Source organism: Paenibacillus sp. FSL R7-0340 (assembly GCF_038002205.1).
Lineage (GTDB): Bacteria > Bacillota > Bacilli > Paenibacillales > Paenibacillaceae > Paenibacillus > Paenibacillus polymyxa_B.
On sequence record NZ_JBBOBY010000002.1, the window covers coordinates 288,356 to 346,026 of the forward strand.

A 57,671-nucleotide genomic window follows, 5' to 3' on the forward strand; every position below is an offset into this window, starting at 1 on the left:
AATCCCAATCATCCTTTACTTTTTTCCACACTTGAGGCTGCTCAATATTTAAACGTTCACCAAAACTGGCGACATCGACTTTATATTCTGATTGTAATTTGTGCATAAGAGACTTAATCCTTCTAGTCACTTCTTTTTCAAATTCTTTCTCAGCCTCTTTCATGTTTCGTGTCTCTGTCGGGTTCACTTTCTCATCCCAGTTTTCGATTAAACGTCCTTTGGATTCAATTTTTACGTGAAACGAGATATCGTTACCCTCGGTCACCTTAGCTGTTATTTTGCTTTTTACCGATTTGATCTCATAAGTTATAGCTTCATTCCGCTTGTCATACGTTTTGACAGCTCCGCCCTCAACATCACCTTTAATCCATGCAATGCTCTCTACGTCTTGTTGTCCCAAACTACCGATCCAGTGACCGGTGTCTCCTTTAATAACACCAGCACCCGAAAATTCTAATTCTCCATCGGATTCAGAAATGTTTTGCAATATATAGCTTTTTTTGGAGTGCATCAACCCATCCAACTCAGACAAATTGACTCCCCTCATCACCTTGCTGGTTCTGAAATGATTACGAAGCATATATAGAATATGAATGGATGGGACCTCGTCCTTATATTTGGTAACTAAGGTATCAGCTGCACGTTCCTTACTTAAGAAAACAAAACAACTCGGACGAATATCATTATCACGAAGCACAAAATCCATCAATTGCTGCATCGTCTGTTGTTCTGCCAATTTGGTGGAAACCACCATGACCTTTAGATGGTGACCAATAATCGGGCGATCCAGACGGAGGGATAATTGCCGGAAGATTTCAAGTAAAGAATCCCCGGTGGCAGCTATATTAATATAGTTTGGCCCTTGTCCACCACCTTGTTTTGCCGTGTTTCCAAAAGTCTTTTTGGGGACGATTTGCACAGTGGCAGTAATTTTATTTTTCTTGAAGTAACGGCTGCCTTCCTTTTCCAGGTCCTTTTCCACTGTGCTGGGCTCACCCTTATCCAGAGCCAGTCCTGTATACATGCTTAGTTCTTCTATTTCTCTGCTGCTCCAGCAACCGGCTTGAGTTACCAGGAGAATGAAGGCAAGCAGCAAAGATAGGATTTGTTGCCTATACATTTTGCTTCATTCCCTTCTTCCTGATCATGAAAACGATGGAGAGAAGTACCGGGACCAGAAAAAATAAAATGATTCCCATGTATCCGATCGCATCGCCTAGGCTAAACACTTCCATCATACGAACAGGAGTCATTGTGGAGATAAAGATAATTGGGATTAAGCCGAAAATCGCATAACGATATTTAAGGCCAAATACCTGTGAGACACCTAAGGATGCATTGAAGAAAAAACTGCAGAAATTACAAAACATTTGCATCATCCAGATTACCAGCAACGGAAACTCAAGACGTTCAAAAAGAAATCCGGAGATTTCAAAGCTGCGCATTAAATTAATGGTGGGCCAGGTACTTGTCATAGTAGAGTCCACCGATAACCCGCCAACTACCATAACTACGGTCAAAAAGTATAATACCCAAGGGATGCTGATTCCCACTACCATGGCCTTTATGGCTTTTTCAGGGTATTGTAAGAAAGCGACCAGTGTCATGATGACTTCACATCCAGTGAAAACAAGGACAGTCGACTTTAGCCCCTTAACTACTGGAAGAATACCGCTACTCAATACAGGACGAAGATGGTCAATTTCAAAGATCCTTAGGCTAAGGACAAAACAGATGAGTAAAAAGAAGAGACTGATCGGGAGTACAATCTGGTATAACCGCGCAATGGGATTAATACCTCCAAAAACCAGATAACTTCCCACCCAGATGAATGGAATCACAATCGCCCATATGGGTGTCCCTTCAAGCAAAAAATAAATCGTCACTTCAGCTAAAACACGAATCTCAAAGCCAGCGATGATGATAAAGTATATGATTAATAATAGACTTAAAAATCCTCCTGGAATGATACCGACGATTCTCCTGGAGTATTGATACACAGTGTTTCCGGGAAATTGTTGGCTTAATTTTACCATGAGCAACACCACTAATATGACAATACATCCGCCAAGCAGGACAGAGAGCCATGCATCCGGAGTCTTTACCGTTTCAGTTACACCTCTCGGCAGTGTCAAAATCCCTGCGCCTAATACCGTATTGGTCAGGAATACTGCCGCCTGTTTGGATGTAATCTTATCATCAGAACGTCTAAACACAATCCTTCCTCCTTTCTCCGGGTGCTATGATTTGCGCTTGCTTTGCTGAGTTTTCATCATAACGGGTCTTCGTTTCATCAGAGATATAGGGGCTCGAATGTACACATCCTTCCAGTCGCTTGGACGCATAGGGGAGAAGGGAGTCACATACGGTACGCCAAAGCTTTTTAATTTCGTCAGATGGATACAAATTAACAGAAAGAACAATACGGTTCCAAACATGCCCAGGATTGCTGCAAATAGCATGCCGACGAAACGCAAAAGACGCAAGGTAATGCCCGCACTATATGTCGGTATCGAAAACGAAGAGATGGCAGTAACCGAAACCACAATCACCAGGAACGGGCTAACAATGCCCGCATTGACAGCAGCATCGCCGATGACTAAGCCTCCCACAATGCCCATGGCAGGACCGATAGGTTTGGGCAATCGTATGCCGGCTTCCCGCAGGATTTCGATAGAGATTTCCAGAATCATAACTTCTATGACAGATGGAAAAGGAACGCCTTGACGGGTCTCGATGATGCTAATAATCAGCTTGGTTGGAATCAAACCGGGATGAAACGATATGAAAGAGATATATAAAGCAGGACCCATAAGCGCTATAAAAGCTCCGCAAAATCGTAACACGCGTAAAAGTGTCCCTGGAATCCAGCGCTCATAATAGTCCTCGGGAGATTGGAGTAGCATACTGAAGGTCACCGGAACAATAAGTGCAAAGGGAGTACCATCCAGCAGAATCGCTACTCTTCCTTCCAACAAGGCACTCATGACACGGTCGGGGCGCTCAGTGTTGTGAGCCTGCTGGAACGGACTTAAATAATTGTCTTCAATAAGTTGCTCCACATAACCGGATTCAGCTAAAAAGTCCATGTCTATTTTTGAAATTCTGCTGTTTACTTCTTCGAGGAGATCCGGATTCACAATATCCTTGATGTACGCGACAACCAGATCTTTTTTGATTCGGCTTCCCACTTGGAATTTCTTCATTTCCAGACTTTTGTTTATGCCTTGGCGTCGAAGCATCGAAGTATTTTCACTTAATACCTCCGTAAAACCGATCCTGGGACCCCGAAGTAATGCTTCAGAGGTTGGTTCATTGACGGAGCGAATGGCGCCATTAGGCGAGCCTACCAGCAGTGCTCCCTTCATTCCTTCAATTAATAAGGCAGTATGCCCTAAAAGTATAGACTCCTGCAGGTCCTCCATATCAGCAACTTCACTAATTTGCGTAAGCGGCATCAAGCTTTCTTTTATAAAAGAGCTATTTATACTTTCCTGCTGTTCCTGTGGGGCCTGCTGGCCGTCAAACATCAAGACCTCCAATACCTGCTTGCTCATTAGCTTTTCATCCTGCATACCATCTATGAAGACTAAAACGGACCGTGCATGATATTTCTTTACTACAAACTCACGAAAATGCACATCACTATTTTCGCCTATAGCTTCTTGGATCGACTTTAAGTCGGAATCATAATTCCCTGTAATTTTGGAGCTTGGTTCATGCTGCTGATCAGCGTGGCCTTCGTTATGTTCGTCGGAAAGAGAACGACCAGAAGAATGCTTGGATTTCGCTCCCTTACTGCCAACAAACGAATAAATCGAGGTGTTTATATAATAAATCCCTAAAGGAATAATCAATGCGAGGCCTGCTTGAAAGAGTGTACTCCAGCTTGGAATATAAGAAATTATTTTAGACCACATGATGATCACCTCCATACGATTAATTCATTTTTCCTTAAGATACAAGTTGTTCCTAAAGTATTCCTTATAAAGGTTGTATTTACTCATTAAATGGTATGTTGACTTGTGGTCTCTTCGTATTTTGGCGGAAAACTCTTTCTATGCTAGTGTGTCAGTTGACACCCATATTAGGATTATGTTAATCTCCAATCAGGAAAACGTTTACTCAATATAATTATTTGAGGGAAATAATATGAAAAAAAATCAAGTGTCCATAAAGGATATTGCCAGGTTAAGTGGAGTTTCTGTAGCTACGGTTTCCCGTGTGATTAACGAGAATGGTCGCTTCTCTGAGGAAACACGGCAGAAGGTTGTTGAAGTAATCCAAAAGTACCAATATGAGACTAACAGCATCGCCAAAAGCCTGCGGATGAGTAAATCACAGACGATTGGCGTTTTGGTGCCGGATATTAATAATGAATTTTTTTCAGTCATTGTACAAAAAGTGGAAAGCTTCTTTTTTAAACAAGGATATTCTACCATTATATGTAATACTGCTAAAGATGCGGAGAAGGAACGAGAATATTTGAAAACTTTGGATGGAAAAATGGTAGATGGTCTGATCTGCATTTCGGGTCAGGAGGAGCTTTCTGCGGAATTGCTTAAACGTCCCATTCCGATTGTATGTATTGACCGACGACCAAAGATTAATACGAACGTAGCTTTTATTGAGTCCAATCATTATGAGGGTGGATTTTTGGCGACAGAGGAGCTGATTAACAAAGGCTGCAAGGAAATTTTGCTGTTGACCAAGCAAAACAATCTATCCTCTGTTAATGAGCGTCTGTACGGGTATAAAGATGCTCTGCAAAAGCATGGACTGCATCCATCCGAGGACCGCTTGGTTGCAGTTCGCAATGATGGGCCTACTCTGGAGACCGCACAGGCTGCTATTAAACATGTCTTGGAAAAAGGACTGCGGTTTGACGGTATTTTTGCAACTAATGACTGGTTGGCTTTGGGCGGATTACTGGCGTTACAGAAATTCGGAGTACAGGTCCCCGGTGAAGTCAAGATAGTGGGTTTTGATAATGACACAATTTCCCAATATTGTAATCCACCATTGACCACAATTGAACAGGATAAAGAAACACTTGCAGATAAAGCTTCCAGTATGCTGCTTCGTATGCTGAGTGGAGACAAGATGGAACAAGAGCAGCATTATTCCATCCCAGTACGATTGATACAACGCAGTACCACCTAGTTTCGTGGTCAGATATCATCTTGCATTAGCCAAGGGAGAGGTGAGCATAGGTACTGTTTTACCTCTCCAGAGTAAGATGGTCGAGCTGTGCTCTATTATGCTGTAAACTTTCCCGTTTAATATCCAACAAAAAAATGGTTTGACAACAATATCAGAAAATGATAACTTTAATTATGTTAAATGTAATCGTTTACCCAATCGTTTACCCAAGAGAGTTCAGAATCCATATGATGTGTGAGAAACCAACAAGTGATGGAGTTCGAGCCATGAACTGTTGTTATTTTTTCAATGGGTAAACGTTTTCTCTACTGATTTATTCAATACCAAAGGGCATAAAGATCAACTGCTGCTTTTTGGAAAATGGAAAACAGATTATGTCGTTTGAGTAATCGTTTACTCTATTTTAGAAGAAGGGTGATTATGAATGAGTATGCTATTATGTCCTTCCATGATGTGCGCTAATTTCAGCTCCTTGGAACATGAAGTAAACGCGCTGGAAGAAGCCAATGTGGATATTTATCATATTGATATTATGGATGGTAGATTTGTCCCTAATTTCGGAATGGGGCTTCAGGATCTGGAGTTTATCCGTAAACAAACTCAAAAAACAATGGATGTACATCTGATGATAGACAACCCTTCCGCCTACATTGATTTATTTGCTGATAAGGGTGCAGACATCATTTATTTTCACCCGGAGGCCGACATGCATCCGACGCGTACCATTGATCGAATTGTTGGAAGCGGGGTAAAAGCGGGAATCGCTCTTAATCCGGGAACAGCCATTGCTGCGGTGGAACCTTTACTTGGCATGGTTGACTATGTGCTGGTCATGACCGTAAATCCGGGTTTTGCAGGGCAAAAATATTTACCCTTCGTGAACGACAAGATTAAAGCACTGCAAGCTTTTAAACACGAAAAGGGATTGAATTATACAATCGTGGTTGATGGGGCTATCTCCGAAGAGAAGATCAACGAATTGACACACTACGGGGTTGAGGGATTCGTTCTGGGGACATCCACTTTGTTTGGTAAAGAAGAATCTTACAAAACCATCATTAACAGATTAAAAAATATCTAATTCGGGGAGGAATAAAGCCATGAAAATTGCCATCGGTAGCGACCATGTGGCTGTAGAGCTTAAGACGATGATTTCAGCCTATCTTAATGAACTGGGTCATGAGGTCATGGACTATGGACCACAAACTTCAGAAAGAACTGACTATCCGAAGTATGGAAAGCTCGTTGCAGAGGCTGTGGTCGGAAAGCAGGCTGACGCAGGTATTCTGATTTGTGGCACAGGCGTGGGAATATCCATCTCGGCCAACAAAGTCAAGGGAATTCGGGCTGTGGTATGCAGCGAGCCTTACTCTGCACAGCTGTCCAAGCAGCACAACAATACAAATGTTCTTGCATTCGGTGCACGTGTCGTTGGAAGCGAATTGGCGAAAATGATAGTGAAATCATGGCTGGAGGCTGAGTTTGAAGGAGGACGCCATGGTGACCGCATCAAGATGATATCCGACATCGAGGAACAGTATTTGTGCTGACAAACGACCACTTAAAACATAAATGACTTGGAGGAGATTACATTGGCAAAAAGGTTAATCGCGAGCACGAAAACGGATATTTTGAAATTTAGCGCAGCAGACCTAAAAGAATCCATTCTGGCTTCTGAAGGGCGTGTCATTATGGGACAGCATCATGTGATGCTGAATTCCGGCCTGGTCGATGGCGTTACCAATGCGGAGATCCAAGCAGCTTACGGCGCAGATATGGTTATGCTGAATGGCTTTGATATGATCAAGGAAGAATCCAATATCGGATTGCGTGAAATGAAGCATGGCAAGCTGGCTGATAAGCCGTATAGCCTGAAGCAAATCAAGGAATGGGCCGGTGTTCCGCTCGGTATTTATTTTGAGTGTCCAAGCCCGGATGCTCAGGTTGCGGGAGAACAATATGTGGAGGCCAAAGAAGGAAGAATCGCTTCCAGAGAGAACTTCCTGCGTGCCTTAGAGATTGGAGCTGACTTTATCGTATTGGGAGGAAATCCTTCCGCAGGTACAACCTTTGAACGGATCATTGAGGCTACCAAGCTGGCAAAAGAAACACTGGGAGACAAAATCCTGATCTGCGCCGGAAAATGGGAAGACGGAACCATTGAGAAAGTATTGGGTGATCCACTGAGCGAGAGACCTTCCAATGAAATTATTAAAGACTTGATCGATTCTGGTGCTGACGTTATTACGTTGCCTGCACCTGGCTCCAGACATGGTATTACAGTGGAGCACGTCAGACAATGTGTAGAATTTGTCCATTCATATAAACCCGGAACGCTTGCTCTTTCTTTCCTGAACAGCTCAGTTGAAGGGGCAGATGTTCAAACGATTGCCTGGATCGCACTCATGATGAAACAGACGGGCGCGGATATTCATGCCATTGGAGATGGTGGTTATGCAGGAACACCTCTTCCTGAGAACGTATACCAGCTTGCGCTGTCCATTAAAGGACGCAGACATACAATCAAGAGAATGGTAGGAAGAAGCCGGTAACGATTGACCCCGTGTAATTCAGAGACTCTATATTCTTTTCGTACTCCTTGGAGTGCGCGTAGAGTCTTTGAATTACCACCATCCATGTAAACGTTTACTTTTATAGAAAAATGCCAAATGAGGATAAAGGAGCGAGCAGTATGTCCGATGAAAAACTGGCAAAAGACATTTTAGCGTCCGTTGGCGGAGAAGGAAATGTCTCTAGCTTGGTGCATTGTGCCACTCGGTTAAGATTTAAATTAAATAGCAGGGATCAGGCCGACAAGAACCAAACACAAAATATTCCCGGGGTTATTACAGTTGTTGAAAACGGTGGACAATATCAAGTGGTCATTGGAAATACGGTAGGGGACGTATATAAAGACATTTTAAAGATCAGTAGCCTTGGAGATGACGACAAATCGAATGCATCCGCTGCTCCTGAAGGCAACTGGTTCAACAAAACGGTGGACATTATTTCCGGTATTTTTACACCATTTTTGGGGGCACTGGCAGCTTCGGGGATTTTGAAAGGGCTTTTATTAATGCTCGTCTCGTTAGGATGGCTCACCAAAACAGGTGGTGTCTATTCGATCTGGTTCGCTGCCGCAGACAGTATCTTTTATTTCCTGCCGATCGCGATTGCTGTGACCTCTTCGAAGAAATTTGGAGCCAATACCTTTGTTGCGCTTGCGGTAGCAGGGGCTCTGGTGTATCCGAATATTATTACTTTGTATAACGATAAAACGGATATTTCGTTCTTCAATATTCCTGTTGTTCTTATGAGTTATACTTCTTCGGTTATTCCAGTGATTATCGCAATTTGGTTGCTATCCATTCTGGAGAAATTCCTGAATAGAGTAATTCATGATAGCGTGAAAAATTTTATAACGCCACTTATCTGTCTGATGGTCATTGTTCCCTTGACTCTGATTGCGGTTGGACCAATTGGAATATATGCGAGCTTGGGGCTGGCTAAGGGTTACACTTTCTTATACAATTTGAGTCCGATTGTAGCGGGAGTCATTGTAGGTGCCGGGTGGCAGATGTTAGTTGTTATGGGGCTCCACTGGGCGTTTATTCCTATCATGTACAATAACATTGCGGTATACGGTCATGATACTTTGAAACCATTATTTGCGCCTTCTAACTTTGCACAAGCAGGTGCGGCACTGGGTGTATTCCTTAAAACCAGAAATCCAAAAGTGAGAGCGATTGCCGGGCCTGCAGCGATAACAGGTTTGTTTGGCATCACGGAACCGATCATCTACGGGATTAGTATCCGCTACAAAAAACCGTTCGTATGGGCTATTATCGGGGGCGCTATCGCCGGGGCAATCACAGGTGCGGCGGGTTCCGTGGCAATTGCTCCAGGTATACCGGGCTTGGCATCCCTGCCGATATTCTTCGGCACAGGATTTGCCGGATTCGTAATTGCCATTATCGTAGCTTATATATTCACAGCCATTACCACGTATTTCTTTGGATTTAATGATTCCATGGAAACAGAAATGATTGCAGTCCATGAAGAGAAGAAAGAAGCTGCAACCCCAGCTCCTGCGCTAACGAACGAGAATATTTCCAGCCCGCTGACGGGTACTGTCAAACCGTTATCCGAGATATCTGATGAAGTGTTCTCTACTGGAGCCATGGGTAAAGGCGTTGCTATTGTGCCTGAGGATGGCAAACTGCTCTCTCCATTCAACGGAACTATAGCTAATGCCTTCCGTACAGGCCATGCGATTGGTATTGTATCGGATGGAGGAACGGAGATCTTGGTTCACATCGGTATGGACACCGTCAAGTTGAAAGGACAGCATTTTAAAACGCATATCTCAGAAGGGGATCGGGTTACCAAAGGTCAACTGCTGGTCGAGTTTGATATTGGAGCAATTAAAGCTCTGGGCTATGACATGACTACACCGATTATTGTGACGAATACAGCCGAATACTCTGACGTTAAGGTGCTGGGAAATAACCGAGTGTACACAGGAGATTCATTGCTGGAGGTCAAGCTATGAAGACTACGGAAAGACTAAATCAAATCAATGCACCTTTGGTTATTTATGAGGTAATGAGCGAAGCATTCCGCCCGTATGGAAGGCTGCTGCCTCATTTTAATACCACAGAGCTTATCAAGTATGCAAAAGAAACGACCAGCGTACCCGATCAGGGAAACCATTATGTACCTTCGGTCGCAGAACTCGAAGACTTCGGTGTAATTCACCGGATTCAAGATGAGGTGTACGGCCAACTTCCAATTCAGGCTGGTTTTTGCGCAGGTCAGAATACGGGTCTGACCGGGCTGGAATATCATCAGGGCAGCGAGGTGGTGATTGCCGCTACAGACTGTATTCATCTTGTCGGCAGAGTACAGGACATTGAGGACAATTCCTATGACAGTGCAAATGTTCAGGTGTTTTTTCAGCCTAAAAACACGGTTGTCGAGATATATTCAACGACACTTCATTATGCTCCCTGTAAAGTTGACAGTGAAGGATATTTGACGATTGTGATCCTTCCGGCAGGAACGAATATGCCACTTGAAGCGGGAGAAGGTAGCCGGGGGAACCTACTGCTGACTAAGAAAAATAAATTTCTTATGGTTCATAGTACACAGATGGAAAAAATCGCGGCTGGCGTCCATCCCGGGCTGCACGGGAAGTTGCTGAATATTTCACCCATTTGAGTCAAAGTCCATCATTCATAAATTAAATTAAGGGACCAGCTAGCTGGTCCTTTTTTTTAACTCAATTTCAGCTGCTTACCTTTATCCCTTGAAGCAGAATAGGGAAATCCCTAAATATTTTTAATTTGAACTACATTGTGATTCTAATCACATATAGCTCTATCTGCTGCATTAAAATAGAAGCATAAGCAATATTCATAGGAACGTAGGAGATGTCGTCGGATAGGAAGCATCGTCGAATGAATGGAGGAACCGGTATATGATAAACAGTAAACAAAAACTTGTGGTTATAGGGAACGGGATGGCTGGTATCAATACGGTCGAACAAATTTTGAAATTAACGGATAAGTATGAAATTACGGTCCTGGGAAATGAGCCGCATCCGAACTATAACAGGATCATGCTCTCTTATGTGTTGGAAGGTAGTAAAACGATTGATGATATCATACTGAACGATTTGCAATGGTACGCGGATCAAGGGATTACTTTATATACAGGAAAAATGGTGAAAAGCATTGACGGTGAGAACAAGAAGATTCGCACCGAAGACGGACTGGAAATTGATTACGATGTAGCTTTGGTAGCTACTGGTTCACAATCATTTATTCTGCCTATTCCGGGTAAAGAATTACCGGGTGTCATCGGTTTCCGAGATATCGCCGATTGCTCGGCAATGCTTGAGGCAGCAAAGACCTTTAAAAAGGCAGCTGTCATTGGTGGAGGCCTATTGGGGCTGGAAGCAGCTAAAGGCTTGGTCAACCTGGGTATGGATGTTACGGTCGTTCATTTAATGGAGGATTTGATGGAACGCCAGCTGGACCGGGAAGCCTCTGCGATGCTGAAAGCAGAACTAGAACGCCAGGGAATCAAGTTTGCTATGCAAATGCAAACTGCGGAGGTGTACGGTCAAGATCGGGTACAAGGACTGCGGTTTTCAGACGGAAGCGAGCTGGAAGCGGATTTGGTCGTTATGGCCGTCGGGATCAAACCTAATATTCAGGTGGCTGTGCAAAGTGGCATGGAAACGAACCGTGGTATTGTAGTCGATGATTTGATGAGAACCTCCGTGCCGGATGTATATGCTGTAGGGGAATGTGTTGAACACCGCGGAACCTGTTACGGCTTGGTAGCTCCGCTGTTTGAACAGGGGAGTGTAATTTCCAAACATTTGGCAGGTGCGGATACTGAAGGTTATATGGGATCGGTGGTTTCCACCAAGCTCAAAATTTCAGGGGTGGATGTTTTCTCAGCTGGCGAATTCATAACCCAGCCTGAACATACGGTGATTGTTGCAAAGGATGAGTGGAAGCGCACATACAAAAAAGTGCTGCTTCGTGAAAATAAGATTGTAGGAACTGTACTGTTTGGCGATGTGAGCGAATCTGCTAGCCTTCAAAAATATGTGCGTCAGCAAACGTTGATGACTGATGAGATATATGGACAGATCATGGGTACTGGATGCAGCAAGGACGGGGCGAAATCATTATCCGCTGAAACGATGGCTGATGATGAAATTGTCTGTGGCTGTAACGGTGTAACCAAAAAGACGATTGTGGATGCGATTAATGATAATGGACTGACCACAGTCGATGAAATTAAGGCATGTACCGGAGCAACGCGTTCCTGTGGAGGGTGTAAGCCGGTTGTAGAGCAAATTCTGCAGTACGTTCTTGGAGACAGCTTCAAGACGTCAGCCAAGCAAGGAATATGTGGCTGCACAACTTTGAGTCGGGACGAGATTGTGGAAGCGATCAAAACCAAAGGGCTGACAACAACGCGTGAAGTTATGAATGTACTGGGTTGGCATAATGATGAAGGATGCTCCAAATGTCGGCCAGCGCTGAATTACTATCTGGGAATGATTAACCCGGATACCTATGAAAATGAGGGAGATTCCCGTTTTGTAAATGAGCGATTGCACGCGAACATTCAAAAGGATGGAACGTTTACAGTTGTTCCTAGAATGTACGGTGGTGTAACGACCCCAGAAGATTTGAAGAAGATAGCAGATGTTTCTCTTAAATACAACGTTAAGGTCGTTAAAGTAACAGGAGGACAGCGGCTTGATTTGATCGGTGTCCGTAAAGAGGATCTGCCTAAAGTATGGGAAGAACTCGATATGCCGTCGGGATATGCCTACGCGAAGTCACTTCGTACAGTTAAAACCTGTGTTGGATCACAATTTTGCCGGTTTGGCACACAGGACTCGATGGGAATGGGAGAAGTGTTGGAACGGAAATTCGAACGACTGGATTTCCCGGCAAAATTCAAATTAGCGGTTAATGGATGTCCACGCAACTGTGCGGAATCATGTACCAAAGATATCGGAATCGTAGGTAATGATGGGGGCTGGGAGATCTTTATCGGTGGTAATGGCGGTATTAAAGCGCGGTTGGCTGATTCACTCTGTAAAGTAAAAACCGACGCCGAGTTGATTGATATTGTAGGAAGCGTAATGCAACTCTACCGGGAAACAGGACAATACCTGGAACGTACTTCGGAGTGGGTGGAACGGATCGGTCTGGAGGAGATTCAGAAGGCTGTCGTTCATGATACAGATCATCGACAAGCTTTAGTAGAACGCATCGAATTTGCATTACAACAGGTCGAAGACCCTTGGAAAAAGATCATCAATGATGAGGATTCACGCAAAAATTTATTCGAGGTTGTCACCCCGTCTATTGTGTAATTGTATCTAAAATGCCTGAGGAAGGGAGCGATCAAACAAATGATCAAAAATGCCGAATGGCTTGTCGTCGGTCATAGTAAGGATTTTCCGATCAGAATAGGGCGTACCATCCATATCAAAGGTACTGAAATTGCTGTTTTCCGCACTTCGGAGAATGAGCTTTATGCCGTTGAAAATAGCAGTCCTCATCCCAAAGGAGGTCCTCTTACAGAGGCTATAGTATCTGGTCATTATATCTATGATCCTTTATATGACTGGAAAATTGATCTGCAGACAGGCATCGTTCAAGAGCCTGATCACGGACAAATTAAAACGTTCGCCGTTTGTGAAGAGGGAGAAGAAGTAAAAATATCGTTCGAAACGGTTTAGTTCGTCTGTTGGAATACAAATAAAAAGGGCTCGACAGGAACAATCCTGCTGGGCCCTTTTTTCTTTTTGGATCAGGTAATGGTGACGCCTGCACTTGCATAACCTACGATAGTGTTTACGAGGGAAATACCTGTAGCTGTGGCAGAGAAGACAAGGAGCAGACGAGTCTGTGCGGTTACGGGGATAGCCAAACCAGTAGTAATGCCGCTAGAGGTCGTTCCCAAAGCAACAATGCCATTCAGTGGAGGGGCCAATGTAACGATAGCTCCCGGAACTGCTGTGAAAGTGTTATTAGGTGTTGGGGAACTAAACAGCTGGGCAGTAATTGTCGCAGTTGAACCCACGAGAGTTAATGCAGCTGTTGTACTGAAGTAACCAGTAATAGATGTAATTACGCCATCCCGTGGTACGGAAAAAGCAAAGTTAATCAGAGGTCCTACAAGTGTACCTGTCAGGTCTATGACCCCGCCTACGAGGCTAATACCTGTTGCTGAGCTCCCAAAGCCGATCAAACTTGTGGTTCCTACCACTCCGCCAAGAACAGTTGTCAGTATAGCAGGTCCTCCTGAAGCAAACGGGATGATGGCTCCCGAGCCGGTGGCTCCGGTAATCCCTGTAACGCCCGCAGCACCCGTGGCGCCGACAGGTCCGGCCGGGCCTTCCGGTCCAGCGGCCCCGATAGGCCCGGCGGCGCCAACAGGTCCAGCCGCTCCAATGGGCCCCGCAGGCCCCACGGGCCCGGCAGGGCCAACAGGTCCGGGTGCTCCGATAGGTCCAGCGGCGCCGATAGGTCCGGGAGGCCCTTGTGGCCCTGGTCCACCTGCGGGTCCAGGCGCACCGCCGGGTCCCACAGGTCCAGGAGGTCCTTGTGCACCGGACTCCCCTGACAAGTATGTTTCACCTAATACGTTGCTAACCGTCGTTCCAGCGATTCTGATCGCGCTGATTAAGCTGTCTTTAAGAGCAGGATCAAGGGATTCTTGTAAAACGATGGACAATAGGGCATCCAGCAATTGTTGCAGTGCAGTACCTACGCCGATCGGAGAGAAAGGTGTAGCTTCTAACGCAACAATAGCAAGCTCCAGCGCTGCCAGCAAGTCTGCCTTAACCCCGCCTCTAAGTCTTAAGCTTTTCGCCAGAGACAACAAACGTCTTAAAATCTGTTGCAAGGAAGATACATTAGCCGCAGAGGGGTTTGCGAATACGACGGGGATGATCGCGGTCAATTCATTAATCAGTCTGAGAAGAGCTTCGATACTTTTATTTACTCTTGTTGGTTTACAGTCTTCGTCTTTTTTTGAAGCACCACTGAACCTGAACGGTTTTTTATGTTTCATGCTCAAATATCTCCTCCTTATCATTCTTCCTACTGTAGAGGTGATAGGTGGTTCATCGCCCCGCTTCGCAGATATTCATAATATATTTACTGAAGCGAAAAGGGTGAATAAACAAGCAAAAATGATTGTTGGAGGCTTGTACATAAAATATACATAAAAAAATACGGCCCCCGAAAAGCTTGGAGGCCGCGTTGTATTTGCTTATACTCATCTGATGTATGAAGCTTGAAAAGTCTTATTTAAGAATACGTACCAGCAGTTCAGCCATCTCACCTCTGCTGATGGCTGCTTTTGGCTTGAGTGTTCCATCTGGATAACCGCTGATCCAACCGGAGGATACTGCATTTTGAAATGCTGCGGAGGCCCATGCTGAAATCTGCTGCTCATCCTTGTAGGATTGCAGTGCAGTAGTACTGGAAATGGATATCTGATTCTGCATCGCGTGTGACAGGATCACCATCGCCTGCTCACGGGTAAGACTCTCATCAGGTCCGAAAGTTTGAGCGGCTAGCCCTTGAATCCATCCCTGACGATGAGCAGAATCCACGGCTGATCCAGCCCAGTGTCCCTGCATATCTGTAAATGAGGTAGAAGGGCTCTCATCTCCAGCAGTTCCCAATGCTCTGGTCAGTATGGCTACAAATTCTGCACGGCTTACAGCGCGCTCAGGGCGTATGTTGCCGTCTTTATAGCCTTGTATCCAGCCTTTGTCTGCAAGAGATTGCAGGGACTTCGCTGCCCAATGGCCTTGTACATCCGGCCATACCTGAGCTAGCTCTTGCGAATCTGACGAATTGATTTGGTCATTTTGCACACTGGCATTATTGGTTTGAGACTTTGCGTCTGTGGCGACGACAAAGGTACCTAACCCGGTCGTATTGACACTCACACCCGACAAAATCCCTTTTGAATCCATTACAGCAGTCCCTTTTAGAATCTCACGCTCGCCATTCTCATGAATAACAAGAATGGAGAACTGGGGCTCTGCATTGTGTAACTCACCTAAGGATTCGTTATCCAGCGGTAGAATGATCGACGAGGTTCCTGTCACATTGGCTTTGATGTCTGTAACCGGACCCATCAGCGTCAGGCTGGATTGTTGCTCAGCCCAATCACGGATCTGCTGTGCACGTTGTACATCCACCTGCTGGAATGACAATGTAACGTCTTGCTGGCCTGAGGCCATGCGGGTTAAGGTGTCACCGGATATCATCAGTGTACCATATCGGGATATTACCGATGCACCAATCTTATCCCATTTATTCAGTAAAGAATGAGAAAGGATAACACGACTCAGTTGCTTCTCCTGCTCCAAACGAATGTCTGCGTATGCTTTGCCTTCGCGAAGTGCTTGCTGTATCTGCTCATCCAGGAATGCCGGCGAAGGAACAAAGAGGGAGAACTCTTTCCCTTGTTCGGAAATTCCGATCTGTGGTACGAAAGCAGATAGATCCTCATTCTTATCTTTGTTAGATTTGCCTGTGTTTGCAATTACCTTGGCAGGGACGGTGACTTCTATGGCTTGCGTCAACGCACGAGAACCATCGCTTACCCTCATAACATCCAGCATGATAGTTACAACGGAAGGAGTATCTGCTTGAACAATAGTTCCGTCTGTACGCACGATGTCTGGCTGGCTACTGCTGCTGATGGTCACACGGAAACCATCAGGTACAACAGGCAACCTGAGCAGTGTGTCACTTGTTGTAGGAGCTGGTATGCTTGTGATGGAATCCGCAACGCGCTGCGCGGTTAACCCTTGCGGATATACTAGCCCTGACGGGGCACTCTTCATACCATTTACGTTCTGTAGCACATAGTAGCTGGCTCCTTCAGGCACAGGTGTAAATGTATATTTTCCCTCTCCCGAACCGATTCCTTCCGCTATAAGCTCCTGCTGGGCATTGTACAGTTCAAGCCGTGCGCCTGGTAAGGCACCTGTAACGACCACAGAGGCTATATCCCCATTGCCTGCTGCGGCTCTAACAGCACGGGGCAGCACGTTTATATGGCGCTCTGCTGGCTCCGCTGTCCAACCTCCATTGTCGCTATAAGCATAGTTCAATACATATACACCGGGTACATTTATATCGACATTCCCGTTACCTGAAAGCTCAGGGATCAGGATATTGCCGTATACGCTGTCCAGTACACTGGCTCCCGGATCAGTGAAGCTGTCACCGGCTTCCAGAACAATTGGATTACTGCCGTTCAATCGTACGTAAGGTGTATTCGGTAATGCCTTCAGCACTGTGATTGTGAATGTTCTTTGTACAGAAGCGGTACCTTTAGAAATAATGGCAATTAACTGTACATTCATATCACCGTCTGTATATTTAGGCCGATTCACCTGACCGCTATTGCTGAGAATATCTGGTTGATCCGAAGACCAGTCGATCTGGGTGTCAAATGCTCCTGTACGAGGCAGAGCGATGGAATCCTTAATCCCTTGCGGATAATCCAAATTCAGTGTATTAGCTGCCAAATTTACGGCTTCATCAGCGCTTACGGGCAATGCTGGCACGAGCAGGCTGAATGTTTTTCGTAGCTCAACCCCGCCTCGTGACACAACTGCTTCCAGCGTGATGGTCTGATCGCCCTGCACATAGCTTGGGAATGTTACATGCCCAGTATGATCCAAGAACTGGGGCTGAGTCGATGACCATGACACCTGAACACCATGCAGAGCGTCTTTTGGCAAATATACGTCTCCGGTTACTGTAGTCATTGGCAGCTCAAGCGCCCTGTATGCTGCGTCAACGGCTTCTGTATCGCTCATGGGCAGACTGAGTACATGCGCAGTAAAGTTCTTTGTTTTCGTTAAGCCTGCAAGTTGCAGGGTAGCCGTTAGGGTAACATCCGTATCTCCACTGTTATAAGAGGGTCTGGTGAGTGTTCCATCTGCTGCAATGACAAGAGGTTTGGACGAGGACCATTCGATCTGCGCTCCACCATAACCGGATAAAGGGAGAGAAATACTCTCTGTTACCGCAGACAAATTGCCAAGCGAGAGGGTGTCTGCTGCTTGATCCAATGTATCTTGTGCAGTTATCTTCGGTACGGTAACTTCGAAAGTTTGAGTATCCGAGGCGCTTCCCTTCGCAATCGTAGCTGTCAGTTTTACTTTTCGGTCACCCAGATCGTACCGCGGGCGTGTGACAGCCCCCTCGTTCGTAATGACGTCAGGAGTATCCGAACTCCAGCTCACCGTCGTATCATTCAATCCAGCGAGTGGCAGTGTCAGCTTTTGGGATACGGAATCAACTGTATCTCCAGATGCGAAGCCTAATGCAAGAGCAGCTTTGGCCTGTGCAACTCTCTCGGCATCGGTAAGTATGTTCACTTTAACTTCTGAGGGAGTGCTCTCCCCCTTAGCATTCACGGCCTGAACCGTGTAAAGGGCTTCACCTGGCGGCAATGCTGAAGTGTCTATGAATTGGGTTAAGTTACCTGAATAGAGCGTTACACTATCTCGTATGACTTTGTATGAAGTTGCATAAGGAACAGCATCCCAGCTTAACTCCACTGTATTTCCATTTTTGGTTCCTGTAAAATGCCCCGGAGCCTGTGGAACGGGCAATCGCTCCCCATAAGCTGCGAATTCCATGATGGAAGCCCACTGATTGTTTCTTGTATTTCCTTGATCAATATATAATCGCAAGTATCGTGTAGTTACAGGGGCAATGTTCTTTTCAACATTAGAGCTCTCATTATTCTGGACGGTATCAACAGTCACCCAATTACTTCCGTTGCTGCTTGTTTGCAATCGGAAACTGTATGGATCACGTTGATCCTGCCACCCGTTATGGATTCCCATACCTGTAACAACGTATCGATCTACGATATACCAGTCTCTCAGATCTACCTGAATCCATTTTTCACCGTTGCTGGCTTGATACCAGCGGCTTGTTGGTTCGATTGACCCATCCACAGCTCTGGAGGGATCATAGGGCTGGCTGTAGCCACTGGATGTGGCTGGCTTGTTAAGCACCACATTTTCCCAACCGGCAGCGTGAACCTCATTCGTCCCTATGAGCAGGAACGTACCGCCGATAAATGGCAGCAATGGAACCAGCAAGCGATAGGGTTTCAATTTGTTGCGTGTGAAGTTATTGCCTTCGAGCACGCCATCACCTCTTCTTCATTAATTAGCCCACCGATGAACACATTCATTAAGGGCGGGATGGGTAAACCCCTTCGGTTGCGATATAGTAGTTTACATTCGGCAACGGGGAAGCCCCGCGCAAGTCGGGTAATGCAAATGTGCTCATTCCATCGCCGCCAAAATTAGTGCCCAGCAGACTGAACAGTGCTGTATTTTGCGAAATAGATAAGAGCTGACCCTCGCATTTTAGCCAACCTTTAGGAGCGAACATGTACGGGTACACCGTAATTTCCCCAATATAAGGCTCATAACCTGCATGTGCCTGTTTGGGACTGATCGCCGTTCCCCCTAACAAAATGACCGCTAACAAACTCAACACAGCGGCTTTCTTCCAAAAATGATTCTTCATACCTACAACTCCTTTTTAGTTTCGAATAATGGCCCACGAATTCAACAAATTTGTGACATTAGTCATAGAATGAATAGATATTATCATGTAATTCCACTTTTGGCACTACAGTTCATCTATCAAATTCACCTTTTTATTCCTTTTGTGAGTAAAGAAATTTATTCCATTGCCCATGCATCTTTTTTCTAATCCAGGTAAATCTATATACAAATCCTATGGAAGTGAAGGAGGAAAGAGTGTGTGGCAGGTCATCGGAACTCATATGCCCAAATGGAACGTATGGATGGAAGCTTTCTTTTTGTTCCTCATCCCTTTGATTATTTTTCTGACGGTACGACAAATTAGAGCGATGGATGGTCGAGAGAGCAGACGTATGGAACGATTAAAGCTTTTAGAAGAAGAAGACCGTTCGCAGCATGCAGATCGTAATCCGTCTGTAAGTGAGGCTGAGAAGGTAAAAGGGACCTTTACCGAAGATTATGAAGCCAATGTAGCAAAAATCAGACAAGCAGTTACGGATATGTCAGACGTGAACGAACGATCTATTTTTCTGGAAAAATTGAACGCTGTAGGCACACTTTTTTTTGTGGATGGATTAACGGACAAGGTTGGCATGGATCAGAATATTTTAAAGCCGTTGATGGATTGGGGCAGCTCCGGGCAAGAGGGGGAAGATCTCCCGAGAGGAGAAGAGCTTCGGGATATGTTTATTCGTCAGGTTATGCTGGTATCGGAGACAGAGTATACGTTAGAGGTGCAGTTCTCCTTGCAAAAGGTGCTGTTCGGTTCAGTCATACTCTTGATTCAGGGCATACCGGGTGCTTTCGTGCTGGGTACACCCAAAGGGAATACACGAGGGGTGGAAGACCCCATATCGGAATCGGTGCTGCGGGGACCGCGAGTCGGTTTTACAGAGATACTCAGCGATAATACAGCGATGCTGCGCAGGCATGGAGAAAGTACGGAACTAGCCATGTCGTCCTTTAAAGTCGGCAAAAGAGTGGAAAAGCAGCTGATGGTGGTGTATTTCAGAGACATTGCCGACCCGGAGCTTGTAGATGAGGTAAAACGGCGGGTCAAAACCATTGATATGGATGAGGTGCTGGAGTCGGGCTATGTGGAGCAACTTATTGAGGATAATTTTCTTAGCCCCTTTCTGCAAATTCAAAATACGGAGAGACCGGATCGGGTCATGGCTGCATTGCTGGAGGGACGTGTGGCGATTCTGCTGGACGGTACACCTTTTGCGCTCCTTATGCCTGTGACGTACGGGATGATGCTCCAGTCTCCCGAAGATTACTATGAACGATGGATACCGGGGTCGCTTATTCGATTTCTTCGTTTTATGGCAACTACGATATCTCTGTTCGCCCCGGCGCTCTATATTTCCTTTATCTCGTTTCATCCCGGACTGATTCCAACCAAGTTGGTCATTTCCATTATCAGTGCGAGACAGGGAGTTCCGTTTTCGACGCTGATTGAGGCCCTGATTATGGAAATTTCCATCGAAATTTTACGCGAGGCAGGACTTCGGCTCCCCAAACCCATCGGTCCAGCGATGGGCATCGTCGGCGGTTTGATTATTGGACAGGCCGCTGTTGACGCCGGGATTGTGAGTCCGATTCTCGTTATTGTGGTAGCGGTCACGGCGATTTCTTCCTTTGCCTCACCTGTATACAGCGCCGGGATCTCTATGCGTGTTCTTCGTTTTGGGGCCATGTTCACGGCTGCTATCTTCGGTTTGTATGGAGTGATCATGTTTTTCCTGATGCTGAGCATTCATATGGCTAAATTACACAGCTTCGGCGTGCCATATCTTAGCTTAACGGCCCCCCGTTCATTGAAGGACTGGAAAGATTACTTTTTGCGAGCACCGTTACAATTTATGAAAAATAGACCCATTCTATTGAAGCATAAAGATCCTAAGCGACAAGGATGAGTTCAACAACACAGGAGGGAGCAAGATGGCCCGTGGGAAAAAAACGGATAAAATTACAACGTTACAGACGACGGAAATCGTGCTTTGCTTTATGCTGGCTGCCGGGTTGCTTACTCTTCCCAGAGTAGCCGTTGAAACTGCAAAAACACCGGATGTGTGGATGTCCGTCATTTTAGCAGGGGCTGCCACTTTCCTGTTCGGATGGATTATAGTCAAACTAAGTTCACGGTTTCCAGAAAGCACCTTTTACCAGTATGTTCAGCGGATAACTGGCAAAGCCATCGGCAAAGTGTTGGGCATCTTGTTCGTCATCTATTTTATTTGTATAGCTGCATACGAAATCCGAGCTGTGGAGGAAGTAACGTCGTTCTTTTTGCTTGAAGGAACTCCAGTGTGGGCTATTTCAGCCCCCTTTATGTGGATCTCTCTGTATCTCTGCTTGGGGGGGATAGGTACATTGGGTAAAATATGTCAAGTTATATTCCCGATTACGGCAGCTATCTTTTTATTGATATGTTTGCTGAGTTTGAATATTTTCGAATTGAATAATTTGCGTCCTGTTTTGTCCGAGGGTGTGATGCCAGTGATTAAAGCGCTCAAGACTACAACCCTGACCCTAACGGGGACAGAGTGCCTACTGTTTATTCTTTGTCGGATGGAAAAACCGGAGAAAGCAACTAAGGCGGTCGGACTGGCAATCGGGATCTCGACCATTTTTTATACAGCTACGCTGATCTTATGCATTGGCGCCTTTTCGGTGGAAGGAGTTATGACCAGAACCTGGCCTTTTTTAGACTTGGCCCGCTCCTTTGAAGTGGAGTATCTGTTATTGGAACGGTTCGAATCCCTATTGTTGTCCATTTGGATCATGCAAATTTTTGCTACATTCAGTATTGCTTTTTATTGCGCTTCGCTCGGAGTTTCTCAAATTTTGAATAGCTCTTATTCCAAGGCGCTGTTTATTTTGCTCCCGTTCATCTACGTCCTGTCCCAAATTCCCAAAAATCTGAATGAGTTATTTTCTTTTGGAACGATGATCGGGAATGCAGCTTTCGTTCTATTCGCTCTGCTTCCACTCCCTCTGCTGCTTATTTCTCATTGGAGAGGGGTGCGGTCATGAAGAGAGTCCAGTCAGGATTACTCGGAATGGTGGCTCTCCTGACATGCTGTACACTTTCAGGCTGCTGGAGCAGCTCTCCGGTGGAGGATCTAAATCTGGAGACGGGCATTGCTATGGATGTAGTGTCACAATCTTCACAAGAAGAACAAATTAAACGGAAAGGAGGAGACTATCCGAAAAAAGAGTTAATCACCGGAACCTTTCAATTTATCATCCCAGAGGAAAGCGGCGGCTCCAACAGCTCCTCCCCACAAGCTAAAAAGTTTTTTAATATTACGGAAACGGGGGATTCCGTTTTTGAAATGTTAAGAGAAATTTCATTGCGAACCAACCGACCGCCCATCGGACAACATTTGAAAACGATTATTATCAGCTCCAGTCTGCTTCGCAAAATTCCATTGTATGAGCTGCTGGACTTTTTCTTGGGGGATAATGACATTCGGCCCAGCGTCCAGCTGCTGATTAGTACAGACAAGGCGGGCAATGCGCTTCAGGAGAAAATTCCTGGTCAAATTCCTGCCTATATCTTAAAGGATATTTTCGAAAATCGTAAACGGAATGCCCGGTTGATAAAGCCCGTGGCTTTGGTTAAAGTGGTCGGGCCCATGAAGGGGAAAAGAAGCTTTATATTGCCCAATGTCATTACGGCGGAGAATGAAATCAAGCTCGCAGGTGCGGGAATCATCAAGGGAAAGACACAAACCTACGGTGGCTTTCTGAATGAGTCAGAGGTCGAGGGCCTCATGTGGATCAAAGGTCAATTGGTTGGAGGCGTGCTGAAAAGTAGTGATCCCCAAACCGGTAAAAATATAGCCTATGAGATCAAAGCGGTGAAAAGCAGGATCAAGGCCATCGTTCAGGGGGGCGACATTTCCTTCCAAGTAAAAATGACCTCAGAGGGACGCGTTTCCGAGGTTTTTAACAAGAAAGAAAATTTGCGTAGCAATGATGTGCTCGGACAAGAAGAGAGTATCTTTCAGGAGAGAGTTAATTCATTAGCTGAACAAACTGTAGCCAAAATGCAAAAGCTGCAGGCTGATGTTGGAGGTTTCGGAGAAGCGTTGAGGATTCAGCATCCTAAAGTTTGGCGTAAGGTTAAAGAGGATTGGGATAACATTTTTAGTACCATTCCTGTACGTTTTAGCACAGATATCCATATTGAAGATTACGGCTCTTCGATTACGACGGCAGACTAGTTTGCACCTATTTAGAAAAACCTTCAATACCACGAATCTACGTGGCGTTGAAGGTTTTTTAGGCTATTCAAACAGGGACAGTGTTTCTTCCAGCCACGTAATATAGCTTTCTTCCCGATTAATGGCACGGCTCAGCACCAGATAATGCCCAAATTGATTAGAACCGGGGGCTTGAAGGTTCTCGTCCAGCCGTTGGAGGGATTTTTTACTTTCGTACAGATACTCCAGCTTCTCTTTACGTTTGATTATCTGGTCCTCGAACAATCGCTTGTTCTCTTCCTTGGGGATGGCTGCTGAGAAATACAGCATGAGCATAAACTCATCCTTTTCCGTTTCCGGTAACTCTTTGGCGCTCAACAGCCATTCGGTCAGCTCTTGGGTTCCTTTGGGGGTGATGCAGTACAGCTTCTTTTCCAGCTTGGCTCCTGTAATGGAGGTGCGATATTCAATAAGCTCCTCTTCGGTCAGCCTTTTTAACTCAGGATAAATCTGACTGTGTTTGGCGCTCCAAAATTGTCCGATTTCCTTCTTGAATTGACTCGTAATATCGTAGCCGCTCATTTCCTCTTTATGAACCAGGCCCAAAATGGCGTATTTTAATGTGCGTTTCAACGTAGTTCTCCTTGTCAAACATTATTTGACACTAGTATACCATAGTGCTACAATTTATATGAACTTAACAACATGTTTAACATTACATGTTTTGAATTGAATATTTTTATTTTTGGTCTCCTATTCAATTCATAAAAACTTATAATTTAGGAAAGAAGGATGCAAGATGGACAAGTTTATCGGCAGCCACATGATCTACACCTATGAGAATGGTTGGGAGTACGAAATATATATTAAAAATGAAGATACGATCGATTATCGCATTCATAGTGGTATGGTAGGCGGCCGCTGGGTACGTGATCAGAAGGTCAATCTGGTGAAGCTGGTGGAAAATGTGTATAAAGTATCGTGGACCGAACCGACAGGCACTGACGTGTCTCTGAATTTTATGCCTGAGGAAAAACGTATGCACGGCATTATTTTCTTTCCTAAATGGGTTCATGAGCATCCGGAAATCACTGTGCGGTATCAAAACGATTTTATTCCGCTGATGGAGGAATCGCGTGAAAAGTATGAAACATATCCGAAGTATGTGGTTCCTGAATTTGCAGATATTACATTCATCGAAAATGCAGGTGTGAACAACGAACAATTAATTTCCCAAGCACCTTATGCAGGAATGACAGACGATATTCGTGCAGGTAAACTGCAAGTGTAATCAACTCTGTGCTGAAAGTGTAAAAGCCTGGCCTGTGATAAACAGTCTCAGGCTTTTTTACGTGAACTGGAAAGTGGATTGCTAATGGAGTTGTGGACGATATTTAGAATGAATAGTAGACCAGACCATGCTCGATAAGATATGAACGACTAATCCGAGGGGGGAGTATGGTCGCTGATGGGGAGAGAATGTGCAGGTTCGCATGGGTAGTCAGATCGGATAAGGCAGATAGAGCTAGCTCTGTTTTATCAGGCCCCCAGTGATCAGCATGGTGCTGAATATATTGCTCAGCCTCGGTTAAGGACAGACCCTTGAGCGAGGTAAACACGGAAGCCCAGCGGACGAGGTCAAAGGCACCTTTAATTTCAGGCAGCTCATATTCCGCCAGACCTTGAGCGCCGTTACACGACATAGTAAGCAAGCCACAGCAATGGTGTTGATAAGGTTTTGAGTCAGGAAATTGACGATAGTCGTATTGAATCATTTCCATGGAACCAATGCTTAATTGGGTCGCTTGGGATGTTGTGGGCTGGGCAAGCGTCATGCTCATGCTAGAACGGCCTCCTTCTCGGATTCACTGTAAATAGGGATGGAAGAATCATACGTCACAGCGGATGTAATGTAAATCACGAATACAAGTGTAAAATGAGGATATGTAGCGGAAAACGAGCTTTAATGCCAATGGAAACGGATACTTGCATCCATTTCTTTTATTATCTTGGGGAACGTCTTTATATCACAAAAAAAACAACCCCAGATCTCCCCAGGGTCGTCTCTACAAAAATATAGTTCAGCATTTTGCAAAATGCTTGTTTTGCTGGTCACACGGGTGTGACGTCCTGAATCGCTTCTTCTTCTTTCCAAATCACGTTCTCGCGATAGTTTGATCCCCAATCGTACATTGCTCTCAGTACCGGAATCAGGCTTTCGCCATGCTCCGTCAGTGAATATTCCACATGTGGAGGGACGACGGGATAGACTTTACGAAGAATGAGTTTATCTTCCTCCAGCTCGCGCAATTGGTTGGTCAGCATTTTTTGCGTAATATGGGGGATTAGCTTCTTCAATTCACCAAACCGCTTGGTGCCTTCCATACCGAGATGCCACAAAATAATCAGCTTCCATTTTCCACCGATGACCGCGAGAGTCAATTCCTTATCACAATTAATCAGCTTCAAATCAATCCGGTCTTTTACAGTAGTGATATTCATCGACCTCCTGACCATAGTTATTCCAAGTATACTATTTATAGCTACTATACGCAAAAGGATATACATCCATTTTGGAAACTATACATATGCTTGGACACTTATAGACCGGACAGGGATACCTAATGATGTGTGCAAGCTGGAAGAGTCCAGAAATCTGTGGCGTTAAGAAGGAATCACGATAGTATTAAAGGACTCCGGCTCCAGCTCCAAGCGGTGTGTTGTTTCACCGAGAGACAGATTCAGCACACGCGATTCCTTGAACGGATTGGCGATGACCACCACCCTTTGCCCGTCTGTATTTTGAAAAGCAACTGCATTTCCAGTCCATGAGCCACGAAGTCCGATGCGTCGGGCACCTGGTAATACAAAATGAGAAAAATGCTTCATGACATAATACTCTGGATTCAGGACAGGTTTTCGATCCGCGGGATCAACGGTAATCATCGAATTTTGCTCCCAGCCCCATGTGCTCTTGCCTTTCGGTTCCAAAACCATATTCCAGTAAATATAAGCATTCACACCATTGCTGAAGTAGTGCTGGTACAGATTATATACATATTTGGCGTAGTCCCATGAGTTTTCTCCGTTGCCGCATTCATTTTCTGTTTGCATGTAACGAAGCTCAGGATAACTGGCAACGGTGCGCTGAATGGCATTTTTGCCTGCCCACTGGTAGCCTACGCCTTTAATATATTTGTAGGCCTCGGGGTCACTCAATACGGTATGGGCATACTCATCGAATCCGGTAGAAGTCTTCTTCATTAATTCCTCCCACGGATCGGGAGCGTTAATGGTCCCCAGCCAAATTTCCGTATCTAGTCCGTGTTCCTCAAAAGCAGGGCCCAAATAGTCCCGAATAAATTCACGCAGCTGCTCCCCGGTCCATACACAGGAAGGGAACTTCTGATCGGCAATGACTTCATTTTGAACATGAATCTGATGGATCGTAATACCTGCCTCGCGGTAAGCCTGAACAAATTTGACAAAGTACAATGCATACGCTTTCAAAATATCCTTTTCCCAGCGCAGAGTGCCGTAATTGTAGGCTTTCGGTGATTTCATCCATGTCGGCGGGCTCCAGGGTGAAGCGAACAACTTCAGGTTAGGATTGAGTTGTAACGCTTCCCGAATAAAAGGAATGAGATATTGCTGATCACGCTCAATGGAAAAGTGCTTCATCTCCACGTCGCCGTCTGTTTCATTGTGGCTGTACCACTCCAGCGCGTAGTCACTCGCTCCAATAGGAAGTCGGCATATTGCAAATTTGTGCTCGCCCTCTGGATGAAAGAGAGAATGAAGCACCCGATCTCGTTCGTCCTTTTCCAAATGGTTCAGGGCTACATAACCCAATTCATTAAAACAGCCACCAAAACCTTCGACAAGCTGATGTGTTTCTCCCGTAAGGGTTAGGTTGGCACTATCTTGGGTATCGGTAAGATGATGAGCTTGGGATTGCCAAGCTTTAGCTTTAGAAGTGGAAAACCACTGAATGGTTTGATTACTCATGTATTACCCTCCTGTTCAGGCTTTTTGTATCTCTTCTTATTATAGGGTAGGATCACAGGAGATGAGATGGTCTGAGCCAAGACAAATTTGCCCTAATCCAAGGTCGAATTTGCTGATGAGAAGTTCTGCTGATAAGAGGTATCAAGAACACATAAAGTACACATGTCTTTGATATGCTGGTGTCCTAGAATGACGAAAGAGGGAAGTCGATTGAAGAAAAGGGTTCTTCTCGTGGAGGATGAAATACGTATTCGTGAAGTTATTGCTGATTATTTTAAACAAAATAATTGGGAAGTCTATGAAGCAGGTAATGGAAAAGATGCACTAATCTGGTTTGATTCGGTGCAGCCGGACCTGATTATACTCGATATTATGATGCCGGAGCTGGATGGTTGGGAGGTGTGCCGCCAGGTACGCAGCCGTTCAGGTGTGCCGATCATTTTGTTGACAGCCAAATCCGGTGATGATGATAAAATATTAGGCTTTGAACTGGGAGCCGATGATTATGTTACCAAACCTTTCAGCCCCAAGGTGTTGATCGCCCGCGCAAACGCGCTGATGAAGCGAGTGGAAGGACATGTGCAGCCGGAGTTGCATATTTTGCGATTCGGCACTGCCATTCTCAATACGATGGCTCATCGACTTGAGGTGGATCAGGCGGAAGTCGAGCTGACGCCCAAGGAGTATGAGTTGCTGCGGCTGCTTATACATAATAAAGGCATAGTCATTTCACGGGATGTGATACTGAACCGGGTGTGGGGCATCGACTTTGAAGGAGACACACGGGTTGTCGATACTCATATCAAAAAGCTGAGAAGTAAGCTAGGCCGTGAATCACGCCATATCCGCACGGTTTTTGGTACAGGCTACAGGTTTGAGGAGGAAGAATGAACAAACGGGGAGTTACCTTTAAGTTGTTCATTATGACGGTTGTGTTTTTCCTGTGTTTTTACGGTATGGTGATTTTAAGTCAATTTCTGTTTTTTGAAAATTTTTATCAGCAACAGAAGATTGGTCGTGTGGAAAGCCGTTTGAAAAGCTTCGGTCAAAGTTATGTCCAGGAGGCTTGGGGATCGGGCAGGGTTTCGCGAGAGGCAGCTCGCTTTATGCTTCAAAATAAGAACCAGTTGGCGATTGTTACGTTGGACGGCAAAGTAAAGCTGGATGATGCGTTTCATATCAGTCTCAGAACAGCAGATGGTAAAGTTGTTAAGATATCGCTGTCTCTGTTTATGAGCGAGTACGGAGATGAGTTGAGAGCTGCCCGGATTCAGCCCGGTGATACGGTAACGGTTGAAGGTGAGGTATTGGGGACTGACGGCATCACTTCCCCCAACTTAATTTATCCATTAGGCATTCAGAAGCCTGGTTTCAAAAATATAGGAACGACATCGCAAGCGGCTGGCACAGATGACAGTGTAAGGTTGTCCGGTACGGTGACAGAGATTGCACTGCCAGATCTGAAAACATGGAGTCAGCGACAAGGATTACTGTTTGGTGCGCTGGAGGAATGGTTCCCTTTATCACAGGCGCATCTGGAGAAACTTAAGAATTTCGAAGTGTTGGAGGAAGATTGGACGGAACCTTGGACAGGGGTACGTAATGCAGTCATAGTCCATCCTGTTCGTCAGGACACAGGCGAGATCGACCTCCTGTTCACAGTGACATCGTTGCAGGAAATTAGTGAGACGAATGAAGCTCTGCGCTGGTTTTATCTGTACCTAGGGATCGGGGGATTTGCACTCATTCTGATTTTGTCCCTGTTCTATTCCCGGATGGTGACCCGTCCGCTCATTGCTTTGAATAATACCGCCAAGCGAATGGCTAAGCTCGATTTTACAGCCCATACACCAATCCGGCAGAATGATGAGCTGGGCAGCCTGTCCTACAGCATGTATACCCTATCCCAGAACCTGGACACGGCTTTGCGCGAGCTTCAGGAGGTCAATCAACAATTGGTCGAGGACATGGAACAGAAACAGAGGATGGAGGCTGTGCAACAAGACTTTTTTGCCAACGCTTCTCATGAACTGAAAACCCCGCTGAGTATCATTAAAGGCTTCGCAGAAGGATTACAAGATGGGGTTAGCGCCGGGAAGCAGGATCATTATATGAAAGTCATTGTAGAGGAAGCGGACAAAATGGAGCGATTGGTCAAAGATATGCTGGACCTCGCCAAATTGGAATCGGGTACTCTCAAGCTCCGCAAGACGACCTTTATCTTGAGTGAGCTGGTGGAGGAAGTCGTGGACAAGCTATTCCATCTGTTGAAGGAGAAAAAGCTGGAAGTGGTCATTATCCCCGCCAATGAGATGCCGATTCATGCCGATGTAGGATGGATGGAACAGGTGATTATCAACTTTGTTGTCAATGCCATACGGCATGCTGAGGAAGGAAGCTCAATCACGATTCGTATCGAAGGCGCTGAGGAAATCCGTTTTTTTTCCATTGAAAATAAAGGTGAGACCATTCCTGACGATCAACTGGAGCAGATATGGGACCGTTTTTACCGGGCCGAGCTGTCACGTAGCCGCCAGACGGGTGGGACAGGACTGGGGCTGTCGATCGTCAAACGAATTTTAGATTTGCACGAATTCCGCTATAAGGTGGAGAATACCAAGGACGGCGTCCGTTTTGTTGTTATATTCGGAGGCTAAGCTACGGCAAAGGAGTTAAGGAGTATGAAATGGAATTGGTTGCCCTCACTATTCACGATTGCAAACCTGGGGGCAGGGGTCTTATCCCTGTATTTTACGATTCATGAGCAATACATGACCGCTTTTATTCTCGTGGTGGTGGCTGCTTTATGGGATGTATTAGACGGTTTGCTGGCAAGGCTGTTGCATTGCTCCAGTGATTTTGGCAAACAGCTCGACTCGCTGGCGGATGTTGTCTCATTTGGGGTTGCCCCTGCTTTCTTGATCTTGTTATACAAACTGGGAGATACCCATTGGATAGGACCGCTTGTGGCTGTTTTGTTTGTCATATGCGGTGCGGTAAGATTGGCAAGATTCAACCTAATGGCTTTTAGCAAAGGCTTTGTAGGTATGCCGATTACGGCGGCGGGTGTGATTTTGTCCTTTATGTTTTTATGGAGTGAGCATTTGAAGCCGGGGTTGTTGCTTGCATTAATGGTAGTGCTGTCGTTCCTGATGGTTAGCCGTATTCCCTTTCCGTCCTTCAAAAAATAATCGGTCAGGAGGTGGCTCTCCTATGGAATGGGTCATCAGCATGATTACACAATACGGATATATCGCTATTTTTGCTCTTCTTGCTCTTGGGATTATCGGTCTACCGGTTCCGGATGAAATTATTATGGTGTTTGTCGGCTATTTATCCTCTATCATGGTACTGAATTATTCGGTGTCTATATTAGTCAGCTTCATCGGTGCGATGACAGGGATGATGATCAGCTACACGCTAGGCAAAAAGCTGGGTCAGCCCTTGGTGGATAAGCACGGCAAGTGGGTTGGATTGACACCGAAGCGATTTGCAAGAGTTAAGGGGTGGTTTGCGCGTTTTGGGTTATGGACCATTTTGTTTGGTTATTTTATCCCAGGAGTCAGACATGCGACAAGCTATTTGTCGGGCATTAGTGCGATGCCTGTCCGAAAATATATGCTGGTGGCAAGCGCAGGTTCTCTGATATGGACGCTTATCTTTATCTCCATTGGTTATATTGCAGGGGCGAATATAAACTTTCATTAAGGTGACCTCAAAAGTAATGTAGCATTTTTCACGTATACCACCGATAATATAAATAAAGATACTGTACAACCAGTGAGGGGATCTGTATTGAATGCATTAATGAAGTATATTGAGAAGTTACCTAGTTTTCTGCAAATGATCTTGAATATCTCGCTGTTTCTGGTCGGGCTGATTTTAAGCTTCTTACTTCTAAAAGAAACATGGTCCATTTTTTCTTATGTTTTTTTGTACACAGAGGCCGACAAAAATTACTATGAATTCACGGAAGAGTTGCTTGTGTTTTTCTTGTATTTTGAATTCATAGCATTAATAGTTAAGTACTTTAAAACCAATTTTCATTTTCCATTACGTTATTTTATCTATATTGGGATCACGGCTGTCATCAGGCTCATTATTGTAGATCATGATGATGCTAAAAATACATTCTGGTGGTCTATTGCTATCTTAGTCATGGTAGGTTCTCTATTGATCGCTAACAGTAAATTGATAAAAAGAGAAAATTGATGCTCAGGAAGATTGCAAAGTTGACAGTCAAGTGGAAAGAGGGAATAAAGACGAATGGTAAGAAACTGGATGAATCATGCGGGCGTCAGGCGGGTAGCCGTCCTTGCGATAATCGTTTTGCTGTTGTTTATGTTAAGAAGCATGATGAATATTATGTTGTTAACACTGCTGCTTACGATCTTGATTGGTAGTATATATAACGGAGTGAATAAGCTGGTCAAGCGGTTCGTCAATGTGCCGTCAATGATCGTGCTGCTACTGGTGTATGGGCTGCTAATTCTGATTATGGTGTGGGGCGTTTACCGAATGGTGCCGCTAATCGTTGTACAGGTCAAGCAGGTGTATCTCATGATTCAGCAAGCGTATATGTATCCTGATCGTAATCAATGGAACGAAACGATTATCGAATTTATGGACACGCTGAATGTTCAGCGGCTATTTGAGCCTGGCCTGAGTGCAGTGATGAAGGTCAGTCAATTGGGAACACAGCTTCTGGTGTCGATTATTTTGAGCTTGTTCTTCCTGATGGAAAAATCATATATTACACGTTTTACAGCTACGTTTGTAGATAGCAAGCTGGGTTGGTTTTTCAAGGAAGTGGGTCATTTTGGCCGTATGTTTCTGGATACGTTCGGGAAGGTATTGGAGGCTCAACTGCTGATTTCACTTATTAACTGTATATTGACCACGATTGCACTCTGGATTATGGGCTTCCCTAATCTGCTTGGTCTTGCGCTCATCATTTTCGTACTTGGATTGGTTCCAGTGGCAGGTGTGTTTATCTCACTGGCACCGCTCGGCCTGATCGCTTTCAGTGTCGGCGGCATTCAATATGTGATTTATCTAGTTATTCTGATTGTGGTGATTCATGCGATTGAGGCCTATTTCTTAAATCCGAAGCTGATGTCATCCAAAACGAATTTACCGATCTTCTTTACCTTTGTCGTACTTATTTTCTCTGAGCATCTGATTGGAATTTGGGGCTTGATTGTAGGTATTCCGTTGTTTGTTTTCTTCCTTGATCTGATTGGGATAAAACGCAAGCAAGAGAAGGATACTTGATTCAGCACTACAGATTCCACCCTTGTATAGTGACTATTGATTCATCACGAATGCCTGCGAAGCCGCAGGCATTTTTTTATTGCCCTTTTGTTCATAGGAAAAAAATCGCTGACGCTCATCATCATGCAGAAGGTGTCCAACGGCATTATCAATGCATTCTCACTTGCTTTTTAATTCTCTTGTTAGTTATAGTACACTGAATATGCAAGATTAGATCAAGTTAAAAGAAATGAGATGATCGGATGGAACAGAAAATTAAGGTATTGGCTATATCGGGTAGCCTTCGTCAAAAGTCCTCCAATACAGCGCTTATGAAGGCTACTATTGGGCTGGCTCCTGAAAATATGATATTCACAGTCTATGATGGATTGGGGGATCTCCCGCATTTTAACCCTGACTTGGATGTAGATGAGGGGTCAGCTTCCGTAAAAGAGCTACGGGAGCAATTGAAACAAGTGGATGGAGTGCTGATCTGTACACCGGAATATGGGAATGGTGTGCCGGGTGCTTTGAAAAATGCCTTGGATTGGCTCGTATCTTCAGGTGAATTTGTAAATAAACCTACAGCGGTCATTAGCGCGTCACCGTCTCCTATGGGCGGCCATCTTGCGCATGCCTCGCTGCTGCTCACATTGCAAATGATCAATGCACAGATTGTGGAGAATGGAAAGGTCATTATTCCGCATATCACCTTGAAGCTAAATCAGGAAGGTGAAATTACAAACGCTGAAACTAGGCAGGAGCTAGAAGCATTACTTCAAGGGCTTGAGCAAGCATGCTCAAGCACAGGAACTCTTTAGATTTTTGAAGTTTAATAAAGGAAAAGCAGCGGCAGTCTAAGATTTCATTTTCACCTTCGAAGCTGCCGCTTCCTCTTTTAATTGATTTTAAAGTTTGAATTTTAGACAGTGTCCAATAAGCTCTCGTATACCTTTAATCGGGCATATACCGTTTCGAGTATGGGGTAAACAGTATTACTGGTTGCAGCCAATGCAAGCAGTGAACCATGTAGATGGCTGGCTTCAATCGGAAGCTTTTTAAGCATATCGCGTTGCATGGATGACATCATCTCTGGTCGTAAGGATTCCATCGTTTTCAGTGTATGAGCTTCCATCTCTGAATCAATCGGCATCCCCGCGTTGTGAGCAAGTGTGACAATCTCATGCAGCAGCTTTTCGTAAATAGCACGTGACTCTGCCGTGGCAAGTATAGTTCCAACCGAGGCATCCATCAGTGTTGTAATTGCACTCAAGCTGGCAACGAATATATATTTCTGCCAAACTTCACGCTGGATATCGTGGCTTCGTGCCACTGTGAAGCCTGCATGATCAAGATGATTCAGCAGCAATTGTGTACGCTCTGAGTGCACTCCGTTCCATTCACCGAAGACGATACGGTGGAACGGACTTGTCTGAACAACAGAACCATCATGATCCAGCGTAGTTTCAATATAACAAAGTCCGCCCAGCACTTTTTCAGAACCGAATTGCTTGCGCAAAAAGTCAAAATGTTCGTAACCATTAAGTAACGGAAGAATCATGGTATGATCACCGATATAAGGCTCAAGATCGAACTGCAATTGGGGAAGATGATACGCTTTGACCGAAATGATAATACAGTCGAACGGATCGGCGGCTTCACCATTTGTAATAGCACGGATTGGCGTCTGGAAATCTCCATGAACACTTCTAACAATCAGACCGACTTCTGCCAACTGAGATTTTTTTGAAGGGCGTACGAAGAAGGTCACGTCTTCTCCTTTTTGAACAAGAAGTCCCCCGAAATAGCCTCCAATCGCCCCTGCACCTACAATCAGAAATCGCATTATAGGGTCCCTGCCTTTACTTTTGCATTCCCGTATAATCCTTCTACTACGTTCTCATCTGCCTTAAAAACATGCTCCTCGCCTGGAAAAGAACGATTCTTCACGTCTTCGACATATTGCCCGATGCTGTTACGAATCAAAGCACCTATATCCGAATAGGTTTTTACGAACTTCTTCTCCCGGTAAGGAGCTGAGTATTGTAACATGTCATGATACACCAAAACCTGGCCATCACAGTATCTCCCCGCACCGATGCCTATGACCGGAATAGATATCTCTCGGGTGATGCTCTTCGCTACTTCCTCTGTCACCAGCTCTAACACGATGGCAAAAGCTCCCGCTTGCTCCAGGGCCCGGGCATCATTTAGAAGGCGCTCAGCGGCCTGTGAGTTTTTACCTTGAATGAAGTATCCGCCGATTTGATGCACAGACTGTGGTGTAAGTCCGATATGCCCCAGTAGTGGGACGCCGGATTGAACAATTCGCTTCACGGTGTCGCAAATTTCCATGCCCCCTTCTAATTTCACGGCATGGGCATGTCCCTCTTGCATGAGCCTGCGCACATTAGTAAGGGCTTCTTCACTACTCCCGTGGTACGTCATAAATGGCATATCAGCAACAATAAAAGTATGTTCCGCACCGCGCACGACAGACCGTGTATGATAGACCATATCATCCATAGTGACGGGCAGTGTGGAGTTATAATTAGATAACACATTACCTACGGAATCACCGACAAGGATGATATCGATCCCGGCTTCCTCAGCCAAACGAGCAGATGGATAGTCATACGCCGTAATCATACTTATAGGTGAACCTTCTCGTTTCATTTTCTTCAATTGCAAAATATTAAGTGCTTTCGAGGTTGCCATGGTTGCATTCAAATCCTTTCCTACCTTTATTTTAGATCACAAAAAAAACCTTTCAGCACATGGCTGAAAAGGTCCGAAAGGCAAAAAAAGAGTCAATTTGCGACCGTTCTTTTGTCTCGGTCCTTGCGGATCAGAGCAAAATCCAACGAGTTCACCTCCATAGGCTCACACATCTACATATTGAATTACAGTAACTAGAGTACCGTTCGAATGTATCGATACAGCCTCTCACGGAAGTATACCAAAATATAGGGCTGTTGCATAACATTCTCTACTATATGAACAAAACAAGCCCCTCCAACTTCCTATTCGGAAGTGAAGGGCTGTCAGCTTGCAGATACAGTATGTGAAATATTGCTAAATCATCAGGACGTGTATGAGGTCACGGACGGTCAATAAATTCATATAGAAAGGATTGACCCTCCCGATAGAATTCTAATTGTAGCATGGGACTATTGTATGTGGAGAGCGTGATATAATAGGGCACAAATCGTTTCATAGATGATGAATCAAGCAGAGGAGTGAAGGCTGGTGTATGAACAAATTGTAGCGTATGGTCTGAGCCAAAAAGAGGCTGTTAAGGATTATCCATTCGGTGCTGAAACGCTAGTACTGAAAGTTGGAGGCAAGATGTTTGCTCTATTATCTGAAAAGGACGGCATTAGCCACCTATCCTTGAAATGTGATCCGATCATTGCGGTAAATCTGCGTGAACAAAACAAGGCAATTAAGCCAGGCTATCATTTAAATAAAAAGCATTGGAATACGATTGAGGTTGACGCTACCTTCCCACTGGAGGATTTGTACAGCATGATCGACCATTCGTATGAGCTAGTCTTCAAGAGCTTAACCAAAGCGCAACGCGAAGCGATTACGATGAGAATACGGGCAACGGATTTGTAAAGGGCTGGTGAAGCCCTTAGGTTGTATCCAAAAATACTTACTAACATTATTATAGTTTTACTTGACAGAAAACACGAATAGATATATTCTTAATTTAAAGATAATTCATTTGAAAATAATATCAAGGAGTGGAACTTAACATGAGCGAACTGGTGAATATTATTCAAGAGAGAAGATCAGCTTCTAAATTTATTCCTGATGTTACTATAGATGCAAAAGAACTAGAAGAAATATTTCAGTTGGTGAAGTTTGCACCATCGGCTTTTAATTTACAGCATACGCGCTATATCGTAGTGCAGGATGCAGATACCAAACAAAGACTGCATGATGAGGCAAGTAAGCAGTATAAAATATTAACGGCTTCGGCGACCATTGTAGTGCTGGGGGATACAGAAGCTTATACCAAGGTAGCTGACCTCAACGAAGGCTTCCTGAATTTAGGTGTCCTGAGCAAGCAGGAATATGATAGTACAGTGGAGTCGGTAACTCAGTTTTATCGCGAGCGGGGACCTGTCTTCCAGAGAGAAGAAGCGATCCGTAATGCCAGCCTGTCGGCTATGCAATTGATGTTGATTGCCAAGGACAAAGGCTGGGATACTTGCCCGATGATCGGTTTTGATCCGGCGAAGGTGCAGGAAGTACTGAATATTCCAGAGCAATTTGTACCCGTGATGATGATTACCTTGGGTAAAGAGGACGAATCGGGTCAGCGGGCACGGGGATACCGCAAGCCGGTTGGACAATTTGTCAGCTACAATGGATTTTGAAATTTGTAAATCATTTGTGTAAATAAATCATCATGTTAATGAAGGAGTGATAAAGATGTCATTGAAAACCGCTGGAATTCACCATATCACGTCCTTTGCAGGAGACCCGCAGGGCAACGTTGATTTTTACGCAGGCGTACTTGGTTTGCGATTGATTAAAAAGACGATCAACTTTGATGCTCCAGAAGTATACCATTTGTACTTTGGTAATGAAGAGGGCAGCCCGGGAACGATCATTACCTTTTTTCCAGCTCCGGGTACACGCAAGGGTAAGATTGGAGGTGGACAGGTCGGGATTACGACGTATGTCGTGCCGTCCGGTGCTTTGGAATACTGGGAAAACCGTCTGCACAGCTTGAAGGTGTCTTTCACGAAGGCCACTCGTTTTGGCGAGTCATTCATCCAGTTCCGAGACAACGAGGGCTTGCATCTGGAGCTGGTGGAGCGGGAAGATGGCCCGGTGAACACGTGGACAGCTGGCGACGTGCCTACGGATAAAGCTATCAAGGGCTTTGGCGGGGCGGTACTGTACAGTGCGGATTCCAAGCATACGCAAGAGGTGTTGGAGAACGTCCTGGGGATGACTCCCATCGGAGAAGACGCAAATGCAGGCTACATCCGCTATCAGGCGACAGGTGATTTGGGCAACCTGATCGACATTCCGGTCAAAGATGTCCCGTGGGGGAATGGCGGCGCCGGTACGGTTCACCATATTGCCTGGCGCGCGCAGGACGATACGGAGCATCAGGCGTGGAACGAATGGGTTCATCAGCATGGTTTTGGGACCAGTGGTATTGTAGATCGCCAATACTTTAATGCCGTATACTTCCGCGAGCGGGGCGGTATTTTATTCGAGATCGCAACCGATCCACCCGGATTTACCGTGGATGAGGAATTGAATGAATTGGGGCACAAGCTGATGCTGCCTGAATGGTATGAGCCTCATCGCACCCAGATTGAGTCTAACTTGGTTCCCATTGAACCTAGAGTATTAAAACAGGATTAATCTGCTCGATCCAAACAATCATATTTAGAAGAAAAAAGGTCCAATGCGGGAAGATTTCTACCGTGATTGGACCTTTTTTTGCATGTGGAATTGTCATACTAACGTATAAATAAGCGTGGAAGAGTTGGCTAGATCATGAGCAGTTCACGAATCTCCAGCTCGGTCAGTGCCGAAAGGGTTTCTTGCCCCGGTTGAATGACCTGGTCGATCATGTTTTTCTTTTTTTGTTGCAGCTCATACATTTTATCCTCTACCGTGCCTTGGGCGACGAGACGAATAACCTGCACGACTTTTTTCTGACCCATTCGGTGTGCGCGGTTGGTAGCCTGCTCCTCTACAGCGGGATTCCACCACAGGTCATACAGAATGACTGTATCTGCTCCGGTGAGGTTCAGGCCAGTGCCTCCTGCCTTTAGGGAAATCAGGAACAGCTCGCGTTCTCCTTCGTTGAAGCGACTGCACAGCTCGACTCGTTCCGGAGCGGGAGTCTGCCCATCCAGGTAAAAGTAGGACACCCCTTCTCGAGCAAGCTCACGTCCGATCATTTGAAGCATCGTAGTGAACTGTGAAAAAATGAGTATCCGTTTCCCAGAGCTGAGACATTCCGTAATGATCTCCAACAGCTGTTCAAATTTGGCGGAGCTTCCCGTATATCCTTCGATGAACAAGCCTGGATGACAGCAGAGCTGACGAAGTCGGGTCAGACCTGCGAGAATTTTGATCCGATTTTTCTGAAATCCTTCCTCGTTGAGATGCTTCAATGTTTCATGCTGGAGCTTGGCCAGATAGGCTGTATACAGCTTTTTTTGATCTGGCAGAAGCCGGGATACCTGCACGGATTCGATTTTCTCCGGCAGCTCCTTGAGGACATCGCTCTTAAGACGGCGCAACAGAAACGGACGAACCCGCTTGGCAATCACATTTCGAGGCAGGTTGTGAAACACTCTTTTCCCACCGGGAAATAGCGCAGGAAATACAACGTCGAATATGGACCATAACTCTTCCAATGTATTTTCTATAGGCGTTCCTGTCAGGGCAAAACGGTAACGGGCTTTTACATCCTTAACAGCTTGTGCTGTCTGGGTGGCATGGTTCTTGAAAGCCTGCGCCTCGTCCAGTATGAGCGTATGAAACGATGGTTTGCTGTACACATCTGCATCGCGCCGTAGCAGCGGGTAGGACGTAATGACGACGTCATAACTGGCGGCATCCCGTATGATCCGGCCGCGTTCTTCCGGGCTGCCATCTGCGATAGTGATGCGGACGTGTGGAGCAAATTTCTCCAGCTCATTCCGCCAGTTGTACACCAGTGATGCAGGGGACACGATCATGGCTGGAAGCTGCTGGCTGCGAATCTCCGGCAATACTGAGACGAGAAAGGCGATACTTTGCAGCGTTTTACCCAGCCCCATATCATCTGCCAAAATGCCCCCAAAACGGTAATGCGCCAATGTCTTAAGCCATTGAAAGCCGTAAACCTGATAATCTCTCAAGATTGGAGCAAGCACGTCTGGAACTGGAAAGTCGAGATGGTCTGGGTTACGTATATTTTCCAGCAGCTGGCGAAAGGTTTTACCCAAAGTCAGGTTTTTCCCATGATCGTGAGGATCAATTAAGTACAGTCCTTGCGTGACGGGAACACGAATTTGCGCTGCATCCAGATCGCTTTTGCGGATACCTGTTTCATTCATGAACCGAATCAATTCCTTGTACTCCTCTGTTTCCAACGGCAGCAAGGCACCATTCGGCAGACGGTGATATCTCTGTTTTTCCTCTAACGATTTGAGCAGCTTGCGAATTTCCGGTTCCGGAATGCCCTCCATATCAAATTTAAATTCAAGCCAATCCGTACGTTCATCCCATTCCGCCCGTATCCTTGGGGTAGGCAGAGTATTGTTTATTTTCGCTTTGACTGCACCTGTAGCATAGACGTCCAGCAGCTTTTCCAGTTGAGGAACAGTATGGTACAAAAAATCATACTCTGCATCTTCATCTTCCATAAAATATCCGCTGTCTGTTCTGGCAAAGGAGCTATGCTCCATCAGTTCTAAAATCCGCTGCTCCTGTTCCCCATCACGTATCAGAATTCGGTCGTTACCAGGAGTTCGTGCATCTGTTTCCAGCGGGTTGATGATGATATCCCCATATTGGAACTCCAGCCCTGCCAGTAGCTTGTCTCTTACCCGGTCCAGATATAGCTTTGCCTTCAATGGCTGCTGTGTGACCCGATCTGAGACGGACCGAGTCATATGAACACGTCCGAGCTTCATTAACCCGGGTACAACCTTGTCCATAAAAGATTCCATCTGCTCTGGCGCAATCAGAACTTTTCGCCTGTGGTGTACCTCTACCATCCGTTTTAGCTCGGACAAACGCCGTAAGGGATCGGCCTTCTGTTTGACAAGCTTGCCATCGGCAATGACGACACCATAGTCCTCCATGATGGTCAAGTCATCCAATCCTTGTATGCTTAGCTGGTAGCCTTCGGTTATGGCCCCGGCCTCATCAAATTCAAATTGCAGTGGAAGCATCAGGTCGGACTGGGGAATACCCTCGCTCATGTTTCCGTGAATTTCAAAGTAGACGCCCTGTGCTGTTGTCAGCAAGGGGAGCAGCTTTTCCCAAGCCGCAGGCGGAATGAGGAGCATTCGCTCGCCGCTCATATGGCTACTGGAAGATGAATACGTGCCTGAGGTTTCCCGAATCATACGCTCATGGTGGCACACCTGGGATAATTGCTGGAGAATAGCGTCATGTTCAGGTCGGAAGCGGTACAACTCAGGCTCGTACGAGAAGCTTTTCGTGAACATGTAGCTATCCCCACGGTCAATACTATCCAGAAACGGACGAATTTTCTGGACGATATATAATCGTTTAGGGCCAGCTTTCATTTCTACACCAAACATATATTTTTGGTAACCGTAGGCAAAAGGCCGGATGACGAATTGAAAATCCAAGACTGCACGAGTATCCAGCAGGGTAGGCGTGCTGCGAAGCGGTCGCTTGCGGTCAAATAGTTTTAACATACTGTCGGTCAGCTGGAGATCCCCTTGTGTGATGTCAGAGGATCGTGCCGTTTTAGCAGTGTAATCATACGGAGCATCTGTAGATGTGTACATCCCGTCTGAATCCATGCTTCCTGCTGTATCTGGGGCGGTACCGGGATGAAGTCTGGAGGCATAGGAGCGCACAGACAGACTTTTTCCACGGCGTATATCATGGGCGTTAAGGAGAACAGCAGCGATATGTTTGCAATATCGTCCGGTGTTCTGAAATGTGCTACAGGTGCACTCTGCTCGGATACTTCCATTGGATCGGATCATCGCCGCAACAGCATAAAAGCTGCTTCCTTTGACCGTAGCTTCGTATACCCCTTCATCATGATCTATTTGTGTAAAGGCCACTCTTTTGGCCCGGTAATAGGCATCCCCGTCGTCATAAGCAGCTTGACTGCATAGTTGTCTGATGGCTCGCCGGGTAAGTTCAAAACTCATGATTCGTAATCCTTTCCTGAGTTATTCCGTTTTCTTACATGATAACAGAACAGACAGGAGGATGGACACTTGGGCGCGAAACGTAACTTTACAAAAAAAGGAGAGCAGAAAAAAACAGGCCTTGGTCAGTCATTGAACCAAAGCCTGCCAGGTGGCTACAGCTATATTATATGTCGGGCAGTCCTTCTTCTTGCTCATGGACACCCAGCGCGTTACGTGCCATCTCCATATATTCATCTAGCCCGGATTTGAGGGCGAATTCGGCGATAAGCACAGGGTAAGCCGCGGTCAGTTCAACGATATGTTCGCTCATACGCGGCCATACACGTCCGCCTGCTGCCTCGTAAAGCTTCAATAAACGAGTAAGCTCTACTTCTCCGAACAAAGTATAGTAACTCGTAAAATCAATCGCCGGATCAGCTACTTCGGCCTCGGTCCAGTCCAGCATTCCAGTAACCTCTGTATTCGAAGAGACTAAAATATGGCCTGGGTGCAAATCACCGTGTACAAGTACGGAATATTCCGGCCAGTAGCTATCGTCTGTCAGCCAGGTTTGCCATCGTTGCCATAGCTCGCCAGATACACCAAAGACGCTCCTTATTTCCTTCATCCGCTGGTCCATCAATTGCCGAACTTCGTCGTGTTGCCTTACGCGGACACCGAAATTTGCTGCCTGTTGGTGATCCGTCCGGTGCAACGCGGCTAGGGCTTTAGCGAGCGAAGCAACGAATCTTTCCGTCAGAGCCTCAGGATTGATGAACCATACGTAGCTTTTGGTTTCCATATCAATGGTAGCGGCAGGAGTGCCCTCCAGTTGAGGGTAGGCGATGAACTCTGGACGATACACTTGCCAATCCGGTACCGCTACAGGAAGAGTATCCCGAATCAACTGAAGCACTTTGTGCTCGTAAGCGGCTGATTGGACCACATCTGTTCGTCGCGGTGTACGTAGAACCCAAGGGGTACCCTGAATGTCTTTGGCGAATAGTGCCCGGAAATCTAGCCCGGACTCGTTGAGCTCTAATCCTTCATGTAGTATGTGAAGCCCGTTGCTTTTGGCAAGGGCCAATATATCACTAACGTCTTTTGAGTTAGTCAAGGAACGCTTTTCAGTCATATGAAACACACCTCATTGTTCAGATTTAGTTTAAAAAAAGGTAACTTAAACAAGCCTCAACCTTCCATATAAAAAAACGGGTTGAGCTTCATTGAAAAGCCTATCCTTTTATCTGAGACGCATGTAGTGAGTACACATGAAAGAGCAAACCTCCTTTACAAAATAGGGCATCTAACCCAGCACCAATATAACATCCTACATTGGAGGATGTCTACAATACGAGGAATAATATAAATGGCTGCCCCAGTTCGCTTATCTGTGGGTTAGAGAAGTTTTTACAAGCTGCACATAGCAGGATACAATGGAAGTGTTAAAGAAAGGAGGCGGATACTTTTGCAAAATGAAGAGAAAAAGAACGATTCCAAATCCGGCTCATCCAAATGGTACCTTGGTAGTGCAGCAGCATTGCTTCTTCTGAAAGGTAAGTCGTTACTTGCCCTTTTAAAATTCAGTAAATTTGGCGGTGCGCTGATATCTATGGCGATAACGATTGGCACATATGCGATCATTTACCCGTGGGGATTTGCGGTCGGATTCGTGTTGCTGTTGTTTGTGCATGAGCTGGGACATGTATTGGCCGCCAAGCGCAAGGGGCTTCCCGTGTCAGCACCGTTATTTATTCCTTTTCTCGGCGCGCTGATCACAATGAAACGGCAACCTTTGGATGCGCAGACAGAGGCTTATGTAGCCATGGGCGGCCCGTTACTGGGGACGGTTGGGGCTATGGCGGTATACGCAGGAGCCTATGCAACAGACAGTCCCCTGTTGTATGCGCTCTCGTATGTCGGCTTTTTCCTGAACCTGATCAACCTGCTGCCGATTCATCCGCTCGACGGAGGACGGATTTCCACGGCAGTGACGCGTTGGCTGTGGCTGGTGGGCCTATTGGGTGGAATTGTAGTCGTAGTATATTTAAAATCCTTTTTATTTTTCTTGATATGGGCGTTCTTTGCCTACGATTTGTACAAAAAATATGTTAAACGCAATAAAGAGGAGGTTAAGGTCCAATCCTTTTTGCAAAAGCCGCTGGTGAACGTACAGCATCTGTATGAGCAAGGATATCCGCTGCCCGGACCGGAGCACACGCGCAGATTATCTTTTAATACCTACTCGGATTTGGAGGGGCAGCAATATGTGACGGTGTATATGGAAAGTCTGGATGTGGAACAGACGCTTCTGCTGCCACAGCAGTGTCTTGTCCAGCATGTATGGCTGAACGGTGTGGAACATATACCGACGCCGGATGCGTACCAGCTCAGATTGCTGTGTGGGATTGATTACATTCCGTTTGAAAATGATAAATATTACGAAGTACCCGCATCATCGCGCTGGAAATTCGGCATCGGTTACTTGGCTTTGGCCGTATTTCTGATGGGGATGATGTATGTGGTGCACCAGCATATAGGGGATATTAGGCTGTGATTCGAGTAATGAGAGCTTAGTCAAGATTTTAGATCATTAAGGCAACGGTAGAGCTTATAGAAAATAGAGTCAAAAGAGCGCGACAACCGCAATATTCGGTGTCACGCTCTTTTTTTTTGTATGAATAGCAGGGTGGAGCCCTTGCTATCCGTCCTTATATCTTAAATCCTTTGTGCATCAGTAATCGGCTTTAACGTCTGACGGTATTTAAGTGGGCTGGTGCCTGTCCAGCGCTTGAACTGTCTGCTGAAATGAGCCAGACTGGAGTATCCGAGCAGGGAAGCTACCTTGTTGAGTGGCAGATTGGGCTGCTGGATCAGCACCTTAGCCTCATGCAGCTTGGTCTCCGATAGATAGTGACGTGGAGAATAGCCGTATACCTTGCGGAACACTTCCTGGGCATAGCCAGGACTGATCCCGAGGGAAGCCGCCACATCTTCAAGGCGGAACGCTTGCTCGCCAGATTCATCTTCCCGATAAGGCTTAAACCTTGATTGAATGGCTTCCATGATGGCCTTGGCATATTGAACGGATGAAGGCGCAATTCTGGGCTCCAAACCGGTAGATATCATTTGCGAGAATATCCCGAATAGCTCAAATAAGGCAATTTGCATACGAAAACGGTCTGCTGTCGTATATTCTCCGCTTTCCTGTACCATGCCAATCCAGCTATGGACGACCTTTTGCAGCTTGGTATTCGTTTCAGTACCCGCTGGGAAAAAGAGCTGATTGCTCTTAATCATTTCCTGACGGAACAATGGATCATCGACATTAAAATGAGAGCTAAAATAGTACATGCCGTTTGGGGAAACACACTGACTCACATGCTTGAAACCCGGCGGAATAATTAAAATATCACCTTCCCCAACCGAATATACGTTATTTTCCATAATCGTTTCCTGACGACCTTCTAAAACGAGTGCAATTTCAAAACCGATATGAGATTCCTCAGGCATGCACCAATCCGCTTTGACCCGGTGAATATGGGCGCCGAAAAATTTCACATTCCAGTCAATAATGGGTAGCCATTGGCAATCGTGGAATAGAGCTGGATCAACATCAGGATTTAATATCATCAGATCACCTTCGATTAGGGCAAATTTTACACCGCTTAGACAATCTCATTGTATCGAACATTTAACTATAATAAAAGAGCGTTTACAAATACTATAGTATAAGCTTTTACATAAAAGAAAGCGCTTATATGTAGATTTTTTGAAAGCGATGCCATATTGTAATCAGGAGGAGCTATGGAAACAACATCGAAAGAACGTGTATCGTATTACGTTTACTTTTTGGGGAGCAACGCAATTCTCTGTCTGGTCGCCTCTTTTGCGATGCTATTTTATACGGATTATGTTGGCATATCTGTTTCTATTATCGGTACTTTATTCGTACTAGCCCGTATATGGGATGCACTTAGTGCTCCGATCTTCGGCGTGATCATTGACCGGGCCAATCTAAAGGGCGGCTTGTTCAAACCGTGGACGAATCTGGCTTCCATCATTTTGCCGATACTTACTGTACTTATTTTTCTCGTTCCTAATGATGCGTCGCTTACCGCCAAGGTGATTTATATCGCCGTCACGTATCTGGCATGGGAAATGTGTTATACGATCAGTGATGCGCCTGGCTTTGGGTTGGCTACACTGATGACGAAAAATACGCATGAACGTGATCTGTTAATGTCCAGAGGCCGGACGATGGTCTTCTTGGGTTTTATGGTCATCTCCTCATCTTCGGTAGCTGTGGCCAATCAGATATCATGGCCAATTTTGGCACTGATTGTTGCCATAGCGGGTTTGATACTCATGAACTTTACTCGCTTTAATGTCAAAGAACGGTATTCCAACAAGGCGGAGAAGGTTACGCTCAAGCAAATTATGACGTATCCATTGCAAAACAAGCAGCTTTTATTTTACCTGATGTCGTTTATGATGCTGTCTATGACCAATCTGCAAGGGATTGTCGTCAGTTACTTTGCCTTATACAACTTGAAAAATCCTATTTATATTTCCATTCTCATGTTCATTTCCTTGGGTGTGCAGCTGCTCACTGCGTTGATTTTACCACCAATTATTAAAAGATTCGGCAAGTGGAAAGTGAATGTCGTCAGCTTGATTGGATTGTTTACTACGGGCTTATCTTTATTTGTAATCGGTTACAGTAACCCTGTTGTCGTATGTGTATTCGCGGTTCTTTTCGGTTTGTTCAGCTCTGCACCACAGCTCATGGTACCGATGTTTACGGCCGATTGTGTGGAATATGGCGCATTCAAAAAAGGCGTACGTGCCAGTGGTACCGCTTTTGCTACCCAAACGTTTGCAGGAAAACTGGGGGGAGCGGCAGCCAGTGGAATCGTCGCTTATGCGCTTGCCTTTGCAGGCTATGTCCCGAATGTACCGCAGACCGGACAGGTTCTCACATGGATATTCGCGCTCTATGCAGTAGTACCTGGAGTGGGGGCCTTAATTACGGCAGGTCTGTTTGCATGGCTGTACAAGATTAAAGAAAAAGACGTAGAAGGCTGGCTGGCAAGTGCGAAAAAAAATCTACAACAGGCAGATTCTGCGAAGCAGGGTGTAGCCGACAAGACGATATCCGTTCCATCCCTGAAAAAACCGCATAACAGCCACGGTGTTTGAAAATAACCTTATATAGCTCCACATACCCTATTACGAACCTAATTGGAGGACGACTTGATGAAAAAACTACTGTACGGTGTTGCCTATTATGATGAGTATATGCCATATGACCGTTTGGGCCAGGATATCCAAATGATGAAGGATGCGGGCATCAACGTGGTGCGGATTGCCGAATCCACTTGGAGTACGCATGAACCGCAAAATGGCGTGTTTGATTTTACCTCTGTGGACCGGGTGCTGGACGCCATGCATAAGGCGGGTATCGAAGTCATTGTGGGGACGCCCACCTATGCCGTACCCACATGGCTAGTGAAGGAGCATCCTGATGTATTGGCGACAACGCCTCAAGGTCCGGGCAAATATGGAGCTCGCCAGATTATGGACATTACGAACCCGGTGTACCTGTTCCATGCTGAGCGAATCATACGCAAGCTGATCGGACGGGTGAGTCAGCATCCGGCGGTCATTGGCTTTCAGACGGATAACGAGACCAAGCATTACCACACGAGTGGGCCCAATGTGCAATTGCAATTTGTAAAGTATTTGCGGGAGCGGTTCGAATCGCTGGAGGAGCTAAACCGCAAATTTGGTCTGGACTACTGGAGTAATCGCATCAATAGCTGGGAGGACTTTCCTTCGGTGGTCGGAACGATTAATGGAAGTTTGGGCGCAGCCTTTTCCCAATTCCAGCGCAAGCTGGTGACGGATTTCCTGGCATGGCAGGTCGCGCTGGTGAATGAATATAAGCGGGAAGACCAATTTGTTACGCAAAACTTTGATTTTGAATGGAGAGGTCATTCCTTTGGTGTTCAGCCAGACGTGGATCACTTTGCGGCATCGCAAGCCTTTGATGTGACTGGGGTGGATATTTACCATCCATCACAGGATGATCTGACCGGAATTGAAATTTCCTTCGGTGGCGATGTAGCGCGTTCGACGAAAAATAACAACTATCTAGTGCTGGAAACGGAAGCGCAGGCTTTTACCCACTGGGTTCCCTATCCGGGGCAATTGCGTCTGCAAGCGTTCAGCCATCTGGCTTCTGGAGCCAATATGGTGGCATACTGGCACTGGCATTCCATCCATAATTCCTTCGAAACCTACTGGAAGGGTCTGCTCAGCCATGATTTTGAACCGAATCCTGTGTATGAGGAAGCACAGACCATAGGGAAGGATTTTGCAAGATTGTCTCCGCATTTGGTCAACCTGAAAAAGAAAAATAAAACGGCGATTCTGGTCAGCAACGAAGCATTGACGTCGATTGACTGGTTTAAATTTAATATGAGCAGCCCGTTGAATTACAATGACATCGTACGCCGTTTGTATGACGAGTTGTATAAACTGAATATCGGGACGGATATTGTTCATCCGGGTACAGAATCGTTTGACGACTATGATCTCTTGATCGTCCCGGTCCTCTATTCTGCCCCAGACGCACTACTGGAGAAGCTGAACCGATATGTGGAGAAAGGTGGTCATATAGTATACACATTCCGAAGCGGATTTACTGACGAGCATGTGCAGGTGAGAACGTCCCGGCAGCCGGGCGTGATTAGCGAAGCCTGCGGCATTCATTACAGCTTGTTCGTGGAGCCGAAGAAGGTGACGCTCAAAAATAATCCTTTTGAGGTGGCACCAGAGGACAATCAGGTAGATACGTGGATGGAGCTGATTACCCCGACGACCGCCGAAGTGTTGGCCTATTACGATCACCCGCATTGGGGAAAATATGCCGCGATTACGCAAAACCGCTATGGTCAGGGAACAGCGACCTACATCGGCTGTATCGTCAGCCCGGCGGTCATCCGCGAACTATTCAGCTCTGTAGCCAAAAAGGCGGGAGTATGGGGAGTGGATCAGGAAACGTCTTATCCGATCATTGTTAAATCCGGCACAAATGAGCTGGGACGGACAATCCGGTACTATTTTAACTATTCCGAACAAGCAGGCTCGGTGGTATATCCACATGGAGACGGCAAGGAGTTAGTCGGGGGGCGTACAGTTATCCAAGGACAAACGCTTCCATTAGAGCCTTGGGGTGTTATAATTATCGAAGAAGCGTAAATGATGAATAATGAGCTGAAACCAACTTACGAATAATATCATATAGGTATTCTCCGGGATTATCCGGTAAATGAAGCGCCCCTGCGAATTGCGGGGCGTTTTCGCATATGGCTGAGTAGAGGAGTGCATCGCTATGCCAACCCGAGCAGTCCGCTGGTTCCGGGCGCTGACGGCCCCGTATCGACGCAGCATTCAGCTTAAGCTGATCTTGACGATGATTGTTCTATCTGTGCTGCCGGTCATTGCTGTCACGGTGCTGGCTGCGGAAAAAAGTAGAGCTTCCATGGAAACTGAAGTGGTAGAGACGAACATGTCCAATATGAAATGGACGGGGATCTATATCAGCGACCAGCTAGATCGTCTGAATCATCTGATTTACAGCATTCAGATCAGCCCTGATCTGAGCGATTATTTGAATGAGCGCGAGCCTGACAATCTTTCGAGCCAATTTAATGCTCAGCGAAAAATGCTGAATACGATGGCGAATGTGTATTATTCAGCCGGAAGTCATGTGATCGGCATCCAGCTTTATTTGAAGCAATCGCAAACCCTGTTTACCTTTAATAGCATGCAAAATGAAATTACGACAGTGAGCGGTATTCCCCCACAGTATGCCGAGATGTGGCAAGCGAATAAGGATTATTCGATTCGTCCAAGCTCTGCTGACCCGGAACGCTTTACTTTGACGCGCAGTATTCGGCGTTTCGAAGATCAGAAGCAGACGGGAGCTATTTCATTGGATGTATTGTGGTCGCAATTCGATCAGACGCTGGGCCTGCTGGGACGAGGGGATCAGCATCAGGTGCTTATTACAGATGCGGATGGCAGGGTCATGTATCCAGCACAGGCTCGGCAGTCGCCTCCACCTGCAGGTGTGCTGACAGCTCTTCGTGACGTTAAGCCGGGTCCTGGAGTGATTCAAACTGCTGAACATTATGTGTTCTATAATGATCTGGATGTAGTTGGGCTAAAGCTGGTCAAAATCGTACCCACTTCCTCCATTAACCACAGTGCCTTTTCAACCATGCTGTATGGTATTATCGTAGGCGTGATTTCAATTCTGGTTTCTATCTGCATTGCCGTTTTCATCGCATGGCGGACTGCACGTCCGATTGTTCATTTGGCGCGTTCCGTACAGGAGCTGGATATGATCAAAGGACCGATTGGACAGCCAAGTATACGCCCGGATGAGATTGGGCTGCTGGAAAGAAGTCTGCATGGGATGGCAGGCCGAATTCGCGAGCATATTCAGGCGGAATACAGTATAAATTTGCAAAAAAAGACGGCTGAATTGAAAGCGCTCCAAGCGCAGATTCATCCACATTTTCTGCAAAATACGCTGCAAATGATCGGAAGTATGGTATTTTCTCAAAAGCCGGAGGACACCTATGAAGTCATTCGGTCGCTGAGTGAGATGTTCCGTTACGTGGTACGGGAACCTCAGGATTTGGCCTCTTTACGCGCAGAGCTTGACCATGTGGGACACTATATGCGCATCCAGCAACGGAGATTTCCACAAAGATTGGTGTTCCAGGTGGAGACGGAAGAACAGGCGATGGATATTCGACTGCCCAAGCTATCGCTTCAGCCATTGTTGGAAAACGCGTTTCAGCACGGTCTTGATCGAAAGGCGGGGGCATGGCAAATAGGGATTCGGGTGGAGATTATGAAACAAGATGTGTGTATTACGGTTTGCGATAATGGAAACGGCATGGCCCCGGACAAGCTGGAAAAACTACGGGCAAAGCTGGAAAACGCGTCGGAGGAACCGATCTGGGCGCAGGGTAGTCATATCGGATTGAGCAATGTGTCTTCACGCATACGGATGAATTTTGGAGTGCACTACGGAGTGACGATAGATAGTGAGCAGGGAGTCGGTACACGTGTCACCATCCGCATTCCATTCACCTCAGCAGAGGAGGGAAAAGTATGATCAGAGTATTAATTGTGGACGATGAGCCGTGGAACCGCGATATTCTGAAGACATTTGGCACATGGGAAAAACTTGGAATGTTGGTAGTGGGTGAGGCTGAAGACGGGGACGAGGCGTTCAGGCTGGTCGGGGAGTTAGCTCCCCATATTGTGATTACTGATATGCGCATGCCGGGTGCGGACGGAGTGGAGCTGCTGCAAGCACTAAATAACCATTGTCCTGATGTGAAAATCATTGTCGTAAGCGGATATGATGACTTTGCATATGCCAAACATGCCATCCGTTATAAGGCCGTCGATTATTTGTTAAAGCCAGTCAATCCTGCAGAGCTGAATGCAGTGCTACTCAAATGCAAAAACGATCTGGAGGTCAAGGTGGCCGAACAGCAACAAGGAGCGACAGAGCTGGATTATGAGTTTTTTCACAAGTTGACCCGGTATAAGCAACTGCTGCGTCTTTATTTTAATGAGTTGAACCGTGACGGGGTGAACCTAACCTGCAGGCAGGTTATGCAGGAGTTGGAGAGTTATGGAGCACCAAGTCCACATATGCTGGGCAGGCTGGTGCAGGAGCTTCTTTCCCTGCTGAAAGAGCTCGCAGCGGATAACGGGCTGGATACTTCTACGGCAAAGGCAGGATTTCCACTGCCCCAGGATGCCGTGTCCTCTGTAGAACATGCGCTGGAATTCGTATCGTCGTGCTATGTTCAGGAACTGGATCAGCTCATTCGGCAGCGAAAATACAAAAACAAACTGAATTTAGAAGAGGTACGGCGATATATCGACGGTCACTTTGCTGGGCCGATTACACTGGAGCAGTTGGCGAAAAACTTTTTTGTGAGCAAAGAGTATATGAGCAAGGTATTTAAGCAGGAGTATGGTCAAAATGTAACGGACTACATCGTAGAGCGAAGAATGGAAAAGGCGCGGGAATGGCTGGCCAATAAACAGATTTCAATTAAAGCAGTTGCGGAGATGGCAGGATATGAGGATGTGTCTTATTTCTATCGGGTATTTAAAAAGCATTTTGGCATGGCACCCGGTGAAATGAGGAAGGAAGTTTAAAAAAGTCCAATTCAATAAGCTAAGGGTGTCCAATGGCAGAAGTGACCTCCCACTCTATAATGAAAGCGTATACAAAACGAGCAGCACAAAGGAATTTGGCCTTTATGAAGTTCGCACAGAGCTGAATAGAGGTTGAAGACCGGCGGCATAGCTGCTTTGAATAACAACTGATTTGCCGATGGGTAACAGTTATTTTCAAAATAGGGGAGGTCATTTTTCATGAAGATGTGGAAAGGTGTATTGAGCACGATGCTGGTTGGCACGTTATTGGCTGGGTGTGGAGCGAATTCTTCAGGCAGTGACAGCAGCGGTTCCGGTGGAGACGGCAAAACGGTGAATCTCAAAATGTTTATTGCTCAGCCCCGTTTGAAGGAGCACTACGATAAATACATTAATGCGTTCGTAGCGAAAGAGAAGAAAGATAAAAATATCGACGTTACGGTCCAACTGGAGATGCCGCCTGCTGACAACGCCGCACAAATTTTGAAGACAAGACTCGCATCCAACGATGCGCCGGACGTATTTGCATTGCACGCGGTGAATGAAATTCCTCCGTTTTATAAAGCGGGCTATTTGGAGGATTTGTCCGGTCAGCCTTTTGTTAACAAATTGATGGATAGTGTGAAGCCTTCGGTGACAACCAAAGACGGAAAGGTCGTAGCGGTTCCCTTGGAAACGATCTCATGGGGCTACTTGTACAATAAAAAGATATTTAAGGATTTGGATTTGCAGCCGCCGGGAACGTTGACCGAAATGAAGGCTGTGGTCGAGAAGCTGAAAGCGAATAATGTGAAACCGTTCCTGTTGTCCTACAAGGAATCCTGGATTCCACAGCTGTTTGTGCCACTTACGGCAGGTGCAATGATGAACACACAGAATAAGGATTTTATCGACCGGATGAATCAGGATAAAGGCTCTTTTTCCGAAATGAAGAGCATGTTCGATATTATTGATCTGGTGAATAGCAACGGTACTGACAAGGCGCTGGAAATCGGCGGGGATGATGGATCGGCTGCGTTTGCCTCGGGTAAAGCGGCGATGTGGATTCAAGGACCGTGGTTTGCGGAAACGATTTTAAAATCGGATCCGAAGATGGATTTTGGGGTAGCACCGCTGCCGATCAATGACGATTCCAATGCGACATTGATTAATTTGTCCACTTCGACTTCGCTGGCTGTATCCTCTACAAGCAAGAATAAGGAGGTTGCGCTCGATTTTGTTAACTATGTGCTGGATGACAAGGATTCTAGCGCGTTCTATGAAGCATTGAAATTTAACCCGATCTCCAAAGTGCATACGTTTAAAAGCTATCCTTGGGTTAATGACGCTACCGAATACGTGAAAGCAGGCAAGTCGTACCAAGATCCATCTATCCCGCAAGCGGTTAAGGACGAGGCAGGCAAATCGCTACAATCCTATTATGCTGGTCAGCTCTCGCAGGATGACGTAATTAAGGCGCTGGATAAGGCATGGAAATCGTATAACAAAGTGAACAAGTAACGGTAACCTACAGAATTACACCGGGAGGGAGAGACTCCATGCCTTTTAAAATCTATAAAAAATACGTCATGTTACTGGCGTTTACAGCCCCGGCGCTGATCTTTTATGCTATCTTCCTGCTCATTCCAACGATCAGCGGCATGTACTACAGCTTTACAGACTGGAACGGATTGAATCCTAATTACAGCTTTATCGGCTTGGGGAACTTTGTGGAATCGTTGAAGGAAGACCCCGATTTTCTCAATTCCCTTTGGTTTACCCTTAAATACGTATTGGTCATGATTGTGCTGCAAAATGTACTGGCACTGGCACTGGCAGTGTTGATTGAGTCGCGTACACGTACCAAAGGATTTTTCCGGACGATATTTTTCATGCCCAATATGATCAGTACCATTATTAGCGCATTTATGTGGACCTTCGTTTTTTCTTCCGTGCTGCCACAGATCGCCGAAAAGACGGCTATCGCATTTTTGGGCCAATCGTGGCTGGGCGATCCGAAAGTATCTTTCTTCTCAATTATTATCGTGTCGCTCTGGAATGGTGTAGGTTATATGATGATCATCTATCTGGCTGCGCTTCAAGGTGTACCACAAAGCTTGAAGGAGGCTGCTATTATTGACGGGGCGAACGCATTTCAGACATTGCGAAGCGTAACGATGCCAATGATTACTCATGCGATTACGATCTGTTTCTTCCTGACGCTGAATGGTGCCTTCAAAGTGTATGAGGTCGTATACGGACTGACTGGCGGGGGGCCGGGGCGCAGTACACAGGTGATTACGATGAACATTTATGAGGAGGCGTTCTCCAACAACTTCCGTTATGGTTATGCGAGCGCCAAATCCGTTATTTTGTTCGCAATCGTTCTCATTTTCACCCTGATTCAGCTGCGTGTCATGAAGAAGAGGGAGGTGGAGGCATGAGGCTGAAGAAAGCCAATTCCTTGTTGATTACGCTGATTCTGTGCGTGGGCGCAGTCGTGTCCTTCTTCCCAATCTACATGGCGGTAATTAACTCGTTTAAAACACAGGGTGAGATGTTTGCATCCTTTACGGCGCTGCCCACGAAGCTTCACTTTGAAAATTACAGTCAGGCTTTTCATCAGACTCATTTGCTGAACAGCGCCCTTAATTCCACGATTATTTCTTTTATCGGCATTGGTGGCATTGTGATCTGTTCGGCACTGGCAGGCTACAAGCTGTCTCGTACACAGGGGAAACTGAGCAGTGCGATTTTCTTCCTGTTTGTCGCATCGATGCTAGTACCGTTTCACTCTATTATGATACCGCTTACGCGAATGGCAAAAGATTTGTCCGTTCAGGGCAGTACGTACGGCTTGGCCCTGATCTATATCGGCTTGGGTGTGAATATGGCGATCTTTTTGTATCATGGATTCGTCAAATCCATCCCACGTGAGCTAGAAGAATCCGCGCAAATGGACGGCTGTAATGAGTTTCAAACATTCTTTCGCATTATATTTCCATTGCTGCTACCAATCACAGTTACCATTGCGATTTTGGATTTTCTGTGGATTTGGAATGACTTTTTGCTTCCATTGTTAATGCTGACGGATGTGAACCATTACACCCTGATTCTCTCGACCAATATGCTGTTTGGAGAGTACAACAAGGATTGGTCGCTTATTCTGGCCGCACTTGTGCTGACCTCCATCCCGGTTATCCTGATCTACGCCTTCTTTCAGAAATTCATCATGGAGGGCATTGCGGAGGGAGCGGTTAAGGGATAAGGTGGAAAGCCTTCCTATCAACAAGGAAGGCTTTTTCTCTGATTCAGCTTTTTTCGCGCCAACGTTTCAATAAAAAGATAGGAAGGGTTACAAACAAAATTGCAAAGGCTACAATGATCCACCACTGAGGGTCAATGATATACAACACGACTCCGATCAGCAGAACTGTTGTTATTATGGAAATTCTCACTTTCAACATTATTCTCTTACTCACCCTAGCTTCTAATTTTGGCAGCGTTATGAGGGTGATTGCAGTTAACGCAGCAAAAAATATGGAGGTAAATGAATTATAGATAATATCAGCTCCCTTGATTATTATGCATACCTCATATTCCACTGGGCTTAAAATGTTGAGAGTTTACTTGTAATAAGATATGCTTCTCATTTGAAGTTAGCCACAATTCCTTTACTTTTGAGTATATTGCAAACGCAACTCTTTATGGAAAGGAACGTTTATGTGAATTGTAAATGAACATCAAACAAAATCGATATAACTTGTTTAATCTATTGAGAGGGCACATGGAGATTGTTTGCCGCCCATAAAGTTAACAAGTAAAAGAAGAACAGGATGCCTATTATAACTCCAATTACGATAAAAAATTTCTTTTTCATCACTCTCTCCTCTTCATTACAATGAATAGGTCTTCCATTTGCAACAAGGGCTTTAATTTACGAATACCGTGACATAGTTTGTCTCATATACTATCTTTTCCTTTATCCAACTATAAAGGATGTGACCAATAACAAGCGCAGAACCAAGTACAAGGACTGTAGTGTGCCAAGTCCACTCTTGTATTCCACTAAGAAAGACAGGAGCGATACCTATGAGAACTCCGATCACTAAACCAACAATTATCACTACATCAGGTGTTTTGCTACCTTCACCTTTATTTTTTTGGAAAAATTAAATAAAGCGCCTTGGATTTAACTCCAAGACGCTCCCCTGCTTGTAATAACGGTTAGTTAATGTCTGATGGGTACTGACCAGTAGTAGCCCAAGCCTCGCCATCAACTTTGTTTCCGTCGGCTCTGAATTGAATTACGTATTTCCCTGAAGGCATCCCATTAGGGAATGAATTAAGACTATTCCACGTTAATGAGCCTCCTTTGCCAACAGTTTTATAGACATATTCTTTCCCGTTACCCTGCAAGCTCCAAGAGATAGTTGATGTTCCTTGATTCCGAACTTTAATCTTTACATGTCCATAACCTTTATCAACAGTTAAGTCCATCGTCGGACTTGTCCCACCAAGAACCTCATGTACCTCTTGACCAGTTTGTTGGATAACTATACCTCCATGATCCTTCGATACTTTAATCCCCGTAACTGGTGCGGCAGTAGCAGCCAGCGGAGCTACTGCCGTAAGAGCCAATACACCTGTAAGAATGATTACTGTGTTTTTAAACTTCATCAAAAATCGCCCTCTCGATTGGTATAATTTGTACTACTGACCAAGTATATCATTAAAAAAGGAATATAGTGTATATTTTTGTTAACAAAATGGTAAAAAGCATTAATATTCGAAAATATATATTTTATTCGAATATTGCATGACATATATTTCAAAGCTTATTGACAACTGTTAAATTATGGACAAAAATAGAATGCAATAATAAAAAGTTTTGGAATTTCTGTGTGGAAGGTGGATATGACATGAAGCATACACCTACGATTAGAGCAGAATTAGATAGTTACCTACAACAAAAGGGTTTGAGCTTAGCGCAATTCGGACAACTTGCAGGCATGAATAGGGGAATAGTAAGTGCTATTGTGACAGGGAATAAGTCAATGTCTGTTAACCAGCTTGACCTAATCACTGAGGCTATGGATTTACCAGAAGGGTATTTTTACGATCTGTTTATAGAAAACTACATCATCGACACCCCCCCGAATATGAGGCGAATCGAGCCATTTCTATTTCGTTGTGCGGAGTTGGACAAGTTGGATGCGATTAGTCGAGTGGTGGGAGCCATCATGGACAATCTACTGTATTCGCCCAAGCTATTTGAAATTGCAGAAGAATTGTTGAAGCAGGGAAGACATGCGGCTGCACTACTGCTCTATGAGGGTGTGGCTGAAGCGGAGAAGTATCAACATTCTGAACGATTGGCAGTCTGCCAATATCGTATATTCACGATTCAAGTTGGAAACGATCAAAGCCGGAATCTCAAGGCAGCAACGCTATTTGAATCCTTCGTGGAACGTCTGGATGAAATAGAACAGCTTGACGCGCTGAAGGATTTAGCAAACGTGTACAGGTCTTTGCGTAAATGGGACAAGGTTGAGGAAGTAGCTAGAACAATGAGAGCTAAAGCTGAAATCCAATATACTTTGGAACATCAACAGCAGAGTCGAATGCGTGATGAGTCTTCCAAGAAACTAAGTCGTCCACTGTTTGTGTACATCGCTTATGCTGATTTGTTGTGTTCAGGTTCTTGCGAAGCTAAAGGCGATTACCACCAAGCCCTACAGTATACATACGCCTACACTAATTTAGATTGGG

General features: G+C 45.6%; 47 protein-coding genes (2 of these 47 running past the window's edge). 31 read left to right on the top strand and 16 right to left on the bottom strand.

Annotation, left to right across the window (positions count from 1 at the left end; translation table 11 throughout):
• The 3 genes in view from MKX59_RS24190 to MKX59_RS24200 are tightly spaced (at most 24 nt apart) and all read right to left on the bottom strand, a layout consistent with a single transcriptional unit that may run on beyond the window.
• Window positions 1-1,120, bottom strand: partial view of a Ger(x)C family spore germination protein gene (locus tag MKX59_RS24190; protein WP_023986889.1) — the 5' portion only. It extends 74 nt beyond the left edge of the window; only the first 1,120 of its 1,194 coding nucleotides appear in the window; the start codon lies at window positions 1,118-1,120; the stop codon falls past the left edge of the window.
• Window positions 1,113-2,216, bottom strand: a complete 1,104-nt coding sequence (locus tag MKX59_RS24195) for a GerAB/ArcD/ProY family transporter (RefSeq protein ID WP_068941337.1) — start codon at window positions 2,214-2,216, stop codon at window positions 1,113-1,115. Before MKX59_RS24195 ends, MKX59_RS24190 begins: the two co-directional genes overlap by 8 nt.
• A 24-nt stretch (window positions 2,217-2,240) precedes the next feature.
• The gene (locus tag MKX59_RS24200; RefSeq protein WP_068941338.1) at window positions 2,241-3,920 is read right to left on the bottom strand and encodes a spore germination protein; all 1,680 of its coding nucleotides are present in this window, start codon (window positions 3,918-3,920) and stop codon (window positions 2,241-2,243) included.
• 232 nt (window positions 3,921-4,152) lie between these two features.
• Between MKX59_RS24200 and MKX59_RS24205 the strand changes: the two genes are divergently transcribed.
• From MKX59_RS24205 to nirD, 8 genes are all read left to right on the top strand, one after another.
• A complete protein-coding gene (locus MKX59_RS24205) occupies window positions 4,153-5,163 on the top strand; it encodes a LacI family DNA-binding transcriptional regulator (RefSeq protein ID WP_068941340.1) in 1,011 nt (336 codons plus the stop codon).
• Window positions 5,164-5,587: 424 nt separating this feature from the next.
• Window positions 5,588-6,244: a ribulose-phosphate 3-epimerase gene (gene rpe / locus MKX59_RS24210; protein ID WP_025719989.1), complete on the top strand. Its 657-nt coding sequence runs from the start codon at window positions 5,588-5,590 to the stop codon at window positions 6,242-6,244.
• 19 nt (window positions 6,245-6,263) lie between these two features.
• On the top strand, window positions 6,264-6,713 hold the full coding sequence (gene rpiB, locus MKX59_RS24215; RefSeq protein WP_340859114.1) for a ribose 5-phosphate isomerase B: 450 nt from the start codon (window positions 6,264-6,266) through the stop codon (window positions 6,711-6,713).
• A 42-nt stretch (window positions 6,714-6,755) separates the two neighbouring features.
• A complete protein-coding gene (locus tag MKX59_RS24220; protein ID WP_023986895.1) occupies window positions 6,756-7,715 on the top strand; it encodes a DUF7916 family protein in 960 nt (319 codons plus the stop codon).
• Between the two features lie 140 nt (window positions 7,716-7,855).
• Complete coding sequence (locus MKX59_RS24225) at window positions 7,856-9,715, top strand: beta-glucoside-specific PTS transporter subunit IIABC (protein WP_340859116.1); 1,860 nt, start codon at window positions 7,856-7,858, stop codon at window positions 9,713-9,715.
• On the top strand, window positions 9,712-10,383 hold the full coding sequence (locus MKX59_RS24230) for a DUF4867 family protein (RefSeq protein WP_023986897.1): 672 nt from the start codon (window positions 9,712-9,714) through the stop codon (window positions 10,381-10,383). Before MKX59_RS24225 ends, MKX59_RS24230 begins: the two co-directional genes overlap by 4 nt.
• A 259-nt stretch (window positions 10,384-10,642) precedes the next feature.
• The gene (gene nirB, locus MKX59_RS24235; RefSeq protein WP_076295384.1) at window positions 10,643-13,072 is read left to right on the top strand and encodes a nitrite reductase large subunit NirB; all 2,430 of its coding nucleotides are present in this window, start codon (window positions 10,643-10,645) and stop codon (window positions 13,070-13,072) included.
• A gap of 39 nt (window positions 13,073-13,111) precedes the next feature.
• Window positions 13,112-13,441, top strand: coding sequence for a nitrite reductase small subunit NirD (gene nirD / locus MKX59_RS24240; RefSeq protein ID WP_023986899.1), 330 nt, complete (start codon window positions 13,112-13,114; stop codon window positions 13,439-13,441).
• Window positions 13,442-13,512: 71 nt separating this feature from the next.
• Here nirD and MKX59_RS24245 read toward each other — a convergent pair whose 3' ends face one another.
• From MKX59_RS24245 to MKX59_RS24255, 3 genes are all read right to left on the bottom strand, one after another.
• Window positions 13,513-14,778: an exosporium glycoprotein BclB-related protein gene (locus MKX59_RS24245; protein WP_076295383.1), complete on the bottom strand. Its 1,266-nt coding sequence runs from the start codon at window positions 14,776-14,778 to the stop codon at window positions 13,513-13,515.
• A gap of 235 nt (window positions 14,779-15,013) precedes the next feature.
• The gene (locus MKX59_RS24250; protein WP_340859119.1) at window positions 15,014-18,904 is read right to left on the bottom strand and encodes an immunoglobulin-like domain-containing protein; all 3,891 of its coding nucleotides are present in this window, start codon (window positions 18,902-18,904) and stop codon (window positions 15,014-15,016) included.
• 46 nt (window positions 18,905-18,950) lie between these two features.
• Window positions 18,951-19,292 (bottom strand): phage tail protein, encoded by a 342-nt coding sequence (locus MKX59_RS24255; protein ID WP_023986902.1) that lies wholly within the window; start codon window positions 19,290-19,292, stop codon window positions 18,951-18,953.
• Window positions 19,293-19,530: 238 nt separating this feature from the next.
• Here MKX59_RS24255 and MKX59_RS24260 point away from each other — a divergent pair, with 238 nt between their 5' ends.
• The 3 genes from MKX59_RS24260 to MKX59_RS24270 are packed head-to-tail and all read left to right on the top strand — an operon-like array spanning window position 19,531 to window position 23,547.
• The gene (locus tag MKX59_RS24260; RefSeq protein WP_340859122.1) at window positions 19,531-21,231 is read left to right on the top strand and encodes a spore germination protein; all 1,701 of its coding nucleotides are present in this window, start codon (window positions 19,531-19,533) and stop codon (window positions 21,229-21,231) included.
• A gap of 25 nt (window positions 21,232-21,256) precedes the next feature.
• Window positions 21,257-22,351 carry a GerAB/ArcD/ProY family transporter gene (locus tag MKX59_RS24265; protein ID WP_028541065.1) on the top strand — a complete coding sequence of 365 codons (1,095 nt, stop codon included), beginning with the start codon at window positions 21,257-21,259 and terminating at the stop codon, window positions 22,349-22,351.
• The gene (locus MKX59_RS24270) at window positions 22,348-23,547 is read left to right on the top strand and encodes a Ger(x)C family spore germination protein (RefSeq protein ID WP_076160538.1); all 1,200 of its coding nucleotides are present in this window, start codon (window positions 22,348-22,350) and stop codon (window positions 23,545-23,547) included. The genes MKX59_RS24265 and MKX59_RS24270 overlap by 4 nt, the downstream gene beginning before the upstream one ends.
• A 63-nt stretch (window positions 23,548-23,610) precedes the next feature.
• On the opposite strand, the gene MKX59_RS24275 is transcribed toward MKX59_RS24270, so the two are convergent.
• Window positions 23,611-24,159 (bottom strand): PadR family transcriptional regulator, encoded by a 549-nt coding sequence (locus tag MKX59_RS24275; RefSeq protein ID WP_023986906.1) that lies wholly within the window; start codon window positions 24,157-24,159, stop codon window positions 23,611-23,613.
• A gap of 166 nt (window positions 24,160-24,325) precedes the next feature.
• Between MKX59_RS24275 and MKX59_RS24280 the strand changes: the two genes are divergently transcribed.
• Window positions 24,326-24,817: a phenolic acid decarboxylase gene (locus MKX59_RS24280; protein ID WP_013308656.1), complete on the top strand. Its 492-nt coding sequence runs from the start codon at window positions 24,326-24,328 to the stop codon at window positions 24,815-24,817.
• Window positions 24,818-24,920: 103 nt separating this feature from the next.
• Here MKX59_RS24280 and MKX59_RS24285 read toward each other — a convergent pair whose 3' ends face one another.
• The 3 genes from MKX59_RS24285 to MKX59_RS24295 form a co-directional block, all read right to left on the bottom strand.
• Window positions 24,921-25,367 carry a hypothetical protein gene (locus MKX59_RS24285; RefSeq protein WP_028541062.1) on the bottom strand — a complete coding sequence of 149 codons (447 nt, stop codon included), beginning with the start codon at window positions 25,365-25,367 and terminating at the stop codon, window positions 24,921-24,923.
• A 271-nt stretch (window positions 25,368-25,638) separates the two neighbouring features.
• Window positions 25,639-26,028: a winged helix-turn-helix transcriptional regulator gene (locus MKX59_RS24290; RefSeq protein WP_023986908.1), complete on the bottom strand. Its 390-nt coding sequence runs from the start codon at window positions 26,026-26,028 to the stop codon at window positions 25,639-25,641.
• A 162-nt stretch (window positions 26,029-26,190) separates the two neighbouring features.
• The gene (locus tag MKX59_RS24295) at window positions 26,191-27,534 is read right to left on the bottom strand and encodes a glycoside hydrolase family 30 protein (RefSeq protein WP_071559335.1); all 1,344 of its coding nucleotides are present in this window, start codon (window positions 27,532-27,534) and stop codon (window positions 26,191-26,193) included.
• Window positions 27,535-27,744: 210 nt separating this feature from the next.
• Here MKX59_RS24295 and MKX59_RS24300 point away from each other — a divergent pair, with 210 nt between their 5' ends.
• The 7 genes from MKX59_RS24300 (at window position 27,745) to MKX59_RS24330 (ending at window position 33,608) form a co-directional block, all read left to right on the top strand.
• Complete coding sequence (locus MKX59_RS24300) at window positions 27,745-28,425, top strand: response regulator transcription factor (RefSeq protein WP_028541060.1); 681 nt, start codon at window positions 27,745-27,747, stop codon at window positions 28,423-28,425.
• Window positions 28,422-30,191 carry a sensor histidine kinase gene (locus MKX59_RS24305; protein ID WP_028541059.1) on the top strand — a complete coding sequence of 590 codons (1,770 nt, stop codon included), beginning with the start codon at window positions 28,422-28,424 and terminating at the stop codon, window positions 30,189-30,191. Before MKX59_RS24300 ends, MKX59_RS24305 begins: the two co-directional genes overlap by 4 nt.
• A gap of 24 nt (window positions 30,192-30,215) precedes the next feature.
• Entirely contained in the window at window positions 30,216-30,725 is a 510-nt protein-coding gene (gene pssA / locus MKX59_RS24310; protein ID WP_023986912.1) for a CDP-diacylglycerol--serine O-phosphatidyltransferase, read from the top strand.
• A gap of 22 nt (window positions 30,726-30,747) precedes the next feature.
• Window positions 30,748-31,242, top strand: a complete 495-nt coding sequence (locus MKX59_RS24315) for a DedA family protein (RefSeq protein ID WP_013308662.1) — start codon at window positions 30,748-30,750, stop codon at window positions 31,240-31,242.
• 87 nt (window positions 31,243-31,329) lie between these two features.
• A complete protein-coding gene (gene psiE, locus MKX59_RS24320) occupies window positions 31,330-31,746 on the top strand; it encodes a phosphate-starvation-inducible protein PsiE (protein ID WP_025723919.1) in 417 nt (138 codons plus the stop codon).
• A gap of 54 nt (window positions 31,747-31,800) precedes the next feature.
• Window positions 31,801-32,808: an AI-2E family transporter gene (locus MKX59_RS24325; RefSeq protein WP_023986914.1), complete on the top strand. Its 1,008-nt coding sequence runs from the start codon at window positions 31,801-31,803 to the stop codon at window positions 32,806-32,808.
• Window positions 32,809-33,050: 242 nt separating this feature from the next.
• Window positions 33,051-33,608 carry an NADPH-dependent FMN reductase gene (locus MKX59_RS24330; protein ID WP_264454199.1) on the top strand — a complete coding sequence of 186 codons (558 nt, stop codon included), beginning with the start codon at window positions 33,051-33,053 and terminating at the stop codon, window positions 33,606-33,608.
• 101 nt (window positions 33,609-33,709) lie between these two features.
• Here MKX59_RS24330 and MKX59_RS24335 read toward each other — a convergent pair whose 3' ends face one another.
• Window positions 33,710-34,633, bottom strand: a complete 924-nt coding sequence (locus MKX59_RS24335; RefSeq protein WP_053324600.1) for a ketopantoate reductase family protein — start codon at window positions 34,631-34,633, stop codon at window positions 33,710-33,712.
• Window positions 34,633-35,505, bottom strand: a complete 873-nt coding sequence (panB, locus tag MKX59_RS24340) for a 3-methyl-2-oxobutanoate hydroxymethyltransferase (protein WP_068941424.1) — start codon at window positions 35,503-35,505, stop codon at window positions 34,633-34,635. The genes MKX59_RS24335 and panB overlap by 1 nt, the downstream gene beginning before the upstream one ends.
• 531 nt (window positions 35,506-36,036) lie before the next feature.
• On the opposite strand from panB, the gene MKX59_RS24345 reads away from it, so the two are divergent.
• From MKX59_RS24345 to MKX59_RS24355, 3 genes are all read left to right on the top strand, one after another.
• Window positions 36,037-36,408: an MmcQ/YjbR family DNA-binding protein gene (locus MKX59_RS24345; protein ID WP_023986918.1), complete on the top strand. Its 372-nt coding sequence runs from the start codon at window positions 36,037-36,039 to the stop codon at window positions 36,406-36,408.
• A 140-nt stretch (window positions 36,409-36,548) separates the two neighbouring features.
• Entirely contained in the window at window positions 36,549-37,175 is a 627-nt protein-coding gene (locus MKX59_RS24350) for a nitroreductase family protein (RefSeq protein WP_023986919.1), read from the top strand.
• 55 nt (window positions 37,176-37,230) lie between these two features.
• Window positions 37,231-38,181, top strand: coding sequence for a ring-cleaving dioxygenase (locus MKX59_RS24355; RefSeq protein ID WP_340859135.1), 951 nt, complete (start codon window positions 37,231-37,233; stop codon window positions 38,179-38,181).
• Between the two features lie 128 nt (window positions 38,182-38,309).
• Here the strand turns inward: MKX59_RS24355 and MKX59_RS24360 are convergent, their stop codons facing one another.
• Window positions 38,310-41,675 (bottom strand): DEAD/DEAH box helicase, encoded by a 3,366-nt coding sequence (locus tag MKX59_RS24360; RefSeq protein ID WP_340859138.1) that lies wholly within the window; start codon window positions 41,673-41,675, stop codon window positions 38,310-38,312.
• Between the two features lie 166 nt (window positions 41,676-41,841).
• Window positions 41,842-42,792: a macrolide 2'-phosphotransferase gene (locus tag MKX59_RS24365; RefSeq protein WP_340859139.1), complete on the bottom strand. Its 951-nt coding sequence runs from the start codon at window positions 42,790-42,792 to the stop codon at window positions 41,842-41,844.
• Window positions 42,793-43,125: 333 nt separating this feature from the next.
• Between MKX59_RS24365 and MKX59_RS24370 the strand changes: the two genes are divergently transcribed.
• On the top strand, window positions 43,126-44,214 hold the full coding sequence (locus MKX59_RS24370) for a site-2 protease family protein (RefSeq protein ID WP_028541053.1): 1,089 nt from the start codon (window positions 43,126-43,128) through the stop codon (window positions 44,212-44,214).
• Window positions 44,215-44,375: 161 nt separating this feature from the next.
• On the opposite strand, the gene MKX59_RS24375 is transcribed toward MKX59_RS24370, so the two are convergent.
• Entirely contained in the window at window positions 44,376-45,290 is a 915-nt protein-coding gene (locus tag MKX59_RS24375; protein WP_069079774.1) for an AraC family transcriptional regulator, read from the bottom strand.
• Between the two features lie 174 nt (window positions 45,291-45,464).
• On the opposite strand from MKX59_RS24375, the gene MKX59_RS24380 reads away from it, so the two are divergent.
• The 7 genes from MKX59_RS24380 (at window position 45,465) to MKX59_RS24410 (ending at window position 55,167) form a co-directional block, all read left to right on the top strand.
• Window positions 45,465-46,859 carry an MFS transporter gene (locus MKX59_RS24380; protein WP_023986925.1) on the top strand — a complete coding sequence of 465 codons (1,395 nt, stop codon included), beginning with the start codon at window positions 45,465-45,467 and terminating at the stop codon, window positions 46,857-46,859.
• A gap of 57 nt (window positions 46,860-46,916) precedes the next feature.
• Window positions 46,917-48,923 (top strand): beta-galactosidase, encoded by a 2,007-nt coding sequence (locus tag MKX59_RS24385; protein ID WP_340859143.1) that lies wholly within the window; start codon window positions 46,917-46,919, stop codon window positions 48,921-48,923.
• A 133-nt stretch (window positions 48,924-49,056) separates the two neighbouring features.
• Complete coding sequence (locus tag MKX59_RS24390) at window positions 49,057-50,856, top strand: sensor histidine kinase (protein WP_340859145.1); 1,800 nt, start codon at window positions 49,057-49,059, stop codon at window positions 50,854-50,856.
• Window positions 50,853-51,920: a response regulator transcription factor gene (locus tag MKX59_RS24395; RefSeq protein ID WP_340859146.1), complete on the top strand. Its 1,068-nt coding sequence runs from the start codon at window positions 50,853-50,855 to the stop codon at window positions 51,918-51,920. The genes MKX59_RS24390 and MKX59_RS24395 overlap by 4 nt, the downstream gene beginning before the upstream one ends.
• A gap of 219 nt (window positions 51,921-52,139) precedes the next feature.
• Entirely contained in the window at window positions 52,140-53,420 is a 1,281-nt protein-coding gene (locus tag MKX59_RS24400; RefSeq protein WP_220026946.1) for an ABC transporter substrate-binding protein, read from the top strand.
• 38 nt (window positions 53,421-53,458) lie between these two features.
• Window positions 53,459-54,343 (top strand): carbohydrate ABC transporter permease, encoded by an 885-nt coding sequence (locus MKX59_RS24405; protein ID WP_023986930.1) that lies wholly within the window; start codon window positions 53,459-53,461, stop codon window positions 54,341-54,343.
• Window positions 54,340-55,167 (top strand): carbohydrate ABC transporter permease, encoded by an 828-nt coding sequence (locus MKX59_RS24410; protein WP_013308681.1) that lies wholly within the window; start codon window positions 54,340-54,342, stop codon window positions 55,165-55,167. Before MKX59_RS24405 ends, MKX59_RS24410 begins: the two co-directional genes overlap by 4 nt.
• A 959-nt stretch (window positions 55,168-56,126) precedes the next feature.
• Here MKX59_RS24410 and MKX59_RS24415 read toward each other — a convergent pair.
• Window positions 56,127-56,579: a hypothetical protein gene (locus MKX59_RS24415; protein WP_028541046.1), complete on the bottom strand. Its 453-nt coding sequence runs from the start codon at window positions 56,577-56,579 to the stop codon at window positions 56,127-56,129.
• A 242-nt stretch (window positions 56,580-56,821) separates the two neighbouring features.
• Here MKX59_RS24415 and MKX59_RS24420 point away from each other — a divergent pair, with 242 nt between their 5' ends.
• Window positions 56,822-57,671, top strand: partial view of a helix-turn-helix domain-containing protein gene (locus tag MKX59_RS24420; RefSeq protein WP_049828369.1) — the 5' portion only. It continues 545 nt past the right edge of the window; 850 of the gene's 1,395 nt are visible here — the first part of the coding sequence; its start codon is at window positions 56,822-56,824; its stop codon lies beyond the right edge, outside the window.

Excerpts from the sequence above, each read along its gene's own strand:
- MKX59_RS24380 (WP_023986925.1), top strand. The coding sequence starts at position 45,465 with ATGGAAACAACATCGAAAGAACGTGTATCGTATTACGTTTACTTTTTG.
- MKX59_RS24390 (WP_340859145.1), top strand. The coding sequence starts at position 49,057 with ATGCCAACCCGAGCAGTCCGCTGGTTCCGGGCGCTGACGGCCCCGTAT.
- MKX59_RS24315 (WP_013308662.1), top strand. The coding sequence starts at position 30,748 with ATGGAATGGGTCATCAGCATGATTACACAATACGGATATATCGCTATT.
- rpe (WP_025719989.1), top strand. The coding sequence starts at position 5,588 with ATGAGTATGCTATTATGTCCTTCCATGATGTGCGCTAATTTCAGCTCC.
- MKX59_RS24365 (WP_340859139.1), bottom strand. The coding sequence starts at position 42,792 with ATGACTGAAAAGCGTTCCTTGACTAACTCAAAAGACGTTAGTGATATA.
- MKX59_RS24270 (WP_076160538.1), top strand. The coding sequence starts at position 22,348 with ATGAAGAGAGTCCAGTCAGGATTACTCGGAATGGTGGCTCTCCTGACA.
- MKX59_RS24285 (WP_028541062.1), bottom strand. The coding sequence starts at position 25,367 with ATGAGCATGACGCTTGCCCAGCCCACAACATCCCAAGCGACCCAATTA.
- MKX59_RS24290 (WP_023986908.1), bottom strand. The coding sequence starts at position 26,028 with ATGAATATCACTACTGTAAAAGACCGGATTGATTTGAAGCTGATTAAT.
- MKX59_RS24325 (WP_023986914.1), top strand. The coding sequence starts at position 31,801 with ATGGTAAGAAACTGGATGAATCATGCGGGCGTCAGGCGGGTAGCCGTC.
- MKX59_RS24400 (WP_220026946.1), top strand. The coding sequence starts at position 52,140 with ATGAAGATGTGGAAAGGTGTATTGAGCACGATGCTGGTTGGCACGTTA.
- MKX59_RS24255 (WP_023986902.1), bottom strand. The coding sequence starts at position 19,292 with ATGAAGAATCATTTTTGGAAGAAAGCCGCTGTGTTGAGTTTGTTAGCG.
- panB (WP_068941424.1), bottom strand. The coding sequence starts at position 35,505 with ATGGCAACCTCGAAAGCACTTAATATTTTGCAATTGAAGAAAATGAAA.
- MKX59_RS24385 (WP_340859143.1), top strand. The coding sequence starts at position 46,917 with ATGAAAAAACTACTGTACGGTGTTGCCTATTATGATGAGTATATGCCA.
- MKX59_RS24295 (WP_071559335.1), bottom strand. The coding sequence starts at position 27,534 with ATGAGTAATCAAACCATTCAGTGGTTTTCCACTTCTAAAGCTAAAGCT.
- MKX59_RS24225 (WP_340859116.1), top strand. The coding sequence starts at position 7,856 with ATGTCCGATGAAAAACTGGCAAAAGACATTTTAGCGTCCGTTGGCGGA.
- nirB (WP_076295384.1), top strand. The coding sequence starts at position 10,643 with ATGATAAACAGTAAACAAAAACTTGTGGTTATAGGGAACGGGATGGCT.
- MKX59_RS24305 (WP_028541059.1), top strand. The coding sequence starts at position 28,422 with ATGAACAAACGGGGAGTTACCTTTAAGTTGTTCATTATGACGGTTGTG.
- MKX59_RS24205 (WP_068941340.1), top strand. The coding sequence starts at position 4,153 with ATGAAAAAAAATCAAGTGTCCATAAAGGATATTGCCAGGTTAAGTGGA.
- MKX59_RS24350 (WP_023986919.1), top strand. The coding sequence starts at position 36,549 with ATGAGCGAACTGGTGAATATTATTCAAGAGAGAAGATCAGCTTCTAAA.
- MKX59_RS24415 (WP_028541046.1), bottom strand. The coding sequence starts at position 56,579 with ATGAAGTTTAAAAACACAGTAATCATTCTTACAGGTGTATTGGCTCTT.
- MKX59_RS24410 (WP_013308681.1), top strand. The coding sequence starts at position 54,340 with ATGAGGCTGAAGAAAGCCAATTCCTTGTTGATTACGCTGATTCTGTGC.
- MKX59_RS24375 (WP_069079774.1), bottom strand. The coding sequence starts at position 45,290 with ATGATATTAAATCCTGATGTTGATCCAGCTCTATTCCACGATTGCCAA.
- MKX59_RS24280 (WP_013308656.1), top strand. The coding sequence starts at position 24,326 with ATGGACAAGTTTATCGGCAGCCACATGATCTACACCTATGAGAATGGT.
- MKX59_RS24265 (WP_028541065.1), top strand. The coding sequence starts at position 21,257 with ATGGCCCGTGGGAAAAAAACGGATAAAATTACAACGTTACAGACGACG.
- MKX59_RS24245 (WP_076295383.1), bottom strand. The coding sequence starts at position 14,778 with ATGAAACATAAAAAACCGTTCAGGTTCAGTGGTGCTTCAAAAAAAGAC.
- MKX59_RS24405 (WP_023986930.1), top strand. The coding sequence starts at position 53,459 with ATGCCTTTTAAAATCTATAAAAAATACGTCATGTTACTGGCGTTTACA.
- MKX59_RS24230 (WP_023986897.1), top strand. The coding sequence starts at position 9,712 with ATGAAGACTACGGAAAGACTAAATCAAATCAATGCACCTTTGGTTATT.
- MKX59_RS24395 (WP_340859146.1), top strand. The coding sequence starts at position 50,853 with ATGATCAGAGTATTAATTGTGGACGATGAGCCGTGGAACCGCGATATT.
- MKX59_RS24335 (WP_053324600.1), bottom strand. The coding sequence starts at position 34,633 with ATGCGATTTCTGATTGTAGGTGCAGGGGCGATTGGAGGCTATTTCGGG.
- MKX59_RS24355 (WP_340859135.1), top strand. The coding sequence starts at position 37,231 with ATGTCATTGAAAACCGCTGGAATTCACCATATCACGTCCTTTGCAGGA.
- nirD (WP_023986899.1), top strand. The coding sequence starts at position 13,112 with ATGATCAAAAATGCCGAATGGCTTGTCGTCGGTCATAGTAAGGATTTT.
- MKX59_RS24330 (WP_264454199.1), top strand. The coding sequence starts at position 33,051 with ATGGAACAGAAAATTAAGGTATTGGCTATATCGGGTAGCCTTCGTCAA.
- MKX59_RS24200 (WP_068941338.1), bottom strand. The coding sequence starts at position 3,920 with ATGTGGTCTAAAATAATTTCTTATATTCCAAGCTGGAGTACACTCTTT.
- rpiB (WP_340859114.1), top strand. The coding sequence starts at position 6,264 with ATGAAAATTGCCATCGGTAGCGACCATGTGGCTGTAGAGCTTAAGACG.
- pssA (WP_023986912.1), top strand. The coding sequence starts at position 30,216 with ATGAAATGGAATTGGTTGCCCTCACTATTCACGATTGCAAACCTGGGG.
- MKX59_RS24360 (WP_340859138.1), bottom strand. The coding sequence starts at position 41,675 with ATGAGTTTTGAACTTACCCGGCGAGCCATCAGACAACTATGCAGTCAA.